Annotated in this window: 59 protein-coding genes (2 of these 59 only partly in view); 36 read left to right on the forward strand and 23 right to left on the reverse strand. The window is 71.0% G+C overall.

Annotated features, from left to right (window positions below; translation table 11 throughout):
- From OG943_RS42480 to OG943_RS42490, 3 genes are all read right to left on the reverse strand, one after another.
- On the reverse strand, positions 1–1,152 hold the 5' portion of the coding sequence (locus OG943_RS42480) for a cytochrome P450 (RefSeq protein WP_328606521.1). It extends 45 nt beyond the left edge of the window; the window shows 1,152 of its 1,197 coding nt (coding positions 1–1,152); it begins with the start codon at positions 1,150–1,152; its stop codon lies off the left edge, out of view.
- Positions 1,146–3,605, reverse strand: coding sequence for an amino acid adenylation domain-containing protein (locus OG943_RS42485; RefSeq protein WP_328606522.1), 2,460 nt, complete (start codon positions 3,603–3,605; stop codon positions 1,146–1,148). Before OG943_RS42485 ends, OG943_RS42480 begins: the two co-directional genes overlap by 7 nt.
- 447 nt (positions 3,606–4,052) lie before the next feature.
- On the reverse strand, positions 4,053–4,727 hold the full coding sequence (locus OG943_RS42490) for a lysophospholipid acyltransferase family protein (RefSeq protein WP_328606523.1): 675 nt from the start codon (positions 4,725–4,727) through the stop codon (positions 4,053–4,055).
- Between the two features lie 54 nt (positions 4,728–4,781).
- Here OG943_RS42490 and OG943_RS42495 point away from each other — a divergent pair, with 54 nt between their 5' ends.
- A complete protein-coding gene (locus OG943_RS42495; protein ID WP_328606524.1) occupies positions 4,782–5,690 on the forward strand; it encodes a glucosyl-3-phosphoglycerate synthase in 909 nt (302 codons plus the stop codon).
- Here OG943_RS42495 and cydC read toward each other — a convergent pair.
- The 4 genes from cydC to OG943_RS42515 are packed head-to-tail and all read right to left on the reverse strand — an operon-like array spanning position 5,623 to position 11,015.
- The gene (gene cydC, locus OG943_RS42500) at positions 5,623–7,257 is read right to left on the reverse strand and encodes a thiol reductant ABC exporter subunit CydC (RefSeq protein WP_328606525.1); all 1,635 of its coding nucleotides are present in this window, start codon (positions 7,255–7,257) and stop codon (positions 5,623–5,625) included. The two genes, OG943_RS42495 and cydC, sit on opposite strands and share 68 nt — an antisense overlap.
- A gap of 19 nt (positions 7,258–7,276) precedes the next feature.
- Complete coding sequence (gene cydD / locus OG943_RS42505) at positions 7,277–8,821, reverse strand: thiol reductant ABC exporter subunit CydD (RefSeq protein ID WP_328606526.1); 1,545 nt, start codon at positions 8,819–8,821, stop codon at positions 7,277–7,279.
- Positions 8,822–8,847: 26 nt separating this feature from the next.
- Positions 8,848–9,846: a cytochrome d ubiquinol oxidase subunit II gene (locus OG943_RS42510; RefSeq protein ID WP_328606527.1), complete on the reverse strand. Its 999-nt coding sequence runs from the start codon at positions 9,844–9,846 to the stop codon at positions 8,848–8,850.
- A gap of 2 nt (positions 9,847–9,848) precedes the next feature.
- Positions 9,849–11,015: a cytochrome ubiquinol oxidase subunit I gene (locus tag OG943_RS42515; protein ID WP_328606528.1), complete on the reverse strand. Its 1,167-nt coding sequence runs from the start codon at positions 11,013–11,015 to the stop codon at positions 9,849–9,851.
- Between the two features lie 139 nt (positions 11,016–11,154).
- Between OG943_RS42515 and OG943_RS42520 the strand changes: the two genes are divergently transcribed.
- The 5 genes from OG943_RS42520 to OG943_RS42540 are packed head-to-tail and all read left to right on the forward strand — an operon-like array spanning position 11,155 to position 13,516.
- A complete protein-coding gene (locus tag OG943_RS42520; RefSeq protein ID WP_328606529.1) occupies positions 11,155–11,478 on the forward strand; it encodes a helix-turn-helix transcriptional regulator in 324 nt (107 codons plus the stop codon).
- 2 nt (positions 11,479–11,480) lie between these two features.
- Positions 11,481–12,149 (forward strand): permease prefix domain 1-containing protein, encoded by a 669-nt coding sequence (locus OG943_RS42525; protein ID WP_328612317.1) that lies wholly within the window; start codon positions 11,481–11,483, stop codon positions 12,147–12,149.
- A complete protein-coding gene (locus OG943_RS42530; RefSeq protein WP_328606530.1) occupies positions 12,146–12,493 on the forward strand; it encodes a DivIVA domain-containing protein in 348 nt (115 codons plus the stop codon). The genes OG943_RS42525 and OG943_RS42530 overlap by 4 nt, the downstream gene beginning before the upstream one ends.
- Positions 12,486–12,941, forward strand: coding sequence for an SRPBCC family protein (locus tag OG943_RS42535; protein ID WP_328606531.1), 456 nt, complete (start codon positions 12,486–12,488; stop codon positions 12,939–12,941). The genes OG943_RS42530 and OG943_RS42535 overlap by 8 nt, the downstream gene beginning before the upstream one ends.
- A gap of 5 nt (positions 12,942–12,946) precedes the next feature.
- Complete coding sequence (locus OG943_RS42540; RefSeq protein ID WP_328606532.1) at positions 12,947–13,516, forward strand: DNA-3-methyladenine glycosylase I; 570 nt, start codon at positions 12,947–12,949, stop codon at positions 13,514–13,516.
- A gap of 75 nt (positions 13,517–13,591) precedes the next feature.
- On the opposite strand, the gene OG943_RS42545 is transcribed toward OG943_RS42540, so the two are convergent.
- A complete protein-coding gene (locus OG943_RS42545; protein WP_328606533.1) occupies positions 13,592–14,386 on the reverse strand; it encodes an enoyl-CoA hydratase-related protein in 795 nt (264 codons plus the stop codon).
- 198 nt (positions 14,387–14,584) lie between these two features.
- Here OG943_RS42545 and OG943_RS42550 point away from each other — a divergent pair, with 198 nt between their 5' ends.
- The gene (locus tag OG943_RS42550; RefSeq protein ID WP_315653513.1) at positions 14,585–14,752 is read left to right on the forward strand and encodes a DUF3117 domain-containing protein; all 168 of its coding nucleotides are present in this window, start codon (positions 14,585–14,587) and stop codon (positions 14,750–14,752) included.
- 90 nt (positions 14,753–14,842) lie between these two features.
- Positions 14,843–16,291 carry a leucyl aminopeptidase family protein gene (locus OG943_RS42555; RefSeq protein WP_328606534.1) on the forward strand — a complete coding sequence of 483 codons (1,449 nt, stop codon included), beginning with the start codon at positions 14,843–14,845 and terminating at the stop codon, positions 16,289–16,291.
- Between the two features lie 32 nt (positions 16,292–16,323).
- Here OG943_RS42555 and OG943_RS42560 read toward each other — a convergent pair whose 3' ends face one another.
- Positions 16,324–17,229: a LysR family transcriptional regulator gene (locus OG943_RS42560; protein ID WP_328606535.1), complete on the reverse strand. Its 906-nt coding sequence runs from the start codon at positions 17,227–17,229 to the stop codon at positions 16,324–16,326.
- A gap of 69 nt (positions 17,230–17,298) precedes the next feature.
- Between OG943_RS42560 and OG943_RS42565 the strand changes: the two genes are divergently transcribed.
- On the forward strand, positions 17,299–18,501 hold the full coding sequence (locus OG943_RS42565; RefSeq protein WP_328612318.1) for an MFS transporter: 1,203 nt from the start codon (positions 17,299–17,301) through the stop codon (positions 18,499–18,501).
- 109 nt (positions 18,502–18,610) lie between these two features.
- Here the strand turns inward: OG943_RS42565 and OG943_RS42570 are convergent, their stop codons facing one another.
- Positions 18,611–19,264, reverse strand: a complete 654-nt coding sequence (locus OG943_RS42570) for an O-methyltransferase (protein ID WP_328606536.1) — start codon at positions 19,262–19,264, stop codon at positions 18,611–18,613.
- A gap of 190 nt (positions 19,265–19,454) precedes the next feature.
- Here OG943_RS42570 and sigE point away from each other — a divergent pair, with 190 nt between their 5' ends.
- The 5 genes from sigE to OG943_RS42595 all read left to right on the forward strand — a co-directional run bounded on the left by sigE (position 19,455) and on the right by OG943_RS42595 (position 23,556).
- Complete coding sequence (gene sigE, locus OG943_RS42575; RefSeq protein WP_328606537.1) at positions 19,455–20,072, forward strand: RNA polymerase sigma factor SigE; 618 nt, start codon at positions 19,455–19,457, stop codon at positions 20,070–20,072.
- A complete protein-coding gene (locus OG943_RS42580; RefSeq protein ID WP_328606538.1) occupies positions 20,069–20,734 on the forward strand; it encodes a zf-HC2 domain-containing protein in 666 nt (221 codons plus the stop codon). Before sigE ends, OG943_RS42580 begins: the two co-directional genes overlap by 4 nt.
- A 213-nt stretch (positions 20,735–20,947) precedes the next feature.
- Positions 20,948–22,471, forward strand: coding sequence for a trypsin-like peptidase domain-containing protein (locus OG943_RS42585; RefSeq protein WP_328606539.1), 1,524 nt, complete (start codon positions 20,948–20,950; stop codon positions 22,469–22,471).
- 88 nt (positions 22,472–22,559) lie between these two features.
- A complete protein-coding gene (gene tatB, locus OG943_RS42590) occupies positions 22,560–22,991 on the forward strand; it encodes a Sec-independent protein translocase protein TatB (protein WP_328606540.1) in 432 nt (143 codons plus the stop codon).
- Between the two features lie 73 nt (positions 22,992–23,064).
- Complete coding sequence (locus OG943_RS42595) at positions 23,065–23,556, forward strand: hypothetical protein (RefSeq protein ID WP_328606541.1); 492 nt, start codon at positions 23,065–23,067, stop codon at positions 23,554–23,556.
- 104 nt (positions 23,557–23,660) lie between these two features.
- Here OG943_RS42595 and OG943_RS42600 read toward each other — a convergent pair whose 3' ends face one another.
- The 4 genes from OG943_RS42600 to OG943_RS42615 form a co-directional block, all read right to left on the reverse strand.
- Positions 23,661–24,806, reverse strand: a complete 1,146-nt coding sequence (locus tag OG943_RS42600) for an Mrp/NBP35 family ATP-binding protein (RefSeq protein WP_328606542.1) — start codon at positions 24,804–24,806, stop codon at positions 23,661–23,663.
- A 36-nt stretch (positions 24,807–24,842) separates the two neighbouring features.
- Entirely contained in the window at positions 24,843–25,340 is a 498-nt protein-coding gene (locus tag OG943_RS42605) for a DUF1003 domain-containing protein (RefSeq protein ID WP_328606543.1), read from the reverse strand.
- On the reverse strand, positions 25,333–26,688 hold the full coding sequence (locus OG943_RS42610; RefSeq protein WP_328606544.1) for a magnesium transporter MgtE N-terminal domain-containing protein: 1,356 nt from the start codon (positions 26,686–26,688) through the stop codon (positions 25,333–25,335). The genes OG943_RS42605 and OG943_RS42610 overlap by 8 nt, the downstream gene beginning before the upstream one ends.
- Positions 26,689–26,759: 71 nt before the next feature.
- Positions 26,760–27,656, reverse strand: coding sequence for an aminoglycoside phosphotransferase family protein (locus OG943_RS42615; protein WP_328606545.1), 897 nt, complete (start codon positions 27,654–27,656; stop codon positions 26,760–26,762).
- Positions 27,657–27,749: 93 nt separating this feature from the next.
- Here OG943_RS42615 and OG943_RS42620 point away from each other — a divergent pair, with 93 nt between their 5' ends.
- Positions 27,750–28,655: a slipin family protein gene (locus tag OG943_RS42620; RefSeq protein ID WP_328606546.1), complete on the forward strand. Its 906-nt coding sequence runs from the start codon at positions 27,750–27,752 to the stop codon at positions 28,653–28,655.
- A 34-nt stretch (positions 28,656–28,689) separates the two neighbouring features.
- Here the strand turns inward: OG943_RS42620 and OG943_RS42625 are convergent, their stop codons facing one another.
- Positions 28,690–29,511 (reverse strand): DUF4190 domain-containing protein, encoded by an 822-nt coding sequence (locus OG943_RS42625; protein ID WP_328606547.1) that lies wholly within the window; start codon positions 29,509–29,511, stop codon positions 28,690–28,692.
- 46 nt (positions 29,512–29,557) lie between these two features.
- Positions 29,558–29,866: a DUF4190 domain-containing protein gene (locus tag OG943_RS42630; RefSeq protein ID WP_328606548.1), complete on the reverse strand. Its 309-nt coding sequence runs from the start codon at positions 29,864–29,866 to the stop codon at positions 29,558–29,560.
- 240 nt (positions 29,867–30,106) lie between these two features.
- On the opposite strand from OG943_RS42630, the gene OG943_RS42635 reads away from it, so the two are divergent.
- The 9 genes from OG943_RS42635 to OG943_RS42675 all read left to right on the forward strand — a co-directional run bounded on the left by OG943_RS42635 (position 30,107) and on the right by OG943_RS42675 (position 39,673).
- Complete coding sequence (locus OG943_RS42635; RefSeq protein ID WP_328606549.1) at positions 30,107–31,303, forward strand: acyl-CoA dehydrogenase family protein; 1,197 nt, start codon at positions 30,107–30,109, stop codon at positions 31,301–31,303.
- A 19-nt stretch (positions 31,304–31,322) separates the two neighbouring features.
- Positions 31,323–32,267 (forward strand): RNA polymerase sigma factor, encoded by a 945-nt coding sequence (locus OG943_RS42640; protein ID WP_328606550.1) that lies wholly within the window; start codon positions 31,323–31,325, stop codon positions 32,265–32,267.
- 59 nt (positions 32,268–32,326) lie between these two features.
- Positions 32,327–33,202: an alpha/beta fold hydrolase gene (locus OG943_RS42645; RefSeq protein ID WP_328606551.1), complete on the forward strand. Its 876-nt coding sequence runs from the start codon at positions 32,327–32,329 to the stop codon at positions 33,200–33,202.
- Positions 33,203–33,320: 118 nt separating this feature from the next.
- Complete coding sequence (locus OG943_RS42650; protein WP_328612319.1) at positions 33,321–33,842, forward strand: general stress protein; 522 nt, start codon at positions 33,321–33,323, stop codon at positions 33,840–33,842.
- Positions 33,843–33,944: 102 nt separating this feature from the next.
- Positions 33,945–35,129, forward strand: coding sequence for a glycosyltransferase (locus OG943_RS42655; protein ID WP_328606552.1), 1,185 nt, complete (start codon positions 33,945–33,947; stop codon positions 35,127–35,129).
- Positions 35,130–35,388: 259 nt separating this feature from the next.
- Positions 35,389–36,702: an ABC transporter substrate-binding protein gene (locus tag OG943_RS42660; protein ID WP_328606553.1), complete on the forward strand. Its 1,314-nt coding sequence runs from the start codon at positions 35,389–35,391 to the stop codon at positions 36,700–36,702.
- Positions 36,699–37,655 carry a carbohydrate ABC transporter permease gene (locus OG943_RS42665; RefSeq protein WP_328606554.1) on the forward strand — a complete coding sequence of 319 codons (957 nt, stop codon included), beginning with the start codon at positions 36,699–36,701 and terminating at the stop codon, positions 37,653–37,655. Before OG943_RS42660 ends, OG943_RS42665 begins: the two co-directional genes overlap by 4 nt.
- Positions 37,655–38,497, forward strand: a complete 843-nt coding sequence (locus OG943_RS42670) for a carbohydrate ABC transporter permease (RefSeq protein ID WP_328606555.1) — start codon at positions 37,655–37,657, stop codon at positions 38,495–38,497. The genes OG943_RS42665 and OG943_RS42670 overlap by 1 nt, the downstream gene beginning before the upstream one ends.
- 3 nt (positions 38,498–38,500) lie before the next feature.
- Entirely contained in the window at positions 38,501–39,673 is a 1,173-nt protein-coding gene (locus OG943_RS42675; RefSeq protein WP_328606556.1) for an ABC transporter ATP-binding protein, read from the forward strand.
- Between the two features lie 82 nt (positions 39,674–39,755).
- On the opposite strand, the gene OG943_RS42680 is transcribed toward OG943_RS42675, so the two are convergent.
- Positions 39,756–40,670: a hypothetical protein gene (locus tag OG943_RS42680; RefSeq protein WP_328606557.1), complete on the reverse strand. Its 915-nt coding sequence runs from the start codon at positions 40,668–40,670 to the stop codon at positions 39,756–39,758.
- A gap of 226 nt (positions 40,671–40,896) precedes the next feature.
- Here OG943_RS42680 and OG943_RS42685 point away from each other — a divergent pair, with 226 nt between their 5' ends.
- Positions 40,897–41,091: a PspC domain-containing protein gene (locus tag OG943_RS42685; RefSeq protein ID WP_328606558.1), complete on the forward strand. Its 195-nt coding sequence runs from the start codon at positions 40,897–40,899 to the stop codon at positions 41,089–41,091.
- A 59-nt stretch (positions 41,092–41,150) separates the two neighbouring features.
- Here the strand turns inward: OG943_RS42685 and OG943_RS42690 are convergent, their stop codons facing one another.
- Positions 41,151–41,846 (reverse strand): TetR/AcrR family transcriptional regulator, encoded by a 696-nt coding sequence (locus OG943_RS42690; RefSeq protein ID WP_328606559.1) that lies wholly within the window; start codon positions 41,844–41,846, stop codon positions 41,151–41,153.
- Between the two features lie 122 nt (positions 41,847–41,968).
- Here OG943_RS42690 and OG943_RS42695 point away from each other — a divergent pair, with 122 nt between their 5' ends.
- From OG943_RS42695 to OG943_RS42705, 3 genes are all read left to right on the forward strand, one after another.
- Positions 41,969–43,474 (forward strand): MFS transporter, encoded by a 1,506-nt coding sequence (locus tag OG943_RS42695; protein WP_328606560.1) that lies wholly within the window; start codon positions 41,969–41,971, stop codon positions 43,472–43,474.
- A 129-nt stretch (positions 43,475–43,603) separates the two neighbouring features.
- Positions 43,604–44,122 (forward strand): SigE family RNA polymerase sigma factor, encoded by a 519-nt coding sequence (locus OG943_RS42700; protein WP_328606561.1) that lies wholly within the window; start codon positions 43,604–43,606, stop codon positions 44,120–44,122.
- On the forward strand, positions 44,122–44,880 hold the full coding sequence (locus OG943_RS42705; RefSeq protein ID WP_328606562.1) for a hypothetical protein: 759 nt from the start codon (positions 44,122–44,124) through the stop codon (positions 44,878–44,880). Before OG943_RS42700 ends, OG943_RS42705 begins: the two co-directional genes overlap by 1 nt.
- Positions 44,881–45,147: 267 nt before the next feature.
- On the opposite strand, the gene OG943_RS42710 is transcribed toward OG943_RS42705, so the two are convergent.
- The 3 genes from OG943_RS42710 to corA form a co-directional block, all read right to left on the reverse strand.
- Positions 45,148–45,990: a chromosome partitioning protein ParB gene (locus OG943_RS42710; protein ID WP_328606563.1), complete on the reverse strand. Its 843-nt coding sequence runs from the start codon at positions 45,988–45,990 to the stop codon at positions 45,148–45,150.
- Positions 45,987–46,640: a metallophosphoesterase family protein gene (locus OG943_RS42715; RefSeq protein WP_328606564.1), complete on the reverse strand. Its 654-nt coding sequence runs from the start codon at positions 46,638–46,640 to the stop codon at positions 45,987–45,989. The genes OG943_RS42710 and OG943_RS42715 overlap by 4 nt, the downstream gene beginning before the upstream one ends.
- A 193-nt stretch (positions 46,641–46,833) precedes the next feature.
- The gene (gene corA, locus OG943_RS42720) at positions 46,834–47,922 is read right to left on the reverse strand and encodes a magnesium/cobalt transporter CorA (protein WP_328606565.1); all 1,089 of its coding nucleotides are present in this window, start codon (positions 47,920–47,922) and stop codon (positions 46,834–46,836) included.
- 336 nt (positions 47,923–48,258) lie between these two features.
- Between corA and OG943_RS42725 the strand changes: the two genes are divergently transcribed.
- Positions 48,259–48,762 carry a MaoC family dehydratase gene (locus OG943_RS42725; RefSeq protein WP_091626159.1) on the forward strand — a complete coding sequence of 168 codons (504 nt, stop codon included), beginning with the start codon at positions 48,259–48,261 and terminating at the stop codon, positions 48,760–48,762.
- A 28-nt stretch (positions 48,763–48,790) separates the two neighbouring features.
- On the forward strand, positions 48,791–49,900 hold the full coding sequence (locus tag OG943_RS42730; RefSeq protein ID WP_442874841.1) for a DUF2332 domain-containing protein: 1,110 nt from the start codon (positions 48,791–48,793) through the stop codon (positions 49,898–49,900).
- A gap of 311 nt (positions 49,901–50,211) precedes the next feature.
- Here OG943_RS42730 and OG943_RS42735 read toward each other — a convergent pair whose 3' ends face one another.
- Complete coding sequence (locus tag OG943_RS42735; RefSeq protein ID WP_328612320.1) at positions 50,212–50,613, reverse strand: NUDIX hydrolase; 402 nt, start codon at positions 50,611–50,613, stop codon at positions 50,212–50,214.
- 192 nt (positions 50,614–50,805) lie between these two features.
- Between OG943_RS42735 and OG943_RS42740 the strand changes: the two genes are divergently transcribed.
- From OG943_RS42740 to OG943_RS42755, 4 genes are all read left to right on the forward strand, one after another.
- The gene (locus OG943_RS42740; RefSeq protein ID WP_328606567.1) at positions 50,806–50,970 is read left to right on the forward strand and encodes a hypothetical protein; all 165 of its coding nucleotides are present in this window, start codon (positions 50,806–50,808) and stop codon (positions 50,968–50,970) included.
- Positions 50,971–50,989: 19 nt separating this feature from the next.
- Entirely contained in the window at positions 50,990–51,550 is a 561-nt protein-coding gene (locus OG943_RS42745) for a PH domain-containing protein (protein ID WP_091626150.1), read from the forward strand.
- A 64-nt stretch (positions 51,551–51,614) separates the two neighbouring features.
- Positions 51,615–52,478: a PHP domain-containing protein gene (locus OG943_RS42750; protein WP_442874648.1), complete on the forward strand. Its 864-nt coding sequence runs from the start codon at positions 51,615–51,617 to the stop codon at positions 52,476–52,478.
- Position 52,479: 1 nt separating this feature from the next.
- A complete protein-coding gene (locus tag OG943_RS42755; protein WP_328606568.1) occupies positions 52,480–53,109 on the forward strand; it encodes a MarC family protein in 630 nt (209 codons plus the stop codon).
- Here the strand turns inward: OG943_RS42755 and OG943_RS42760 are convergent.
- Positions 53,106–53,549, reverse strand: a complete 444-nt coding sequence (locus tag OG943_RS42760) for a MarR family winged helix-turn-helix transcriptional regulator (protein WP_328606569.1) — start codon at positions 53,547–53,549, stop codon at positions 53,106–53,108. The two genes, OG943_RS42755 and OG943_RS42760, sit on opposite strands and share 4 nt — an antisense overlap.
- An 87-nt stretch (positions 53,550–53,636) precedes the next feature.
- Between OG943_RS42760 and OG943_RS42765 the strand changes: the two genes are divergently transcribed.
- Complete coding sequence (locus tag OG943_RS42765; RefSeq protein ID WP_328606570.1) at positions 53,637–54,479, forward strand: NAD(P)H-binding protein; 843 nt, start codon at positions 53,637–53,639, stop codon at positions 54,477–54,479.
- 85 nt (positions 54,480–54,564) lie between these two features.
- Positions 54,565–55,202, forward strand: partial view of a RecB family exonuclease gene (locus OG943_RS42770; RefSeq protein ID WP_328612322.1) — the 5' portion only. 211 nt of this gene lie beyond the right edge of the window; 638 of the gene's 849 nt are visible here — the first part of the coding sequence; it begins with the start codon at positions 54,565–54,567; the stop codon falls past the right edge of the window.

Below are 55,202 nucleotides of genomic sequence, written 5' to 3' on the forward strand. Positions count from 1 at the left end.
GGTGAAGTTCGACGCGGTGTAGCCGGGTTCCCCGGTCTGCTCGATCGAGTCGACCCCGGCGACGAGTTCTTCGAGGAAGACCGACAGCTCCAGCCTCGCGAGCCGGGCACCGAGGCACTGGTGCCGTCCGCCGCCGAACGAGAGGTGCTTGTTCGGGGTGCGGGCCAGGTCGAACCGCTCCGGGGCGTCGAAGGCGGCTTCGTCGCGGTTGGCCGAGACGTTCCAGACGGTGACCCGGTCACCGGCCGCGATGTCGGTGCCGGCGATCCGGGCGGGACGGGTGGCGGTGCGCAGGACGTGCACCCCCGGCGTGGTCCACCGGAGCACCTCTTCGATCGCCGTCGGGAGGATCGAGCTGCCCGCGGTGCGGAGTTTTTCCCACTGGGACGGGTTTTCCAGCAGTGCGAGCACCGCGCCGCCGGCTGAGTAACGGGTGGTTTCGTTGCCACCGGCGAGGACGCCGTTGCAGTTGACCGCGATCTCCTCGTCCGACAGCAGCCGCGTCTCGCCCGGCACCGAAGTGGACCGCCGGTCGTGCGCGATGCGGCTGACGAAGTCGTCCCCGGGGGATTCGCGCCGCTCGGTCACCAGCTCCGAGAAGTACAGGAAGATCTCGGCGTGCGCGGCCAGCCGGCTCTGCTCGTCCTCGCCCTCGAAGGCGGCGTTCATCGTGCCGCCCAGCCAGTCCCATTCCTCGCGCGGGACACCCATCAGCGCGCAGACGACGCGGGTCGGGACCCGTCGCGCCAGGTCGACGATGTCGATCTCCCGGTCCTGTAGGGCCTCGCCGAGCAGCTCCCGCACCACCCGCCGGATCAGGTCCTCGGCGTGCGGGATCTCGGCCGGCGAGAAACCCTTGGCCAGCACGCGTTTGAGCTGCGAGTGGTCGGGCGGGTCCGAGACGATCAGCATCCGCTGGGTCACCGCGGCCACCGCGGCCGGGTTGGTGTCCAGCCGCATCCCGTTGCGGGAGCTGAAGGTCTCCCAATCGTGGTAGACGCCGAGCGCGTCCTCGTACCGGGTCACCGCCCAGAAGCCCGGACCGTCGGGCTCGGGGTGCCAGTGCACCGGGTCGTTCTCCCGCAGCCAGGCCAGGTCCTTCCAGAAACCGTTGCCGGAGAACGTCTTCTCGTCGGTGAGGTCGATCAGCACGGAGTGCCCCCGAGCAGTCGCGCCAGCAGGGGCAGGGTCGTCTCGGCCAGGTCGGTGCCGAACATGTGCCCGCCGTCGAACTGCTTCCTGACGAACTCCCTTGTGGTGTAGGAACTCCACTCGTCCAGGGAAGCCGGGGTGACCAGTTTGTCGGTGTCGCCGCCCCACGCGTGGACGGCCGAGTCCAGCCGGGCTTCGGCGGGCAGGACGAAGGTCGAGGCCAGCGCGCCGTCCTTGCGCATGATGCCGAGGGTGTACTCGCGGGCGTCATCGTCGAGCTCTTGGACCTCCGCGGAGCTGGATTCCAGCAGCTGCCGGAGAACGGTGTCGCTGCCGTACTGGTGGTCGTCGCCGGCCCAGGTGTGCGGGGGGTCGCTGGCCGCGATCACGAGTGCGGCCGGTGGCCGTCCGCGTTCGCCCAGCCGCCGGGCGACCTCGTAGCCCAGCAGGCCGCCGAAGCTCTCCCCGAACACGACCAGCGGGGTCGTCGGCGCGACCAGCCCGGCGACCTCGGCCACCACGGCCTCGGCTGCTTCGGCCATTGTGGACGGATGTTCCTCGCGCCAGCGGTTCTCCCGCCCGGGAAGCTGGACACCGACCACGGAAACGTCGTCGCCGAGCTTGTCCTGCCACGAGCGGTAACGCCCGCAGCCGGCGCCGCCGTGGGCCAGGCACAGCAGCGTCGGGCGCTGGGCGGGCTCCGGGTGCCAGGTGACGAGCCAGGACGCCGGGCGCACGGTCTCGGTCTTGGGCTCCGTGCGCCGGTCGAGCTCCCGCGCCAGCATGGCGGGGGTCGGGTTGGCCAGCAGGACGGTGATGGAGAACCGGATGCCGGTCGACCGGCGCAGCGCCGCCACCGCCCGCGCGGCGAGCAGCGAATGCCCGCCCAGCTCGAAGAAATCGGCATCGACGTCGGTGACCGGGCGTTCCAGCAGCTCGCTCCAGGCGGTGCACACCTCTGCTTCCCTGGGGGTGCTCGGTGCTCGTCCGGTCGACGCGCGCTCGTCGGCGCACGCCCGGGCCAGCGCTTCCCGGTCCACCTTGCCGTTGGCGGTGGCGGGCAGCGCGGGCACGAAGTCGACCATGGAGGGGACCAGGTGGCCGGGCAGCTTGGCGCGGCAGTGTTCGCGGACCATCGCGGCCCCGGCGGTGAGGTCGTGCCCGGCCGCCACGACGGCGGCGAGCCCGAGCGCTTCGCCGGACTCCAGGACAAACGCGGCCGCCGTGGTGATCGCGGGCAGCTCCTCGGCGACCTTCTCCAGCTCCGCCAGTTCGATCCGGAAACCCCGCACTTTCACCTGGTCGTCGGTGCGGCCGAGGTAGTCGAGCTGACCGTCCGGCCGGGCCGAAACCTGGTCGCCGGTCCGGTAGAGCCGTTCGGCGATCCCCGGCACGGGCACGAACCGTTCGGCGGTCAGCTCCGGCTGGTTGCGGTAGCCCCGGGCGAGTGCGTCGCCGCCGATGTACAGCTCGCCTGGCGATCCCGGCGGGACGGGCCGGCGGTTCTCGTCGAGGACGAAGGCCTGGTAGCCGGTCAGCGCGCGGCCGATGGTCGACACGTCGTCGCCGCGGGCGGTGTCGGCGCAGGTCGCGGCCATGGTGGTTTCGGTCGGGCCGTACACATTGAGCACGCGGTGGTTCGCCGCCAGTTGCTCGGCGAGCCCGCGGGGGCAGCGTTCACCGGCGACGACCACGACCTCCGCGGTCGACAACGCGTCGGTGCAGGTGGCCATCAGGGACGGGGTCAGCACGACCGTGCGCGGGCCGATCGCGGTGATGCGCTGGGCCAGGTCGACGTCGTCGGTGCGGTCGTCGGCGAGGTCGATGACCGCCGTGCCCTGTCCGTGCAGCAGGTGCAGCAGGGTGCACCACAGCCAGCCGTCGAAGGCGGGGGACAGCGCGTTGACGCCCAGCCCGCCGGGGGTGAGGCCGATCTCCGCCAGCGCCGTGAGGAAAACGCCGAGGCCGCGATAGGTGACCTCCACGCCCTTGGGCCGTCCGGTGGTACCGGAGGTGTAGACCACATAGGCGATCTCGCCGGGCGAGGTGGGCGCGGGCGCCGGTGCGGCGTCGGTTTCCACGTCGGTTTCCACGGTGGTTTCCACGGTGGTTTCGGGATCAACCCTGGGCAGGTCGCCGGTGAACGGCGGGACCCCGTGGCCCAGCAGCACTTCGACGCCGGCGTCGGCGAGGACGTAGGCGAGCCGTTCGGCCGGATGGCGGTCGTCGAGCAGTACGGCGGTCGCTCCGAGCCGCCAGACGGCCAGCAGGCCGGCCGCGGCGAACCGGGAGCGGCCGGTGGCCACCCCGACCACGGTGCCCGCCCCGGTCCCGGCTTCGGCCAGCGCCGAGGCGATCGACGCCGTGTGCCGGGCCAGCCCGCGGAAGTCGAGGGTGCCGTCGGGTGCGGAGAAGGCGGTCTCGGTGGGTGTGCTCTCGGCCCATCGGTCCACCGCGTCGAACAAACGCTCCAGGTCTTCGTGAACTGTTGAGGCGGTAACAGGCATCCGGGTTCCCATCCGTGGAGGGGGTGGAGACGGCCACAACCGGCACCGCCGAATTCCCCGGAACCGCAAGCGGTGTCGTGAGCCGGAACGAATGCCGGTGACGGCGGGTGACAGGTTACGGACGATTAGCTCCGGGGGCAATACCGATTAGCGGCATTCGCCTTTTAGTACCTGTGACTTTACGTCCGAGTAGGTTGGTCCATACCGGACTGGACCATTTGGCGGAACCGGAGAAAGTAGTGTTCTCAAGCGATGGCGGTGGCTTGACGGCTGTGGCACTTGCCGTCCCGCTGTCACGTCCTGGGTCCCGACGTTATTGATCGTAAACCTATTGTCCTGTTGTCAGGGTCGCGGTATTCGCCGTTTGACCATTTATTTTTTGGCCGGAACAGGTCAGGCCGCGCCCTCGTCGGGGCGTTTGTGGTAACGGTCGACATACTCCTGGCCGGACAGCTCCAGAATCATGTACATGATCTCGTCGGTGACCGAGCGCCGGATGGCGGAAGAGGAGTCCTGGCCTTCGTACCGGGAGAAGTCCAGCGGCTCGCCGAAGACGACCTTGATCTTGGCCGGCCGGGGGATCTTCGCGCCGCCGGGCTGGATGCCCTCGGTGCCGAACAGGGCGACCGGGATGACCTTGGCGCCCGTCGACAGGGCCAGCGCGGCCACGCCGGTGTGGCCGCGGTGCAGGCGGCCGTCGAGGGAGCGCGTGCCCTCGGGGTAGATGGCGAAGACGCCGCCCGCCTCCAGCACCTTGCGGCCCGCTTCCAGCGCGGCGAGGCCGGCCTGCGCGTTGCCGCGCTCGACCGGGATGTAGCCGAGCGCGTCGAGGGACTTGGCGATGAACCGTCCTTTGAGGCCCTTGCCGGTGAAGTACTCCGCCTTGCCGAGGAACCGGACCTGACGCGGGGTGGTGAAGGTGATCACGCCGGTGTCGAGCGCCGCCCGGTGGTTCGAGGCCAGTAGCACGGGGCCCTCGGCCGGGATGTTCTCCACGCCCTCGACCTGCGGGCGGTAGAGCACGCGGACCAGTGGGCCGAGCACGAAGCGGACGAGCAGGGACAGCAAGGGGTCTCCCTCCAGGGGGCCAGTCGGTATCCCCAGCATGGCACGATCGCCCCCATGACCTGGTTCGAGCGTCGCACCTGGCAGGAGCCGCGGTGGGCGCCCGCCGACATCCTCGCGGCGAAGCGTGGCCGGACGGTGTCCGTCGTGCTGCCGGCGCTCGACGAGGAGCGGACGGTCGGTGGTGTCGTCGCGTCCGTGCGGCCGCTGCTCGGCACCGTCGTCGACGAGCTGGTGGTGATGGACTCCGGCTCGACCGACGCGACGGTGTCGCTGGCCGAGGCGGCCGGCGCGCGGGTGGTACGGCGTGAGGACGTGCTGCCCGGCCTCGCGCCCCGGCCCGGCAAGGGCGAGGTGCTGTGGCGGTCGCTGGCGGCGACCAGCGGCGACCTCGTGGTGTTCCTCGACTCCGACCTGGTGGACCCGGACCCGGCGTTTGTGCCGGCGCTGCTCGGCCCGCTGCTCACCGAGCCCGGGGTGCACCTGGTCAAGGGCTTCTACCGCCGCCCGCTGCGGCTCGAGAGCACCGGCGGCGGCCGTGTGACGGAACTGCTGGCCCGGCCCGTGCTCTCGGCGCTGCGGCCGGCGCTCGCAGACCTCGTGCAGCCGCTCGGCGGGGAGTACGCGGGCACGCGCGAGTTCTTCGAGTCGGTGCCGTTCGCCGGCGGCTACGGCGTGGAGATCGGGCTGCTGCTCGACGCCGAGGCGCGCCACGGCCTCGACGCCCTCGCGCAGGTCAACCTGGGCGTTCGCAAGCACCGCAACCGCTCGCTGCTGCAGCTGGGCGTGATGGCGCGGCAGATCCTCGGCACGGCGCTCGGCCGCTGCGGCGTGCCCACGGACGCCGCCGCGCGGCTGACGCAGTTCGTGCAGGTCTCCGGGGAGTGGCTGCCCGACGTCACCGAGGTCCCGGTCCTGGACCGGCCGCCGATGCGTGAGGTACGGGCCGGCCGGCTTCGAGGGTGAGCACCTCGTCGAACCCGGTCAGGTGCTCGGGCCGGTGCGTGACGAGCACGACGGTCCCCTTCGCGGCGGCCAGCACCCGGGCCAGCACCTCGTCGCCGTGCTCGGGGTCGAGGCCCTCCACCGGCTCGTCCAGCACGAGCACCGGCGGCGCGGCGAGCACGGCGCGGGCCAGCACCAGGCGCTGACGCTGGCCGCCGGACAGCGCGGCGCCGTCGGGTCCGGTGTCGCGGTCCAGCGGCAGGTCGAAGCCCGCGGTCTCGCAGGCTTCGAGCAGTTCGTCGTCGGTCGCGCGCCGTTTGGCCAGGCGGAGGTTCTCGCGGACGGTGGTGTGGAAGACGTGCGCGTCGGCGAGCGCCCCGGAGGCGACCCGGGCGTCGTGGTCCCGCAGCGGGCGGCCGTCGCGGGTGACGTGGCCGGACGTCGGCTCGACGAAGGCGAGCAGGACGTGCAGCAGCGTTGTTTTGCCCGAGCCTGACGGGCCGAGGATGCCGAGGCGCCGGCCCGGCGGCAGGTCGAGGCTGACGCCCGCGAGCGCCGGCGGGCGGCCGGGGTGGGTGACGCCGACGTTGTGGAGTCGGAGGTGGCCGGGGCTTGGTTCGCCGTGCGGTTGGGGGTGGCCGAGGCCCGGTTCGCTGGTCGGTGGGAGGTGCGCCAGGCCCGGCCGGCCGTCCTCGCGTGGTGTCGGCCGTTCGTCCAGCACCGCGCGTACGCGGCGGAGCGAGGCGCGCACCTCCGGCAGCCGCCGGGCGGCACCGGTGAGGGGCAGGACAACCTCGAACAGCGCCATCACGGACAGCGTCAGCGCGGCTGTGACCGGGACACTCGCGTCGCTGAGCAGCGCGACGGCCGCGGTGGTGGCGAGCTGGACCAGCACCCCGGCCGCGGTGAGCACGGCCAGCCAGGTGGCGGTCCAGCGCGACCGGGCGGCGAGGCCGTCGACCACGGCGTCGGCGGCCGCACGAGCCGCCGGTTCGGCGCCGTACGCGACCAGCTCACGACGGCCGGTGCCCAGCTCGACCGCGCGTTCGGCCAGTTCCTGCCGGGCCGGTGCGGCGGCCGCGGACGCCGCGGCGGTGACGCGGGCGGCCGGCCAGGGCAGCAGGGCGGCGACGACCAGCCCCGCGGCCACCGCGGCGGCCGCGGGGAGGCTCACCAGCGCGACCACGGTCGTCACGACGAGCCCGGCGATCCCCGCGACCCCGGCGGGCAGCAGCAGCCGGAGCACAGCGTCCTGTACCGCGTCCACATCGGACACCAGCCGGGTCACGAGGTCGGCGCCCGAATGCCGCGCGACGCGATGGGGCAGCAGCGCTTCGTAGACGCGGGTGCGCAGTTCGGCGAGATGGCGCAGTACCACTTCGTGTCCCGCGAGCCGTTCCGCGTACCGCAAACCGCCGCGCAGCAACGCGAACACCCGCACCGCGATCACGGCCACGGTGAGCGCCGCGAGCGGCGGCCGTTCCGCCGCGCGCAGCAGGAGCCAGGCCGCGGTGCCGGTCAGCGCGAGGCCGGACAGCTCGGCCCCCGCGGCGAGCAGCGCCGCCCGGAGCAGTCGGGGAATGTCCATTGTGTCCTTCTCCAGTGGCTCAGACGGGCTGGGGCACACGGCCGCCCCGCAGCTCGACGACCCGCGTCGCCAGCGCCGCCATGGCCGGACGGTGGGCGACGAGCAGCGCGGTGCGGGCGGGCAGCAGGTGGCGGGCGCCGTCGAGCACGGTGCGCTCGGTGCCGGCGTCGAGCCGGGCGGTGGGCTCGTCGAGCAGGACCAGCGACGTGTCGGTGCGGGCCAGCGCGCGGGCCAGCCCGACCCGCTGCCGCTGCCCCGCAGACAGGCCCGCACCCAGTTCGCCGATCCGGGTCGCGTAGCCCTGGGGCAGGGCGGTGACGACGTCGTCCAGCGCGGCGGCGCGGGCCGCGGCCACGACGTCACGCGGGCCGCCCATGGCGATGTTCTCGGCGACTGTCCCGCTGAACAGCGTCGGACGTTGCGGCAGCCATGCGACGTCGCTCAGCCACGCCTCGTGGTCCAGCTCGCGGAGGTCGACGCCGTCGATCAGCACCCGGCCTGCGGTCGGCGGGACAAAACCCAGCAGGACGGCCAGCATTGTGGACTTGCCCGCGCCGCTCGGCCCCACCAGCGCGACGTGGTCGCCCGGCCGCAGCGTCATGTCCACTTCGGACAGTGCTGGCGTGTCGCCGTAACACACCGAGACCCGCTCGAACACGATCTCCGGCGCGCCTCGCCGCCGGGCCACCGCACCGCCGAACCGCGCGGCGACGGGCTCGGCCAATATCTCGCGCATCGCCGTGAGCCCCTCGGCCGACGCGTGGAACTTCGCGCCCGCGGCACGCAGCGGCAGGTACGCCTCGGGCGCGAGCACCAGCACCAGCATCGCGGTGTGGGCGGACATCGAGCCGTCCAGCAGCCGGAAGCCGATCGGCACGGCGATCAGCGCGATGGACAGCGTCGCGACCAGTTCCAGCACCAGCGCGGAGAGGAACGCGACGCGCAGGGTCTTCATCGTCGCGCCGGTGTGGGCTTCGGCCATCGCGCGCACGGTCTTGGTCTGCGCGGCGGCGCGGCCGAACAGCTTCAGGGTCGGCAGGCCGCGGACCACGTCCAGGAAGTGCCCGCCCAGCTTGGTCAGCAGCGCCCACTGCCGCTCGGTCCGGGCCCGCGTGTGCGCGCCGACAAGCGCGGCGAACACCGGGATCAACGGCAGCGTCGCGGTCACGATCAGCGCTGAGGTCAGGTCGGCCGAAAACAGCCGCACCAGCACGGCCACCGGCACCACGGCGGACACCACGAGCGCCGGCAGGTACCCGGTCAGATGAGCTTCCGCCGCGTCGACCCCCTTGGTCACCCGGGTCGCCACCGAGGGCGAGTCCGAGCCCAGCAGCCGACGGCGCAGCCCGGCCTGCGCGTCCGCCGCGAACCGCCCGGTGACCACGCCCTGGGCCAGCGCCAGCAGCACCCGCGCGAGCACCGCGATGAGCAGCGCGGCGCCGATCCCGCCACCGGTGAGCAGGGTGGCGAGCCCCTCGGCCTGGACGAGCACCGCGCCCGCGGTCAGCGCGCCCAGCACCCCGAGCACGGCCAGATACCGGCGTAAACCGGGCAGTGACGGCATTTTCTCCCCCTGAAATCCTGGAAGTCCTAGAAGTGCAGAACCGAGTCGCGGTCGACCGGCGTGCGGTTCATCCGCCAGGTCAGCCACTGCACCACGATCAGCAGCACCAGCGACGGCACCGCGAACCAGGCCAGCAGCGCGGCCGTCCCGGGCGCCGTGGCCGCGGCGTCCACCGTCAGCGCGTACGCCGGGTCCACACTGGACGTCAGGACGGTCGGGAACCGCAGGATGCCCACGAGTAGTGCCGGCGTGGCGGACAGCAGCATCACCGCGGGCAGCGCGAGCCGGCTCCGGCCGGTTCGCAGTCCGAAAAGGACGGTGGCGAACGCGGCGAACGCCAGCAGCACCACCACCAGTGCGAGCCACGACGCGCCGGACACCACCACCGCGCCCCAGACCGTCGCGATCACCAGGAACGCGCCCACCGGCAGGGTCGACGAGCGGGCCAGCCGCTCCGCCCGCCTGGTCAGCTCGGCCGGCCCCCGCACCGCGAGGAAAACCGCGCCCTGCAAGCAGAACAGGGCCACGAAGCCGAGGCCCCACAGCACGGCGTACGGGGTGAAGAGCGCGAGGACGTCGTCCACCGGGCCGCCGTGGGCGTCCACCGGCAGGCCCAGCACCAGGTTGCCGAGGAACAGGCCCCACGAGACCGCCGTGACCAGCGCGCCCGCCGTGATGCCGAACGACCACGGGCCCCGGCGCGCGTCCGGCCGCCGGCTGCGCAGCTGCACCGATGCGGTGAACGTGACCAGCCCCAGCAGCAGGACCACCACCAGCACGTACGCGCCGGCGAAGACCTTGCCCTCCAAGTGCGGGAACGCGCCGAACAGCACCCCGACCGCGGCGACCAGCCACACCTCGTTGGCCAGGAAGAACGGCCCCAGCGCGCCGAGCGCCCGCCGCTGCCGGGGCTCGTCCGCGCGGCCGAGGCCGGGCAGCAGCATCCCGGCGCCGTAGTCGTAGCCGGCCAGGCCGAAGTACCCGCCGAGCAGCAGGCCCAGCGCGCACCACCAGAGGGTCACCATGGTCAGACTCCACTCAGGACGGTCAGCTCGGGCTCGGCCGGGGAGGACTCGGACTCCGGGCCGCGGCGTGCGATCCGGGCGAGCAGCACCCAGTCGGCCACGGCGAGCGTGAGGAACAGGAGCGAGAAAGCGATGAAGGAGAACAGAATCTGGCCCGCGCCGACGCCGGCGAGCGCGTCCGCGGTGCGCAGCTTCCCCCAGATCAGCCACGGCTGACGGCCGATCTCCCGCACGAACCAGCCGCAGATCGCGGCGGCGAACGGCAGCGCGATCGCGGGCACCATCAGGTACAGCAGCGGCCGGGCGCGGGTGAGCCAGTCGCGGAACAGCAGCAGCGTGCCGGCCAGCGAGCAGAGCAGTGCGAGGAAGCCGATCGTGATCATCAGGCCCAGTGGCAGCCCGGTGCTCGCCTGCTCCAGCTTGCCGGGCTGGTACATCCTCAGCTCGCCGAACTGCGCGAAGCCCTGGTTGACCGTGAGGATGCTGCCCGCCAACGCCGTCAGCACGCCGATCCGCATCGAGCGGCGGAAGAACTCGACCTCCGTGGTGCGCTTGAGGAAGTGGTACGCGCTCACTCCCGTCACGAAGAAGCCGCCGGTCATCAGCGCCGCCGAGAGCAGGTGGGGCAGCGACGACACGAGCGCCGGGTTGGTGAACAGCGCACCGAAGTCGTCCAGCCGCAGCACCCCGCCTTCCAGGTGGCTGCCGACCGGGTCCTGGAGGAACGAGTTCGCCACCATGACGAACAGCGCGGAGGCGTACGCGGTGAGCGTGACCAGCCAGACCAGGGCCAGGTGCACCCACTTGTTCAGCCGCCCCCAGCCGAAGATCCACAATCCCAGGAACGTGGACTCGAGGAAAAACGCCACCAGCGTCTCGATCGCCAGCGGTGCGCCGAAGACGTCGCCGGCGAATGCGGACAGTCCGGTCCAGGTGAGCCCGAACTGGAATTCCATCACGATTCCGGTGACGATGCCCAGCGCATAGTTGATCACATACAGCCGGCCCCAGAACCGGGTCATCCGGGTTAATTCGGGCTTCCCGCCGAGGGTGGCGCGGGTCTGCATGATCGCCACCATCGTGACCAGGCCCAGCGTGAGCAGCACGAACAGGAAGTGGAACGAGGTCGTCGCCGCGAACTGGATTCTCGCGATCGGGAGTGCGTCCATGCGGCGGAGTCTATATGTAGCGTGCCTACATGTAGCAAGGAAATCTATGAAGTCAGGGACATCTCAGGGTTTCCCCGGAGCGCTTCCGTGGCCCGTGCGGATTACTCTTTCCGTACTGGTATGAGTAGAGTGACAACCTATGAAGGCGGACACGTTGCGCGGACACCTGGACGCGCTGCTGCTGGCAGTGCTCGACGGCCGGAAGCTGCACGGCTACGCGATCATCGAGGCGCTGGCGCTGCGCAGTGACGGCGCGCTCGACCTGCCCACCGGAACCGTTTACCCGGCCCTGCGCCGGCTGGAGCGGGCCGGCTACCTGGCCAGCGAGTGGGACGTGGTGTCCGGCCGCAAACGCCGCACCTACCGCCTCACGCGGTCGGGCCAGCAGGCGCTCGCCGCCGAGCGGGCCGAGTGGCAGGAGTTCACCACGGTGATCGGCGGCGTCCTGCGGGTGGAAGCGTGACCGTGATCGACGCGTACCTCGCGGACCTCGACCGGCGGCTGATCGGCTGCCGGTCGACGAAGGCCGACCTGCTCGGCGAGGCGCGCGACGGGCTGCACGACGCCGCGGACGCCTACCGGGCCGGCGGCTGGACCGACGACGAGGCCGAGCGCCGCGCCGTCGCCGACTTCGGCGGGGCGGCGGCGGTCGCCGGGGACTACCAGGCCGAGCTGAGCATGCACAGCGGCGTGCGGACGCTGTGGAAGCTCGTGCTCGGCGTGCCCGCGATGTCGCTGGGCTGGGACCTCGCCCGGATCCTCACCTTCGGCGCCTGGACCAGGTTGTCGACGCCGAGCCCGAGCTGGTACGTCGGGGCCACGCAGGTGGCGCACGGCGGGATCTTCGCCGTCCCGCTCGTCGGGCTGGTGGCCCTGCTCTGCACGCGCTGGCTCAGCCGCCGCGTCGACGGCGTCCGGCTGGCCCGGATCTGCGGCGCGCTGATCGCCGCGGCGGTCGGGCTGAACCTGCTCTCGTTCGCCGGGCTGCTCGTCGTGACGGGCGCCGTGGACGCGTCGAGGCTGTTCCTCAGCGTGCCGTGCGGGCTGCTGATGGTGGCGTGGGCCCTGCTTTCCGTGCGGCTGGTCGTGCTCGCGCGACGTTCCTGGGGCCGGTGTGCCACGATCGTGACGTGACGACCGCGCTGATCTACCTCGTAGTCATGCTGCTGGTGGCCGCCGTGGTGTTCCTGCTCGCCGCCGTGGTGTTCGGCCGGGGCGAGGAGCTGGCCCCGCTGCCGCCGGGCAGCTCGCCCACGCGCCTGCCCGCCGAGGACATCACCGGCGACGACGTGCAGCAGGTGCACTACCAGCTCGTGCTGCGCGGCTACAAGATGTCCGAAGTGGACTGGGTGATGCGCAGGCTGGGCGTGGAGCTGGACGGGCTGCGCGCCCGGGTCGCCGAGCTGGAGGCCCGCGATGCCCGCGATGCCCACGAGGTCGACGAGGCGGGCGCGGAGGCGCGGGCCACGGGTGAGTGACCTGGTGCTGTCCGTCGACGTCGCGGCGCCGGCGGGGACGACCTGGCTGGCCCTGACCGACTGGACGCGCCAGGGCGAGTGGATGCTCGGCACCTCGGTGCGGGTGGTCGAGGGCAACGGCCGCAGCGTGGGCTCCAGGATCGCCGCGTTCACCGGCGTCGCCGGGATCGGTTTCACGGACACGATGGAGATCACCGCCTGGGAGCCGCCGCTGCGGTGCACGGTGCGCCACCTCGGCAGCGTGGTGCAGGGCACGGGCGTGTTCCAGGTGGTGGCCAAGGGCGGGGCGCGCTGCACGTTCGTCTGGGCGGAGCACCTGAAGCTGCCGTTCGGCCTCGCCGGGCAGCTGGCCTGGCCGGTGCTGCGGCCGGCGTTCGCGCTGGGGGTGCGGCACTCGTTACGGCAGTTCGCGCGCTTCGCCGAGGACTATTCGATAGGGGGACGATGACGGGGATGACGGGACTGCTGGGCGAAGACGGCGTCGCCCGGTGCTCGTGGGGCAACTCGGCGCCGGACTACGCGGCCTACCACGACGAGGAGTGGGGCAGCCCGCTGCACGGCGAGGCCGAGCTGTACGAGCGGCTCTGCCTCGAGTCGTTCCAGTCCGGGCTGTCGTGGATCACGATCCTGCGCAAGCGTGAGAACTTCCGGAAGGCGTTCAAGAAGTTCCAGCCGGCGAAGGTCGCGCGCTTCGGCGACGGAGACGTCGAGCGGCTCATGCAGGACGCCTCGATCGTGCGGAACCGGGCGAAGATCCTGGCCGCGATCACCAACGCGCGCGCCATCGCCGCACTGGACACCCCGCTGGACGAGCTGCTGTGGTCCTTCGCCCCGGCGTCGCGGCGGCGACCGAAGACGATGGCCGACGTGCCGGCGATCACCGACGAGTCCAAGGCCATGGCCAAGGACCTGAAGAAGCGCGGCTTCGCCTTCCTCGGCCCGACGACGTGTTACGCGCTGATGCAGGCGACCGGCATGGTCGACGACCACGTGGCCGGCTGCTTCCGGGCGAAGCGCTCGTGAGTGTTCCGTCCGGGCAAATGCCGTTAAGGCCTCCTTACCCGCGTGGGACGCGGGTAAGGAGGCCTTAACGGAGTCCTATTTGCCCTGGAAGTTCGGCCGGCGCTTGCCGACGAAGGCCTCGACGGCCTCGAGGTGGTCGGCGGTGGCGCCCAGCGCGGTCTGCGCGACGTCCTCCGCGGCGAGCGCGTCGTCCAGAGAGGACTCGGCCGCGACGGACAGCACGTGCTTGATCTTCGCGTACGCGACTGTCGGCCCGGCGGCCAGCTTCGCGGCCACGGACTGGGCGCGCGCGGCCAGTTCCTCGTCGGGCACGACCTCGCCGACCAGCCCGATCCGCAGCGCCTCGGCCGAGTCCACGGTGCGCGCCATCAGCATCAGCTCCGCGGTGCGGCCGAGGCCGATGAGCCGCTGCAGCGTCCAGGACGCGCCGGAGTCCGGGCCGAGGCCGACGTTCGCGAAGGCCATCAGGAAGGTCGACGAGCTCGCGGCGATCCGCAGGTCGCTGGCATAGGCGAAGGCCGCGCCCGCGCCCGCCGCGGTGCCGTTCACGGCCGCGATCACGGGCTTCGGCAGGTCCATGATCGCGTGGACGATCGGGTTGTAGTGATCGACCACCGTGTGTAACGGGGCGGGGTCGTTGGCCTGGAGCAGTCCTACGTGCTCCTTCAGGTCCTGCCCGGCGCAGAACGCCCGGCCCGAGCCGGTGAGCACGACCGCGCGCACGTCCGCGTCGTCGGCGGCCGCGCGCAGTTCGGCGAGCAGCCGCTCCTTGAGTTCGACGGTCAGCGAGTTGTACGCCTGCGGCCGGTTCAGGGTCAGGGTGCGCACGCCGTCCGCGTTCGCGGTCAGCAGGACGTCGGATGTGGTCACTGATGCTCCTCTTGGCGAAAACACGGATCTACGAACCGAGTGTTTCAGCCCGGCGGGCGGCATACCAGCACCGATGCAAGGGCAAATGATCGGTCCGCGTTCGCGCCCGGCCGCTGATGAGGGACAATGGGGGCCGAGACCCGGCTGGTTTGGGAGTGCGCGACCCGGGCGCGCCGGTTGAGACGGAGGGAGCACGCTATGGCGGCCATGAAGCCCCGGACCGGAGATGGTCCCCTCGAAGTGACTAAGGAGGGGCGGGGCCTTGTGATGCGGGTGCCACTGGAAGGTGGTGGCCGGCTCGTCGTCGAGCTCTCCGCAGATGAAGCGAAGGATCTCGGCGCAGCACTCCAGGAGGTCACCGGCTGATCCCGGCTGCACTCCCCGTCCTTTTTCCGCACCCCGGTCTCCTTCTGGAGGCCGGGGTCGCGGCTCGTCTGCGCCCAAAGGTTGCCCACTGTGCGTAACTCACTACCGCCCGTCCCGACGAAGCTGCCCGAGATCGAGGTCTCCGTCACCTACCGGCGCGGGGCCCCGCTCGCGCATCTCGCCCTGGCGCCGGATCCGGACGGGGAGTCGCATGTGGAGCACGGCGCGAGCGGCAAGAGCGGCGACGTCCACGAGGTGCCGGGTGACGACTCACCCCGCTGGGTGGCGGGGATCGGCGACGGCGAGCCGCGGGACTACCGCAAGGCGGGCGCGGCGCTCGCCCGCGCGGCGCGCGCCGCCGTGGAGGCCGGGCCGTCCAGGGCCGTCCAGGTGCTGCTGCCCGAGGACGTCACGGGGGAGCAGGTCGGGGAGCTGGCGATGGGCCTGCTGCTCGGCGGCTACCGGTTCAAAGTGACCACTGAGGAGCCGAAGCCCGCGCTGCAGGCCGTCCGGCTGGTGGCGGCGCGTGAAGACGCAGTCGCGGAGTACGCCGGGCAGGTGGCGCGGGTGCGGGAGCTGGCCGCGGCCGCCGCGCTGACCCGGGACCTCGCGAACACGCCGTCGAACGTCAAGAACCCCGCCTGGCTGGCCAACACCGCGGCGAAGGTGGTCGGCGCGGTCGAGGGTGTGACCGTGACCGTGCGGGACGAGAAGTGGCTCGCGGACAACGGCTTCGGCGGGGTGCTCGCTGTCGGCGGCGGCTCGGCTTCGCCGCCGCGGCTGATCGAGCTGGAGTACAAGCCGCGGGGCGCGTCCTCGCACGTTCTGATGGTGGGCAAGGGCATCACGTTCGACACCGGCGGCCTGTCGATCAAGCCGGCCGAGGGCATGCACCTGATGCGCACCGACATGGCGGGCGGCGCGGCCGTGATCGCCGCGGTGCGCGCTATCGCCGCGCTGAAGCTGCCGGTGCGGGTGACCGCGCTGGTGCCGTCGGCGGAGAACCACGTGTCCGGCTCGGCTTACCGCCCCGGCGACATCGTGCGCCATTACGGCGGCCGCACCACCGAGGTCGGCAACACCGACGCCGAGGGGCGCATGGTGATGGCCGACGCGCTGGCGTACGGCATCGACAAGTACAAGCCGGACGTCGTGGTCGACACCGCCACGCTGACCGGCGCGATGAAGGTTTCGCTCGGCCTGCGCACCGGCGGTCTCTTCGCGACTGACGACGAGCTGGCCGCGCGGGTGGTCGCCGCCGGCGCCCGCGTCGGCGAGGCTTGGTGGCGGATGCCGTTGGTCGAGGACTACGCCGCTTCGGTCCAAGGTGAACTCGGCGACGTCCGCCAGGCCCCGGGTGGGCCCGGCGGCATCATGGCGGCGCTGTTCCTGCGCGAGTTCACGGCGGGCCTGCCGTGGGCGCACCTGGACATCGCCGGCCCGGGCCGCGCGGACAAGAACTACGACGACGTGGTGCCCGGCGCGTCCGGCTTCGCCAGCCGGACGCTGGTGGAGTTCGCGGCTTCCTACAGCTCCTGACTCGTGAGTGTTGATGACGGTTCTAACCGTCATCAACACTCACGAGCCTTTTCCTGCAGCACATGGTCCCGGAACGCCCGCACGGCCGGGGACGCCGGTTCGCCCGCGCGCCAGGCCAGCCCGATCGTCCGGCCGACCGCGGGGAGAAGCGGGACTTCCGAGACCCCGGCCGGCGCGCCCGGCTCGAAGTGCGGGAGCAGGGCGACGCCCAGCCCGGCCGCGACGAGGCCGCGCACGGTGTCCGATTCCTGGCCCTCGAAGGCGATCCGCGGGCTGAAACCGGCCGCCGCGCAGAGGTCGTCGGTGATGCGGCGGAGGCCGTAACCCGGCTCCAGCATGACGAACTCCTCGTCGGCCAGCTCCGCCATGTGGACGCCCGGGTGGCCGGCCAGCCGGTGGCCCGCCGGCACGGACAGCAGGATCGGCTGCTCGTCCAGCACGGCCGTGTCCAGCGCCGGGTCGTCCGGCACCGGGGCGAGCAGGGCCAGGTCCAGCTCGCCGCTGGAGAGCCGGTCGAGCATCTCCTGGCGTGAGCCCTGCACGAGGGTGAACCGCGCGGCCGGGGCCTGGGCGCGGTAGTCGCGCAGCAGCGTCGGCACCAGCGAGCGGCCGAGCAGGTGCAGGAAGCCCAGCACGACGCGGCCGCTGCCCGGCTCGATCTCCTCACGCGCCAGCCGCGCGCCGGCGTCGACCGGGCCCAGCGCGCGTTCCGCCGCTTCGGCCAGCAGCTCGGCGGCGCGGGTGAGCCGGATGCCGCGGCCGTCGGGGACCGTCAGCGGGGCGCCCAGCGCTTCGCCGAGCGCGGCGAGCCGGCGGCTGACGGTCGGCTGCGGGACGGCGAGCAGCTCGGCCGCGCGTGTGACGTTCCTCGTCTTGCGCAGGGTCGCGAGCAGCAGCAGATGGGGCGCGAGCTGCGCAGTCAGGCTTTCATGCGACATGGTATCGATTATCGCTGATCACCGTATTGGACGTATTGGTTAGCGCTGCTTACTTTCAGAGTCGTGACCATTACCGCTCCCACCCGACGAGTCAAGGTCGCCGTCGCCGCCGCCGGATTCACCTCCTTCGCCCTGCTCTACGCCCCTCAACCGGTGCTGCCGCAGCTCGCCGAGCAGTACCACCTCGACCCCGCCGGCGCCTCGCTCGCGGTCAGCGTCGCCACCGGCGCGCTCGCCATCTCCGTGCTGCCGATCGCGGCACTGTCCGAAGTGGTCGGTCGGCGGCCGGTGATCCTGACGTCGGTGCTGCTGTCCGCGCTGCTGGGCCTGCTGCTGCCGCTGATGCCGTCGTACTCGCTGATGCTGGTGCTACGCGCGGTTCAGGGCGTCGCGATCGCGGGCTTCCCCGGCGTCGCCACGGCGTACCTCGTGGAGCGGCTCGGCAAGACGGGCGTGGCCGCGGCCGTCGGCGCGATGATCGCGGGCAACTCCATCGGCGGCATGACCGGCCGGCTCGCGACGGGCTTCACCGCGGGCCCGCTCGGCTGGCGCGGGGCACTGTACGTCGTGGCCGGGATTTCCTTGGTGTGCGCGGTGATCACCGCGGTCGCGCTGCCGCCGTCGATCCGGCAGCCGGGCGCCGAGCGGCAGACCCTTCGTGACGTCGGCGCCGGGCTCGTCGCCGCCGTGCGAAAGCCGGTGCTGCTCGCGCAGTACGCCGTGGCGCTGCTCGCGATGGGCTCGTTCGTCGCGCTCTACAACGCGGCGGGCTTCCGGCTCACCGGTTCCCCGCTGAACCTGTCACCGGCCATCGCCTCGCTGGTGTTCCTGGCGTACGCGCTGGGCTCGGTCTCGTCGGCGACGGCGGGCCGGTTCGCCGCCCGGATCGGCCGCCGCCGCGCCGTGAGCGCCGCGCTGGTCCTGATGGCGGTGGGCGCCGCGCTGACCATCTCGGACTCGCTGCCCATGGTCGTGCTCGGCTTCGTGGTGCTGACCTGCGCGTTCTTCGCCGCCCACGCGATCGCGAACGGCTGGGCCGCGGCCGAGTCGCCGTCGAACGCCCGCGGTCAGGTCGGCGGCACCTACACCCTCATGTACTACCTGGGCAGCAGCGTCGGCGGCTCGATCGGCAGCGCGGTCTACGGCCAGGCGGGCTGGGCCTGGCTGATCGGCGCGGTCGTGGTGTGGCTGCTGCTGGCCGTCGCCGCGGTCTGGGTGGGCACGACCGTCCGCTCGCCCGCCCCGGCCCGCCGTGAGCTGGCGCCGCGCTGAAGGCCACCTTGAGGGTCATTTTTGCCCTGAAGGCCACCTTGAGGGCATCTGCGACCCTGAAGGTGGCCTTCAGGGCATGTACGACCCTGAAGGTGGCCTTCAGGGCAGGTCAGCAGGCGGCCGCGACCAGCAGTCCGCCGCCCACCGGGAGCAGCGCCGGGACCAGCCGCTCGTCCTCGCGCATCGCGCGGGCGACCTCGCGCAGGGCGAGCGTCTCCGGGTCGCGGCGGGACGGGTCGGCGACGCGGCCACCGGCCAGCACGTTGTGGAACGCGATGATCCCGCCGCGGCGCAGCAGGGCCACGCCCTTCTCGTAGTAGCTGGGGAACTCGATCCGCGCCGCGTCGATGAACACCAGGTCGTAGCCGCCGGGGGTGAGCCGCGGCAGCACGTCCAGCGCGCGCCCGACGATCAGCCGCGTCCGGCCCGGCGGGTAGCCCGCCTCCAGGAACGCCTTGCGCGCGGCGCGCTGGTACTCCGGCTCGAGGTCGATGGAGGTCAGGATGCCGTCCGCGGCCATGCCGCGCAGCAGGTGCAGCCCGCTCACGCCGGTGCCCGTGCCGACCTCCACGACCGCCCGCGCGCCCACCGTCGCGGCGAGGAAACGCAAGGTCGCGCCCGCCCCCGAGGCCAGCGGGACACAGCCGAGATCGGCCGCGCGCGCTCGCGCCGCGGCCAGTACGTCGTCGTCGGGGAGGTACCCGTCGACGTACTCGGCGCCGACCGGATCGGCTGCCGAGGCCGCATGCGTCCCGGAACTCACGCGCGAAGGTTAGCGTTGGTTGTCGATAAATCCGCGAAGGCTCCCTGGTAAGCCCGCCGAAATAACTTCTCAGGCTGTTCTCAGTCCTGTCTCACTAGAACCATAGGGAGACCCGCGAGACTCAGGTCCAAGCGCACGGGAACTCCGTGCACCCCGACCGCGTTGACTGAGCAGAAGAGGAGACACGCAGATGGAGGTGCCTGCTCCCCTGATGCAGAACGCCGAAATGCCCGAAGCCGAGCCGGTCGCCGTGGACGGTGGCGGCGAGGCGGCCTGGACGCCGCCCTCGTGGGACGAGATCGTGCGCGAGCACGCCGACCGGGTCTACCGGCTGGCGTACCGCCTGACCGGTAACGCCCACGACGCCGAAGACCTGACCCAGGAGACGTTCATCCGCGTCTTCCGCTCGCTGGCGTCCTACAAGCCGGGCACCTTCGAGGGCTGGCTGCACCGGATCACCACGAACCTGTTCCTCGACATGGCGCGCCGCCGTTCCCGGGTGCGCATGGAGGGGCTGCCGGACGACACCGACCGGATCGTCGGCGACGACCCGAGCCCGGAGCAGGTCTACACCGACACGCACCTGGACCCGGACCTGCAGGCGGCGCTCGACGAGCTGCCCCCGGAGTTCCGCGCGGCCGTGGTGCTGTGTGACGTCGAAGGCCTTTCCTACGAAGAGATCGGCGCGACGCTCGGTGTCAAGCTGGGCACCGTCCGCAGCCGGATCCACCGTGGCCGCCAGGCGCTGCGCGCCTCGCTCGAGCGCCGCCGCGCGCAGCGGAACGAGTCTGCGAAGGTGTCGGTATGACCGCACCGCGAGGTTGGGGCCTCCCCGAGTCGCATCTGCTACCGGACGTAGTCGTCGCGTTCGTCGACGGCGAGCTTTCGCTGGGCCCGCAGGACCGGGCCGCTTCGCACATCGCGCGCTGTCCCGGCTGCGCGGCCGAGGTGGCCGCCCAGCGGCAGGCCGTCGCGGCGGTCAAGCGCGCCGGCGCCCCGTCCATGTCGGCCGGGTTCCTGGCCAGCCTCCGCTCCATCCCGGAGCACACCGACCTGCCCAGCTCACCCGACAACCTGGCGATGACGGCCGACGGCCAGCTCGTCGCCATCCAGCGTCCCGACCGCGTCGCCGGCCTGCGTGAAGGCGGAGTCTTCGGGGGCACCCCGTTGGGTTCGACCGCGCCGCTCGGGCACTCGTCCAACGTGCTCGGCGGCGGCCGGTTCACCTTCAGCCGCAAGAAGGCGGCCCAAGGCGCGGGCGTGGTCGTCTCGGGCCTGGTGCTGAGCGCGCTGGCCCTGGTGGGGACGTCGGCGGACAGCGGTGAGGGCTCGCCCGACCCGGGCACCCAGCCGCCGCCGAACGCGAACCTGCTGCCGGCCCAGATGCAGGTGCCGCAGCCGCTCCAGTCGGCCGCGTCGACCTCGATCAAACCGGTGAGCGACACCACCTCGGTGGTCCCGGCTCGCTGAAAACCCTGCTTGTTCGAAGATCCGCTTGGTGAGGGCTCGCCTGGTTATCAGGTGGGCCCTCAGTGCTTTCGCGGCGCTTCTACCGAACCGTGAGTCCTATTTGTCCTTTTGCGTTCCCAGACAACAGCCATTTCACCGTCGTCTGGGCAGACTCGGACGTCGAGCCTTGGGTATCGTCGACGCCCAGCCACCTGATCTCAGCCCCGGGGAAAAATGACCGAGCAGCCTGACGCGAACCCTGCCCAGCCGGGCTCCGCCGGTGACGACCGGCTGGGCCCGCGCCCGCTGGACCGCCCCACCGTGGATCCGGCCCAGACGGCGGTGTTCGGCCGGCCGCGTGGGGTCGATGGCGCGTTCGACAAGCTCTACACCCCGGCGTCCAACGGCAGCCAGAACCTGAGCCTCGCGCCGCCCGCGCCCGAATCGCTGGCGGAGGCGTTCCGGCGCCCGCCGGGGGCCGAAGGCGTGCTGCTGGAACGGCCGCGTGAGGCCACCGGCGAGGCGGCCGCCGCGGAGCCTCCCCTGTGGACGGACGACAACGACCCGTGGCGCGACCCCGCCGCGGGCGCCGTGCTCGCCGGTCCCGCCGTGTCGGCCGAGGACGAGCCGAAGCCCGGCCAGCGCCCGCCCGGCGCGTTGCTGAGCCTGCCCGAGGTGCTGTTCGGCCGCCGGGTGCAGACGAAGGCGCTGGTGCTGCTCGGTGTGGTCGCGCTGCTCGTCGGCGCGGTCGGCGGGCTGGTCGGCTGGTGGGTGGCCGACACCGGGTCCGAACTCACCGGCAGCGCCACGATCTCCGAGGCCGGCGCGGCCAAGGAGCGCCCGCCGGGCTCGGTCGCCGACATCGCCAAGCGGGTGTCGCCCGCCGTCGTCTCGCTCGAGGTCTTCAAGCCCGGCGCGGACTCCGGCGAGCAGGGCTCCGGGGTGATGATCGACCCGCAGGGCTACATCCTGACCAACGAGCACGTGGTCAGCACCGCGGTGGCCGACTCGACCGTGAAGGTCACCGCCATCTTCAACGACGGCACGCGCACCGAGGCGAAGGTCGTCGGCTCGGACCCGAAGAGCGACCTCGCCGTGGTGAAGGTGAACGTCACCAATCCCGTGGTGCTGCAGATCGGCAAGTCGTCCGGGCTGCAGGTGGGCGACTCCGTGATCGCCGTCGGCTCCCCGCTGGCGCTGCAGAACACCGTGACCTCCGGCATCGTCAGCGCGCTGAACCGGCCCATCACCGCGGGCGGCGACAACGGCTCGCCCCCGGTGACCTACGAGGCGATCCAGACCGACGCGGCGATCAACCACGGCAACTCCGGCGGCGCGCTCGTCGACTCCACCGGCGCGCTGGTCGGCATCAACTCGTCGATCCGCTCCTCCAGCTCCGACGGCGGCAGTATCGGCATCGGCTTCGCCATCCCGAGCGACTACGCGATCAAGATCGCCAAGGCGCTGATCAAGGACGGCAAGGTGACCCACGCGGACATCGGGATCAACGCCTCGTCCACGGTCGCCGGCTCCTCCACCATGGGCGCCCAGGTGAAGAACGTGGCGCCGAACGGCCCGGCCGCGGCCGCGGGGATCAAGGAGGGCGACGTGATCACGAAGATCGGCGACCGCCTGGTCCGCGACTCCGCCGAGCTGACCGTGGCCGTGCGCAACCACGACGTCGGCGAGGTGGTCCCGGTGCAGCTGGCGCGCGACGGCGCGTTGCTGGTGGTCGACGTCACCCTCGGGTCGGACTGACCTGGTCGACAGGTTCGCGTTCGGGCCTGCCGGAGCGCGGGGTGGCCCGGGTAGGCTGAGCCGGTAAGGCGCGAGCGGAGGTTCACGGGTGTTCGACAGTGTCGGCTGGGGCGAAATCCTCGTGCTTATCGTCGCCGGTCTTTTCATCCTCGGGCCGGAGCGGCTGCCCGAAGCGGCGTCGTGGATGGCCAAGAGCGTGCGTAAGGTCCGCGAGTTCGCCACTGGTGCCAAGGAACAGCTGCGCGAGGAGATGGGCCCGGAGTTCGACCATCTCCGCAAGCCGCTCGAAGACCTGCGCGGCCTGCGCAACTTCGACCCCAAGCGCGTGGTCACCCAGCACCTGTTCGACGGCGACTCGGACCCGCTCGGGCTCGGCTCGCTGAGCGGCTCCAACGGGTCCAACGGCTCGAACGGGTCCAATGGCTCCAACGGGTCCAGCGTCAAACCGCAGAGCATCGCCCCGCAGGCCGAGCCGCTGAAGCCGGGCGAGCGCCCGCCGGTGGACCCGGACGCCACCTGACCCCTGCGGGCTGTTTTCGATCTTCCTGGGTAGCCTCTGGGCAAACCGTCCATAACCGCCAGGAGGTCTTGAGATGTCACGTCGCACGGGAGTACTGGCCGGGACGGTCGCTGTCGCCGCGATGGCGCTCGCCGGCTGCACCGCCGACGACGAGCCCAGCACCGCGCCGCCGGCCACCACCACTCCGGTCGTGACGCCCGCCGGCCCGAGCTCCTCGGCCGCGCCCAGCTCGCCGAGCGCGCCCGCCGCGGGAGCCCAGTCGAATGTGAAACGCGGCGGCGAGACCGGTGAGGCCGGCGTCGACGTGCTGATCACCGTCGCCTACGCGAACGGCCAGGTCACCCCGCCCGCCGGCGTCGTCGACGTGCAGGTCGGCGAGAAGGTGAAGATCTCCGTGACCTCGGACAAGCAGCAGAACATCGACGTGCAGGGCCAGCCCGACCGCAGTGCCGACGTGGGCCCCGGCGAGCCCGAGGACGTGGACTGGACCGTGACGAAGGCCGGTGACACCCGGGTTTCCCTGCGCGAGGCGAACACCGTGCTGGTCACCGTGCACGCCGCCTGACCCTGGTTGAATGCCCTGAAGGCCACCATGAGGGCATCTGGCGTCCCTGAAGGTGGCCTTGAGGGCAGCTAGGTCCCTGAAGGTGGCCTTCAGGGACGTAGGGTTCAGCGCCCGGCGGGGCTGACGTTCAGCATCATCCCGGCCAGGCCGCGGGCCCGGACGGTGAGCTTCTGCGCCGCTTCCTTCAACACCAGCGACGCGGGCGCGTCCGGCTCCGCGAGCACGATCGGCGTGCCCTCGTCGCCCTGCTCACGCAGGCGCGGGTCGAGCGGGACCTGGCCGAGCAGCGGTACCGGCGAGCCGATGGACTTCGACAGCGAGTCGGCGACCGACTGGCCGCCGCCCGAGCCGAAGATCTCCATCCGCTCGCCCGAAGGCGTTTCGAGCCAGGACATGTTCTCGATCACCCCGGCCACGCGCTGGCGGGTCTGCATCGCGATCGCGCCCGCGCGCTCGGCCACCTCGGCGGCGGCCTGCTGCGGCGTGGTGACCACCAGGATCTCGGCGTTCGGGATCAGCTGCGCCACCGAGATCGCGATGTCGCCGGTGCCCGGCGGCAGGTCCAGCAGCAGGATGTCCAGGTCGCCCCAGAACACGTCGGCCAGGAACTGCTGCAACGCGCGGTGCAGCATCGGGCCGCGCCACACCACGGGCGCGTTGCCCGGGGTGAACATGCCGATCGAGATCACCTTCACGCCGTGGGACTGCGGCGGCATGATCATCGTGTCGACCTTGGTCGGCTTCTCGCGCGCGCCCAGCATGCGCGGGATCGAGTGGCCGTAGATGTCCGCGTCCACGACGCCGACGGACAGGCCGCGCTGCGCCATCGCGACGGCCAGGTTCACCGTCACCGAAGACTTGCCGACGCCGCCCTTGCCGGACGCCACGCAGTACACCCGCGTCATGGAACCCGGCTGCGCGAACGGGATCACCGGCTCGGCGGCGTCGCCGCGCAGGGACTTGCGGAGATCGCTGCGCTGCTCGTCGTTCATCACGTCGAGCTCGACCCGCACGTCGGCGACGCCGGGGAGCTTCTTGACGGCATTTGTGGTGTCCGCGGTCAGCGTCGCCTTGAGCGGGCAGCCGGCCACGGTGAGGTAGATGCCGACGGTGACCACACCGTCTTCGCCGACTACTACGTCCTTCACCATGCCGAGGTCGGTGATCGGCTTTTTGATTTCGGGGTCGTACACGTCCTTCAGCGCTGTGCGGACGTCGTCGACGCTGGGGAGCTGCTGTGTACTCGTCACCCAGCCCATGTTACGTACTGGTAGCGCGGCAGTGTTTTACGCCTGCTTCGTCCGCCTTGGCTTGGCCCCGACATCGAGGTCCTCGCGCAGCCGTTCGAGCTCGCTGCGCAGGTAGTCGCGGGTGGCCACCTCGCCGACCGCGAGCCGCAGCGACGCCAGCTCGCGCGCCAGGTACTCGGTGTCGGCCTTGGTCTGGGCGGAGCGCTTGCGGTCCTCGTCCAGTGCGACGCGGTCACGGTCGTCCTGCCGGTTCTGCGCCAGCAGGATCAGCGGCGCGGCGTACGCGGCCTGTGTCGAGAAGGCCAGGTTGAGCAGGATGAACGGGTACGGGTCCCACCGGAACGAGACCGCCACCAGGTTCAGCACGATCCAGATGACCACGATCAGCGTCTGCCAGAACAGGTACTTGCCGGTGCCCAGGAATCGCGCGAGGCGCTCGGTCAGCCTGCCGAAGGTGTCCGGGTCGATGTTCAGCCGCAGCCGGGCCTGCCCGCGCGGCTGGTCGAGCCGGCGGCCCGAAGTGAGTTCAGGCACGTTCGGCCCCTTGGGTCTCGGCGGTCTTGGTGGTTTCAGCAGGCCCGGAAGTACTTGTGGCATCAGCGGTTTCGACGCCGTCGGCGACGTCGCGCAGGCCGGTTTCGCGCCAGCCGTCGGGCAGCAGGTGGTCGAGGACGTCGTCGACGGTGACGGCGCCGAGCAGGTGGTCCTCGGCGTCGACCACCGGGCCGCACGCCAGGTTGTACGCCGCGAAGTACCGCGTCACCTCGGGCAGCGACGCCGTCGGGCGCAACGCGGTGAGGTCGGTGTCGACCGCGCTCGCGATCAGCTCGGCCGGCGGCTCGCGCAGCAGCCGCTGGAAGTGCGCCACGCCGACGAACCGCCCGGTCGGTGTCGCCGACGGCGGACGGCAGACGAACACCATGGTGGCCAGCGCGGCGGGCAGGTCGGCGTTGCGGATGTGCGCGAGCGCCTCGGCGATCGTCGCGTCGGGCGTGAGGACCACCGGCTCCGGCGTCATCAGGCCGCCCGCGGTGTCGGGGGAGTACGCCAGCAGCCGCTTGACCGGCGCGGACTCCTCCGGCTCCATCAGCTCCAGCAGGCGCAGCTGCTCGTCGGGGGTCAGCTCGGACAGCAGGTCCGCCGCGTCGTCGGGGTTCATCGCCTCGAGGATGTCGGCGGCGCGATCCTCGGTCAGGTAGCCGAGCAGCTCCTTCTGGTCGTCGTCGGGCAGCTCCTCGATGACGTCGGCGAGGCGCTCGTCGTCCATCGCGTCGGCCACCTCGTGGCGGCGCTTGAGCGGCAGGTCCCGCACGGTCGCGGCGACGTCGACCGCGCGCATCGTGTCGAACAGCATCAGCAGCTGCCCCGCGCCCTGGGGCGACCCGGACAGGTCGGTGAGGCCGAGCCCCGCGACCTCGCTCCACGGCACCACCTGCATCGCCGCGCGTCGGCGGCCCAGCGCGAGGCGCGTGGAGCGTTCGCGGATCGCCAGCTTGGCCAGCACCCAGTCACGCGTGCGGGTGGGCTCCAGCGCGGCGTCGACGACGGTGACGCGGGTTTCGGTGCCGACCAGCGTCGAATGGGCGTCGAGCAGCTGCCCGCACACCAGGACTTCGTTGGGGCGCTGGGTGAAGTGGCGCATGTTCACCGAGCCGGTGGCGAGCGTCACGGCGTTCGGCTCGATCGACGTCACGCGCAGCATGGGCACGAAGACGCGCCGCCGCGTCGCCAGCTCGACCACCAGGCCGAGGACACGCGGCGGCTGCTGGTCGAGCCGCAGGCCCGCGACGACGTCACGGACCTTCCCGATCGATTCCCCGTCGGGTCCGAACACCGGCAGACCTGCCAGCTGAGCTGCGAAAACCCTGTTCACGGCGGACATGCACCAGACACTATCGGCTGCCGCGCCGTCGCGCCCGCACCGCCCGAGTGGGGTTCTTCGTGTCCTCTTAGTCAGGACATGGCCCACAAAACGAGGCGCGGGAGCGACTCGTACGCGGGCTGCTCGTCGCCGAGGTCCCCGGTGTCTCGCAGGTCTTCGGCGAACCACAGCTGGTTCTCGACGGAGCGGACCAGCGTCCAGGCCTTCACCAGCTCCACGTCCAGCCCGGTGACCTCGGTCTTCGAATCCAATGTGGACTCGTCGAACCGGTTCCACAGCAGGGAGAACACGCCGTACTCGAGGTCGCCGGAGAGCGGCTTGGGGTCGATCACGAGCCACGGCTCACGCTGTCCGGCGAGCACGTTCTGGTAGTGCAGGTCCTCGTTCACCAGCGCGTGGCCGGCGGACGGGCCGAGGTCGCGGCACACCTCGAGCGCGGCGTCGAGGTGCCGGCGGGGGAGCGGTTCGCCCAGCTCGTGCCAGGCCTTCGGCAGCTCGTCGAGCAGCCGCTCGGCCTCGCCGCGCAGGGTCCGCGACAGCTCGGGCGGCGCGGGTATGGCCAGGCGCCGCGCCAGCCCGCTCATCACGTCGACGGCTTCGAGCAGCGGCTCGTGGTCCAGCGTCCGGGTGTGGTCGAGGCGTTCGAGCAGCATCACGCCGTCGGCGGGCGCGGACTCCAGCAGCAGCACCGATCCGCGACCGGCCCATGTGGACAGTGCGAGCGGCTCGTACCGCGATTCCTCTTCCACCCAGCCGAGTTTGAGCGCGGCCGGGGTGCCGTCCGCTCGGCGCGCCGGCTGGACGACGCCGACGAAGCCGTGCATCGCCTCGCCCTCCAGCGTCAGGCCCCACTCGCGGGAGTACTTCTCGGCCAAGCCGGGCAAAGCGGCGAGCCATGGCCGGCTTTCGGGGCCGAGCACCCGGGGCGCGCGGGCGGCGAAGGCGGGCGGAATCCGCAGCGGGGTCACCGGTTCAGCCTGTCACCGGTGTCCAGTCCATTTCCCCTGGTGCGCGGCGCGCGTAGAGTGGGCAGACCAGGGGCGACGGACCCGGGAGCTGCCATGATCGTCGAAATTCTGAGTGCGGTCGTAGTCGTGGGCGGGGTGTGGCTGGGGTCCACCTTGCGGGTCGTGAAGCAGTACGAACGCGGCCTGGTGTACCGCTTCGGCCGGGTCCGCCCGAAGCTGCGCGAGCCGGGGCTGACGTGGCTGTGGCCGGTGGCCGACCGGCTGCAGAAGGTGAACATGCAGATCGTCACCATGCCGGTGCCCGCGCAGGACGGCATCACGCGCGACAACGTCACGGTGCGCGTGGACGCGGTGGTGTACTTCAAGGTGGTCGACCCGATCGTGGCCTCGGTGAACGTGCAGGACTACCGCGCGGCCGTCGGGCAGGTCGCGCAGACCTCGCTGCGGTCGATCATCGGCAAGAGCGACCTCGACGACCTGCTGTCGAACCGTGAGCGGCTCAACCAGGGCCTGGAGCTGATGATCGACAGCCCGGCGCTCGACTGGGGCATCCACATCGACCGCGTCGAGATCAAGGACGTCGCCCTGCCGGAGACGATGAAGCGCTCGATGTCCCGCCAGGCCGAGGCCGAGCGGGAGCGCCGCGCCCGGGTGATCTCCGCGGACGGCGAGCTGCAGGCGTCGTACAAGCTGTCCCAGGCGGCGGCCACGATGGCCGACACCCCGGCCGCCCTGCAGCTGCGCCTGCTGGAGACCGTGGTGCAGGTGTCGGCGGAGAAGAACTCGACCCTGGTGCTGCCGTTCCCGGTGGAGCTGCTGCGGTTCCTCGACGCGGCCACCCCGCGGCCGGCCGCAGCGGCCGCGCCCGCGGCACCGGCTGCTGTGCCGGAGCCCGCCCCACCGGAGCCCGCCCCACCGGAGCCTGCGCAGCCGGAGGCGAACGGCCGGATCACCCCCTCGCCCCGCCAGCCGGGCGACGCGCTGACCGAGTCCGAGTGAGCCGCCTCAGTGCCGGCGGACGCACCTCTGGATGTCAGTTGTCGAGGTAGCCGTTGACGCCCAGGATGATGATCGTCACGAAGAAGCCGATGTACAGCGCCACGATCACGTAGCCGATCACCACGGCGGACAGCGCGATGCCGCGGCCGCCGGCCTCGCCGCGATTGGCCTTGCTCAGCGCGATGTGGCCCATGATGATGCCCGGGACCGCGACGAGGCAGGTCAGCAGGCCGAGCAGCGAGCACACCAGCGCGCCGATCGCGAGCCCGCTGTCCTGCGACTGCGGTGAGCCCATCGGCCCGTACGGCGAGTACGGCTGGGCGAAGGGCGGCTGCGGGTACGGCTGGCCGTAGGGCTGCTGGCCGTAGGGCTGCAGCTGACCTTGTGGTGCCGCGGCCGGGTAGCCCGCCGTCGCCCCGGGGTAGGGCTGCCCGGGATAGGCGGGCGGTGAGTACGCGCCGGCCTGCGGCGGGGTGAACGGGTCCGAGCTGGGCGCCGCGGCCGGCCCACCGGCATACGGCGCGGCGGTGGTCTGGCCCCCAGGTGCCGCGAACCCACCCGACACCGGGCTCGCCGTCGCGGCGGGATCCGAAGTGGACGGCGCGTCGAAGGGGCCCGGCTCGGCCGTCGCGGGTGGGGCGTACGGGGTCGTCGCGGACGGCGAGTCGTACGGAGCCGTGAACGAGTCCGACGGCGTCGAGTAGGCCGTGGCGTCGCCCGCGGTGGGGTCGCTCGGCTGGTCCGGCGGTGAGAACGGCGCGGGCGGCTGCTGCTGGGCCGACGGCTGCGACGGCTCGGACGGCAGCGCCTGGCCGGTCGGCTCGGACGGGTTGGCCGGGTCGGACGGGTTGGTCATCGGATGCCCCCTCGGGTCGTGCGGGTCTCCACCGTAGCGGGGCGCCTCAGCCGAAGGCGCCGTACTTGACCAGCTCGTGCAGGACGAACGGGATCATGATCCCCCACACCAGCAGTCCGAGGTACCCGATCACGAAGCCCGCCACGGCCACCGCGCCGCCGGTCGCCGTGCCGCGGCGTGAACGCGCGTACGCGATGTGCCCCATCACGATCCCCGCGATCGCCGCCGGAGCGCAGACGATCAGCCCCGCGATCGAGCACACCAGCGAACCGATCGCGAGCCCCGCGCCGGGCGGCGGCCCCTGCGGAGGGTAGGGCTGGTGCTCGAACGACGGCTGCTCGTAACGCTCACTCATCGGGTGTCCCTCCCTCGGCGGAATCTCCGTCCGGCCCGGGCGCGCCGGAAGCCCTGAACCCCGAAGCCCCGGGACGGTCACGAGGCGGCCCGGGATGTCGCTTTCGGCGGTGGATCCGCACCTTAACGCGTGGAACCGGCCGGAGGCGTGAGCACCCTCATAGCAGGGTGGCCGGATTACCGTCATACTCGCCGGTAACCCAGCGCCGGGAGCCGGCGTCGCCCGCCGAAGGGAGCTGTGATGGCCCGCCTTGCCCAGACCGACGGCCTGACCGACGTGCAGTCCGAGATCCTCGCGACCGTCCGTTCGTTCGTGGACAAGGAGGTCATCCCGCACGCGCAGGAGCTGGAGCACTCCGACACCTACCCGACGGCGATCGTCGAAGGCATGAAGGAGATGGGCCTGTTCGGGCTCACCATCCCGGAGGAGTACGGCGGGCTCGGCGAGTCGCTGCTGACCTACGCGCTGGTGGTCGAGGAGATCGCGCGTGGCTGGATGAGCGTGTCCGGCGTGATCAACACGCACTTCATCGTCGCGCACATGATCTCCCGCCACGGCACCGAGGAGCAGAAGCAGCACTTCCTGCCGCGCATGGCGACCGGCGAGGTCCGCGGCAGCTTCTCGATGTCGGAGCCGGACCTCGGCTCGGACGTCGCGGCGATCAAGACCCGTGCCCGGCGCGACGGCGACGACTACGTCATCAACGGCGCCAAGATGTGGCTCACCAACGGCGGCAGCTCGAATCTGATCGCCCTGCTGGTGAAGACCGACGAGGGCGCGGAGAAGGCCCACCAGAACCTCACCACGTTCCTCGTGGAGAAGCCCGAGGGCTTCGGCGAAGTGGCGCCGGGCCTGACGATCCCGGGCAAGATCGAGAAGATGGGCTACAAGGGCGTCGACACCACCGAGGCCGTGTTCGACGGCTTCCGCATCGGCGCCGACAAGGTCCTCGGCGGCGCGCCCGGCAAGGGCTTCTCGTACATGATGGACGGTGTCGAGGTCGGCCGCGTGAACGTCGCGGCGCGCGCGTGCGGGATCGCGATCCGCGCGTTCGAGCTGGCCATCGACTACGCCCAGCAGCGCAAGACCTTCGGCAAGCCGATCGCCGAGCACCAGGCGATCGCGTTCAAGCTCGCGGAGATGGCCACGAAGGTCGAGGCGGCGCACCTGATGATGGTGAACGCCGCGCGGCTCAAGGACTCCGGCGCCCGCAACGACGTCGGGGCCGGCATGGCGAAGCTGATCGCGAGCGAGTACTGCGCCGAGGTCACGCAGGAGTCGTTCCGCATCCACGGCGGTTACGGCTACTCCAAGGAGTACGAGATCGAGCGGCTGATGCGCGAGGCCCCGTTCCTGCTCATCGGCGAGGGCACCAGCGAGATCCAGAAGACCATCATCAGCCGCGGCCTCCTGCGCGAGTACAAGGCGAAGTCCTAGGACACCGTAATCTGGAGGCGTGCCCGCTCCTTCCGATGTTGAGCTCACGCGTGCCGCGCAGTCCGGTGACGTGACGGCGCTGGGCGCGCTGCTCGCGCGGCACGAGGCGGGCATGCGCGCGGTGGCGCTGGCCGTGCTCGGGCGGACCGCCGACGCTGAGGACGCCGTGCAGGACGCGGCCGTGGTCGCGCTGCGCCGGATCGGCGACGTGCGTGACCCGGCCGCGGTGGGCCCGTGGCTGAAGATGGTGGTGCGCAACGCGGGCCGCGCGCGGCTGAGGTCCACTAAGGACATTCCGGTGGACGGCGGGTGGGACCTCGCGCCGTCCACCCAGGCGACGCCTGAGCAGCTGCTGGAGAGCCACGCGATGCGCGACTGGCTCTGGCGCGCCATCGAGGACCTGTCGCCGCCCGTGCGGCTGGTGATGATGCTGCGGCACTTCAGCGAGCGCGTCACGTCCTATGAGGAGATCGCCCGCGCCTGCGGGATCCCGGTCGGCACGGTCCGCAGCCGGCTCAGCCAGGGCCGGGCCAAGCTCGCCGAGGCGCTGCGGGCGACGTCGGCCGTGGCGCACGACGACGCCGGGCTGTTCGCCGCGCGCAGCAGGCAGAACGCGCTCGACACCCTCGCCGCCGCCGAGCGGGGCGAGTTCCACCGCGTGCTGGCCGACCGGTGGTCGCCGCGGGTCGCCTTCCTCGGCGGCCCGGAGCCGGTGATCGGGCCCGGGTTCCTGCTGCGCGGCATGGAAGGCGACCTGACCGCGGGCGTGCGCCAGCGGCTCGTGCACACGGTGGCGAGCCGTGACCTCGTCGTCTGGGAGATGGACCTGCTGAACCCGCCGGACGACCCGGAGCACTGCCCGCCCGGGGTCACCTGGCTGATGTCGCTGGACCAGGGGCGCGTGACCCGGCTCCGGCTGCACCACTCGCCTATGACCGCCGTCACAGCGAGTGGGGCGAACTAACCGCGTCCGGGCCGCATCGTGCGGGTGTCCTGTCCACACCCGCACCACCGGAGCACCGCATGACCGACCGCCTCACCCCCGGCACCCACACCGTCGAGCTGGACGGCGTCGTCCAGCGTTACCACGTGCACGGCCAGGGCCCGGTGTGCCTCGCGCACTCCGGCGGCCCCGGCATCACCTGGGAGTACCTGCGAATGCCCGCCGTCGAGGAGCACCTGACCGTGGTCTACGTCGAGCCGATCGGCACCGGCGGCTCGGGCCGGCTCGCCACGCACCCGCACGGCTACACGCGCGACCGTTACGTCCAGGCGGTCCTCGGCCTGCTGGACCACCTCGGCCTCGAACGGGCGCACTTCCTCGGCCACTCCCACGGCGGTTTCGTCGCCCAGCGCCTCGCCCTCACCCACCCGGAACGCGTCGCCGGCGTCGTGCTCTACGACAGCGCGCCGGTCACCGGGCCCGAACACGGCAAGGAGGCGATGGCCAAGGTGGCGGAGTTCGCCGCGCGGAACGAGGGAAACCCCGAGCTGCCGGCCGTCCTCGCCGCCTTCGCCTCGCTCGGCGCGCTGAGCTCCGACGAGGACGTGACCGTGGCCGTGCGCGGCATCATGCCGGCGTACTTCGCCGACTTCTGGGGCCGGCTCGCGGAGTTCGGCCCGCTGCCGGAGCAGACGTCCGGGGTGTTCATCTCCGGCCTCGACGCCGGTCTGGAGCCGGACGTGATCGACGACCGGGCACTGCTCGGCTCGCTGGAGGTGCCCACGCTGGTGCTCGTCGGCCGCTACGACGTGATCTGCGGCGTGCGCTGGGCGGAGGAACTGCACGACGGCGTCCCGGGTTCGCGGCTGGTGGTGTTCGAGCGCAGCGGCCACTTCGCGCACCTGGAGGAGCCGGAGGCGTTCGCCCGGGCGGTGGTGGGCTTCGTCGCCCGCTGAGCCCCAGCGAGGAGCCGGTGAACGCCATTCACCGGCTCCTGGCGGTGTACGCGGTTCGCACGGTTCGCCGGTTCTTGACAAGATGGAGTCCCCGGTCCGGACGAGTGCGCAGGAGACGATGGTGAGCAGTCCCTTTGGCGGCGGGCGGCCGGCGGCCGGGCTGCCGCGTCTCCCGACCCCGCCCACCGGCTGGCCGATCGGCTCGTACGGCACTTACGGCGAGGCCCAGCAGGCCGTGGACTTCCTGGCCGACAGCGAGTTCCCGGTCACCGACGTGACCATCGTCGGCGTCGACCTGATGCTCGTGGAGCGCGTGATCGGCCGGATGTCGTGGGGCCGGGCGCTCGGCGCCGGTGCGGTCTCCGGCGCGTGGTTCGGCCTCTTCGCCGGGCTGCTGCTCGGAATGTTCGTGAACCAGGGCTTCCCGTTGCAGCTGCTGACCGGGCTGGTGCTCGGCATACTGGCGGGCCTGCTGTTCTCCGCCCTCGGGTACGGCATGTCGCGCGGCCGCCGCGATTTCTCCTCGGCGAGCCAGCTCGTCGCGGGCCGTTACGACGTGCTGTGCCAGCCGCGCACGGCCGAGCAGGGGCGCGGGCTGCTGGCGAAGCTCGCGCTGAAGCCGCCGGCCGCGCCGGCCTGACGCCATTCGTGGCGGTGGCCCGGATTCTCGAGAGAATTCGAGCGACGCGGCGGCTATTCTGCATTCCGATCGGCTTCGGAAAACCGGGGGAAGGGTTCCGTGGTGCGAATTTTGCTGACCGGCTTGCCCATTCGTTCGCATCTCGTGCCGGTGGTGGTGCCGGTGGCCCTGGCGTTGCGGCGGTCCGGGCACGAAATCGCGATCGCCACCGGCGGGGCGGTCGCGGCGGAGATCGAACGGCTCGGGGTGCCGGTGCTGGTGCTGCCCCGCGTGCTGGCGCCCGAGGAGGTCGGGCGGCGGCCCGAACTGCTGGCCGGGCTGGACCTGGGGAAGCTGCGGCAGTGGCGGCCCGAGCGGACGGGCCCGCTGTCCGTCCCGCTGTTCAACGACTTGATGACCGCGGAGTTCGCTGCCGATCTCCTCGACGCCGCGAAAACCTGGCGGCCGGACGTGATCGTGCGCGAGACCAACGAGTACGGCGGCTACCTGGCCGCGGAGGTGCTCGGCCTGCCGTCGGCCGTGATCGACATCGCGCCGCTGATCGGGCGGCTGGTACCGGACCTGACCGAGCGGCTGAACCGGCTGCGTGAGGACCTCGGCCTGCCGGCGATCGGCTCGGCCGCGCACGCGTCGGGCCGGCTCACCGCGGGCCTGCTGCCGGAGCCGTGGTACCCCGAGGAGCAGCGGACCCCTGGCCATCGGTACTACCGCGTGCCCGGCGTGGCCGACGAACCGCCGCTGGACCCGGCCATCGTGGACCTTCCGCCGGACAGGCCGTTCGTGCTGGCCGGCTTCGGCTCGAACGCGCACTCGTTGCTGGCCACCGGGTCCGAGCTGATGGGCATCACCGTGGCCGCGCTGGGCTCGCTGCCCGTGCAGGCGGTGGCCGTGCTCGGCAGCGACCAGGCCGTGGCCGGGTGGACCGGTCCGCGCCCGGCCAACGTGCACCTGGCGGCGTTCGTGCCGCAGCGCTCGCTGCTCGGGGCGTGCGACCTGTTCCTCACGCACGCGGGGTTCAGCGGGGTCCGCGAGGCGCTGTCGGCCGGCGTGCCGATGGTCGCCCTCCCGCTGTTCGCCGAGCAGCCCGGGAACGCGGTCCGCGTCCACGAGCTGGGACTGGGTGTCCGGACCGAGGCCGCCGGGCTCACCCCGGACGCGTTGGCCGCCGGCCTTCAGCAGGTGCTCGACGAGCCGTCCTACGGCCTGGCCACGCGGGCCTTCCAGCGCCGCGTCCTCGGCCTGCCCGCCCTCACCGCTTTCACCGGCGATCTTGAATCACTCGTTTGAGGCAGCCCGACCGTCGGAATTCCCGGTTATCGCGGAGTTCCCGGCGTTTCACCCGGCACAGGGCTGAATCGTTACCGATACTGCTTGCGGGGTGTGATCGCCCGGCATAGGTTGTCCGACACCAAGTCGGGCGGTCGCGTTCTGCACTGCGACCGGCCGATCACTAGCACGTCGGGGTGCTGGCGCGGTTTGCCTCATCGCGTCGTGGTGCCTGGGGGCGTCACGGTAACTGGCGTGCGTGCGGGTGAGGAGGCATTCAATGGGGAAAAAAAGGCTGCGCGGGCGCTCGCCCGCGCGTGCCGCCGCGTTACTGGCCGCCGGGCTGGTGACGACGGGCCTGGTGGCCGGCTGCGGGGCCGGCTCGGGCATCAAGATCAACGTCTACTACTCGCCCGAGGACAACTTCCAGACCGTTGTCGACAACTGCAACAAGGCGGCGGGCGGGCGCTACGAGATCGTCTACAACAAGCTCCAGCGCGGCTCCGACGACCAGCGCATCCAGATGGCGCGCCGGCTCGCGGCCGGCGACACGTCGATGGACGTGCTCGGCCTCGACGTCACCTGGGTCTCGGAGTTCGCCGAGGCGGGCTGGGCCGAGGAGTGGACCGGGGCGAACAAGGCCGCGGCGTCGCAGGGCGTGCTCCAGGGCCCGATGGAGACCGCCACCTACAAGGGAAAGGTCTACGCCGCACCGAAGAACACCAACGTCCAGCTGCTCTGGTACGACGACCGCGTCACGCCGGCCCCGCCTAAGACGTGGGACGAGATGATGCAGATGTCGCAGCGGCTCAAGGGTGAGCACAAGCCGTACAGCATCGTGTTCACCGGCGCCCAGTACGAGGGCCTGGTGGTCATCTACAACACGCTGGTCGCTTCGCTGGGCGGCCACATCCTGTCCGACGACGGCAAGTCCGTGGTGATGGACGCCGGCGCGGTGCAGGCGCTGCAGCTGCTCAAGCAGGTCACGTCCTCGGGCATCACCGACCCGTCGCTGACCAACCAGAAGGAGGACGACGTCCGCCAGGCGTTCCAGCGCGGTGACGCCGCGTTCGAGCTGAACTGGCCGTTCGTCTACGCCTCCTACGCCGAAGAGAAGCCGCAGGACCTTTCGCACTTCAAGTGGGCGGTGTACCCCGAGGCCAAGGCGGGCATGCCGGCGAAGAGCACGATCGGCGGCTTCGACCTCGCGGTGAGCACGTACTCGCAGCACAAGCCGGAGTCCTTCGAAGCGGCGCTGTGCCTGCGCAGCGCGGAAAGCCAGAAGTTCTCGGCGATCAACGACGGCGTGCCGCCGACCATCGAGTCGGTGTACCACGACGACGTGCCGGTGGACGCGTCGAAGCCGGCGTCGGCCGACAACCCGAACATGGCGATGAAGTACCCGATGCGCGACACCATCCTGAACGCGCTGAAGACCGCAGCCGTGCGCCCGCTCACGCCCGCGTACCAGAACGCTTCGACGGTGATGGCGAAGATCCTGTCCCCGCCTTCGGACATCGACCCGCAGGCGACGGCGGACAAGCTGCGGGAACAACTCAGTGACGCGCTCCAGTCGAAGGGAGTGATCCCGTGACCGTCCAGGACCCCACCGCCGACGTCGCCGCGCATCAGGCGGCGACGCACCGCAAGGGGAAACCCGCGCTCAGTGAAGGGAAAAAGGCCGAGCGGAGGCTCGGGCTGTGGCTGTGCGCGCCGGCGTTCATCGTGATGGTGGCGGTGACCGGCTACCCGATCATCTACTCGGTGTGGCTTTCACTGCAGCGTTACGACCTCCGGTTCCCCGCGCAGCAGGAGTTCATCGGCCTGTCCAACTACGCGGCCGTGCTGTCCAATTCGTACTGGTGGACGGCGTTCGGCACCACGATGTTCCTGACCGTGGTGTCGGTGACCATCGAGTTCGTGCTCGGCATGCTGCTCGCGCTGATCATGCACCGCACGCTCGTGGGCCGGGGGCTGGTGCGCACCGTCGCGCTGATCCCGTACGGCATCGTCACGGTGGTCGCGGCGTACTCGTGGTTCTTCGCGTGGACGCCGAAGACCGGCTATCTGGCGAACCTGCTCGCCTCGAGCGGCGCGCCGCTCACCGAGCAGTGGCCGTCGCTGTTCATCATCATCTCCGCCGAGGTGTGGAAGACCACGCCGTTCATGGCGCTGCTGCTGATGGCCGGCCTCGCACTGGTGCCGGAAGACCTGCTCAAGGCCGCGTCGATGGACGGGGCCACGGCGTGGCAGCGGTTCACCAAGGTGATGCTGCCGGTGATGAAGCCGGCGATCCTGGTGGCGCTGCTGTTCCGCACGCTCGACGCGTTCCGCATCTTCGACAACATCTTCGTGCTGACCAACGGCGCGCAGGACACCGGATCCGTGTCGATGCAGACCTACGACAACCTGGTCAAGGGCCTCAACCTCGGCATCGGCTCCACGATGGCGGTGCTGATCTTCATCACGGTGGCGATCATCGCGTTCATCTTCATCAAGGTGTTCGGCACGGCCGCACCTGGGACGGACGACGGGGGTAAACGCTGATGGTCATGGGTGGAGCGGTCACGACCGGCCGCAAGATCCGCTGGGGCCTGGTGGACATCCTCGTGGTGGTGTTCGCGCTCGTCCCGGTGCTGTGGGTGGTTTCGCTGTCCTTCAAGACGAAGGACACGCTCACCGACGGTTCGTTCATCCCGAAGTCGTGGACCTTGAAGAACTACGCCGACATCTTCCAGACCTCGGAGTTCATCCGGGCACTGCTGAACTCGATCGGCATCGCGGTGATCGCCACGGTGATCGCGGTGGCGCTGGGCACGATGGCGGCGTACGCCATCGCGCGGCTCGACTTCCCCGGCAAACGGGTGCTGGTGGGGCTCTCCCTGCTGATCGCGATGTTCCCGCAGGTTTCGCTCGTCACGCCACTGTTCAACATCGAGCGCAGCCTCGGCCTGTTCGACACCTGGCCGGGGCTGATCCTGCCGTACATCACGTTCGCGCTGCCGCTGTCGATCTACACGCTTTCCGCGTTCTTCCGGGAAATCCCGTGGGAGCTGGAGAAAGCGGCGAAGATGGACGGGGCGACGCCGGCGCAGGCGTTCCGCAAGGTGATCGCGCCGCTGGCCGCGCCGGGCGTGTTCACCACGGCGATCCTGGCGTTCATCTTCTGCTGGAACGACTTCCTGTTCGCCATCTCGCTGACGTCCACCACGGCGTCGCGCACGGTGCCGGCCGCGCTGTCGTTCTTCACCGGGTCCTCGCAGTTCGAGGACCCGACGGGTCAGGTGAGCGCGGCCGCGGTCGTGATCACCATCCCGATCATCCTGTTCGTGTTGTTCTTCCAGCGTCGCATCGTGGCGGGGCTGACGTCTGGTGCGGTGAAGGGCTGATCCATGGCTGAGATCGTTCTCGACAAGGTTTCCAAGAAGTACCCCGACGGCGCGCTCGCGGTGTCCGAAGTGGACATCACGATCGCGGACGGCGAGTTCATCATCCTCGTCGGCCCCTCCGGCTGCGGGAAGTCGACCACGCTCAACATGGTGGCGGGGCTGGAGGACATCTCCTCCGGCGAGCTGCGCATCGACGGCAAGCGGGTCAACGAGAAGGCGCCGAAGGACCGTGACATCGCGATGGTGTTCCAGTCCTACGCGCTGTACCCGCACATGAGCGTGCGCGAGAACATGGCGTTCCCGCTGCGGCTGGCCAAAGTGGACGACGCGACGGTGAAGGCGAAGGTGGAGGAGGCGGCGAACATCCTCGACCTGACCGGCCACCTCGACCGCAAGCCGGCGAACCTCTCCGGCGGGCAGCGGCAGCGGGTGGCGATGGGGCGAGCGATCGTGCGTAACCCCAAGGCGTTCCTGATGGACGAGCCACTGTCCAATCTGGACGCCAAGCTGCGCGGGCAGATGCGCACCTCGGTGTCGAAGATCCAGAAACAGCTCGGCACCACCACGCTGTACGTGACGCACGACCAGACCGAGGCCATGACGCTGGGCGACCGCGTGGTGGTGCTGCGCGGTGGTTACGTGCAGCAGATCGGCGCGCCGCAGTTCCTCTACGACAACCCGGCGAACCTGTTCGTGGCCGGGTTCATCGGCTCGCCGTCGATGAACTTCGTGCCGGCGACGCTGGAGAACGGCGAGCTGCACAGCTCGCTGGGCACCACGCCGCTGACCGACCGGATCCGCCGGATGGCCGAGGCGGCGAACGCGCCCCGCGAGGTGATCGTCGGCATCCGGCCGGAGCACTTCGAGGACGCGTCACTGGTCGATGAGGAGGGCGGCGGCACGTTCACCGCGCACGTCGACGTGCTGGAGTCGATGGGCTCGGAGAAGTTCGCGCACTTCACGCTGGAGGGCGAGGTCGCGACGTCGGCCGAGCTCGCGGAGCTGGCCGCGGACAGCGGCTCCTCCGACGTGCCGGGCGCGGAGTCCCAGATCGTCGCGCGGCTTTCGGCGGCCTCGGCCGCGCAGGAGAACGCCGACGTCCAGATCTGGTTCAACCCGGACAAGATCAAGCTGTTCGACCCGTCGAACGGCCGCAACCTCACTTACAGCGAATAGCGCCAGAGTTCCCTGAAGGCCACCATGAGGGTCGGATATGCCCTCATGGTGGCCTTCAGGGCTTCGGCTCTGGCGAAGGATTTCAGGGGATCTTCGCGAAGACGACCGCCGCAGCGGTGCGGGCGTCCGCGCACGCGGCTTCGCCGGTCGAGCCGCTGGTGTCCACGACGTCGACCTCGGCCTGCTCGCTGTGGCCCGCGGCGCCGGGGGCCGGCTGCACAGTGATGACGCGGCAGAACGCGCCGTCGGCGCCCACCCGCGAGGTCCGGCCGCCGAGCAGCTCGGACGGCCCGGTGGGCGCCGAGTCCTCGACCGAGAACTTCACGCTCAGCTTGCCGCGGATGCACGAGTGCCCGGACAGCCCGCCGGCCGGCTGGGTGCCGGCGCCGCTGGTGGCGTCGAGGTCGTGCACGTTCAGCAGCGCGCACGCGTCGACGCGGCCCCACGAGCGGTCCGCGAACGTCTGGTGCCGCACGGTTTTCCCGCTGACGGCGGCGAGGACCCCGCCGACGGTCGCGTCGGCGTCGGCGCACCGGTCGCTGGACGCCGAGGGGCCCGCGGAGTCGGTGACCGAGACGTTCAGCCGGAGGCCGTCGGCGAAGGTGACCACGCGGGCGCACGAGGCCGCCGCGTTGAAGCTCGACTGCGCCACGGCGAGGCCGTCCGGGATCGCGCCGGAGTAGTCGTAGGGCTTGATGTTCGGGTCGCTGTCGGAGGCGAGCGGGCCGACGACCACCTGGCGGTGCACGCCGTTCTGGAAGAACTCGCCGTGGCAGGCGTCGAACGACGAGTCGGGCTGGTCGGCGGTGGCGCTGCGCAGGCGGTTCACGTCGAGCAGGCTGCAGTAGTCGAGCGTGGTGAACTCACCGAGCGCGGCGCTCGCCGTCAGCGGCGCGGGCGGGGAGTCGTCGGGCACCGCCGCGGGCGCGCTGGAACAGCCGGCCAGGGCGAGGGCGCCACCGAGCGCTAGGACAAGAGGTCCGAGTGGGTTACGCACGGGGTGAAGTATCACCACGAATGGCCGAAACACCAGCCCTGACAGGGAAATCTCACCTTCCCTGATGGCGTCTCCGCAGGTCAGCGAGGGGAAAACGGGTTCGCGACGGAGGTTTCCACCCCTGCGATCGTCAGCCCTTAGGGGCCCGGATCGTTCCGCGGAGCGATGTGCGCGCCCCGGCTGCCGTGGTGACATGGGAACAAGCACCCAACGGGAGGGGAAGACGATGACCGCATCTGTCACGCGCAGGCTCAGCCGTCCGCGAAACGACCGCATGATCGGCGGCGTGTGCGCCGGGCTGGCCCGCCGCTTCGGCACCACGCCGGGCAAGGTGCGGCTGCTCGCCGTGCTGTCCTGCCTGCTGCCGGGCCCGCAGTTCGTGGCCTACCTGATTCTCTGGGCGATCATCCCCAGCGAGTAACCCCGACCCCGCGAGTAAGGCTCGTGAGTGGCGATGACGGTTCTAACCGTCATCGCCACTCACGAGCCTTTTGGCGCGACCGGGTGCTTCGGCTGCCGCCACGCGCACATCGCCTCGTCGATCTCGGCCTGGTCCAGGCCAGGGTGGGGCAGGTCGGACGAGCGGCCCGGCTCGGCGCGCAGGCCGTCGAGGATCAGGGCCAGGCAGCGGCGCCACAGGTGCGGCTCGACCAGGCTCGTGTACTCCACGACGGAGCCGATCATCTGGTGGATCAGCGGCAGGTCGGTCGGCACCACATCGGCGCGGAGCTGGCCCGAGGCCTGCGCCCGCTCGACGAGCTGAGTGATCAACGGCACCATGCGCGCCTTGGACTCGGCGATGTGCTCGTGCCCGAACGCCTTGGACAGCATGATCTCGCGCAGCCCGCGGTCGCACGCGGCCAGCTCGGCGGCCTGCCAGGTGAACTCGACGAAGCCCAACCACGGGTCTTCGTGCTCCAGTGCCTTCGCGGCGAGGTCCGCCAGGCCGTCCATCCGGTCGGCGAACATGGCCTCGACCAGGTGTTCCTTGCTCGGGAAGCGCCGGTAGACGGTGCCGACGCCGAGGCCCGCGTGGTGGGCGACGTCGTCCAGCGTGGCTTCCAGCCCGCGCCGGCCGAAGACGGCGCGCGCGGATTCGAGCATCCGCCGGCGGTTGAGTTCGGCATCACGCCGCAGCGGCCGCGCCGGTGCGGCGGGAGCAGCGTCCCGTGTCATGACGACCAGGTTACCAAAATAAGTCGAGGCATGGTCTCCGCTTTTTGTGTACCTTGGTCGACGTAAGGGGAGGCACCTACTCCACATAGCGCCGCGATCACTATCCGTGAGGTATGCACCGCATGACTGAGTCAACGGCCACGCTCGACCGTCCGGGGGAGGACGCGCCGAGCCACGCCGACAACCCGCACCACGCCAGACGCTGGCTGATCCTCGGGGTGATCGGCCTCGCCCAGCTGATGGTGGTGCTGGACGCCACCGTCGTGAACATCGCCCTGCCCTCCGCGCAGGCTGACCTGGGCTTTTCCGACGACGCCCGGCAGTGGGTCGTCACCGCGTACGCGCTCGCGTTCGGCAGCCTGCTGCTGCTCGGCGGGCGGCTCGCGGACCTGTTCGGCCGCAAGAACGCGCTCCTCGTGGGCCTGGCCGGGTTCGCGGCGGTGTCGGCGATCGGCGGCTTCGCCGGCAATATCGAGATGCTGCTCATCGCCCGGGCGGCACAGGGAGTGTTCGGCGCGCTGCTCGCGCCGGCCGCGCTTTCCTTGCTCACCACCACGTTCACCGACCCGAAGGAGCGCGGCCGCGCGTTCGGCGTGTTCGGCGCGATCGGCGGTGGGGGTGCCGCCATCGGCCTGCTGCTCGGCGGCGTGCTCACCGAGTACCTGGACTGGCGCTGGTGCATGTTCGTGAACATCGTGTTCGCGGTGGTCGCCTTCATCGGCGGCGCGATCCTGCTGCGCCGCCAGGAGTCCGACGGCCCGCGCCCGAAGCTCGACCTGCCGGGCACGATCACCGCGTCGGCCGGCCTGTTCGCACTCGTCTACGGCTTCTCGAACGCCGAGCACGACTCGTGGGGATCGGTTTCGGTGTGGGGCTTCCTGGGCGCCGGGCTGGTGCTGCTCGCGACGTTCGTCGGGCTGCAGCAGCGCGTCCGGCACCCGCTGCTGCCGCTGCGCGTGCTGCTCGACCGTGACCGCGGCGGCTCGTACATCGCGATGTTCCTGCTCGCCATCGGGATGTTCTCGATCTTCCTGTTCCTCACGTTCTACGTGCAGCTGAACCTGAAGTTCACCCCGATCCAGAGCGGGTTCGGCTTCCTGCCGATGGTCGCGACGCTGATGATCGCCGCGACCACCGCCACCAGCGTGCTGCTGCCCCGGTTCGGGCCGAGGCCGCTGGTGCCCACGGGCATGCTGATCGCCGGGGCCGGGCTGTTCTGGCTGAGCGGCATCGACGTCGGCACCACGTACGTCGGCGGCGTGCTGGGGCCGCTGATGGTGATGGGCGTCGGCATCGGCTTGTCGATGGCGCCCGCGATGAGCGTGGCGACGTTCGGCGTCGACATGCACGACGCGGGGGTCGCGTCCGCGACCGTCAACACGATGCAGCAGGTCGGCGGCTCCATCGGCACGGCGCTGCTGAGCACGCTGGCCGGCAACGCCGCGTCGTCGTTCATCGCCGGTCGCACGCCGACGCCGCAGCTCGCGGCCGAGGCCGCGGTGCACAGCTACACCACGGCGTTCACCTGGGCGGCGGCGATCTTCGTGGCCGGCGCGGTGATCACGGGCCTGCTCCTGCGCCCGGGCGCGCCGAAGCAGCAGGCCACGGTGGCCGCGGTGCACATGTAAGGGGTCTGGACCGGGGGCGGACGGGCCCCTCCCGACATCGGTTCGGGAGGGGCCCGTCCTTTTTTTGCGCGCACTTGAACCTTTCCGGGGTCCGGTCGCCTAGTAATGGGTGAGGACGGGAGGGCGCGAGTGACGTCGAGAGACCTCGATTTCAGCGAGTACTTCGCCGCGCGGGTGCAGCGTTTCCGGCGGCTGGCGTTCGCGATGTGCGGCGACTGGCACGCGGCGGAAGACCTGGTACAGGCCATGTTCGTCCAGCTGTACCGGCGCTGGCGGCGGGTCCGGCCGGACACCGTCGACGCCTACGCGCGCCGGATCCTGCTGAACGGCTTCCTCTCCGGCCGGCGCACGGCGGGCCGCGAGCAGGTGACGGCCGAGCCGCCCGAACGTCCCGCGCGGCCCGCGTACGACAGCCACGAGCGGCTGGACCTGGAACGCGTGCTCGGCACCCTGACCCCGCGCCAGCGCGCGATGGTCGTGCTGCGGTTCCTGGAAGACCTGCCGGTCACGGAGGTGGCCGGTCTGCTGGGCGTCGCCGAGGGCACGGTCAAGAGCCAGACCGCGCGCGGCGTGGAGGCCCTGCGCGCCGTCCTGCCCGCGCCGAAGACCCCCAAGACCCCCAAGACTTCGAAGACCAGGGAGTGCTGATGGAAGACCTCGACATCCGGTCCGCGCTCAGCTCCTACGTCACCGAGGACGAGCCGCCCATCGGCCTTTCCGGGGCCGCCGTGCTGGCCGCCGGCCGCCGCTCGCGTCGCCGCCGGCTGGCCGCCGCGGCCGGGGGATCGGTCGTGGTGCTGGTGGCCGCGGTCACGCTCGCCGTCAGCGTGCCGGGACGGCAGGCGCCGCCGCCCGCCGCGGGGACGCCCTGCGCGGTGAAGTCCGCGACCGAGACCCCCGAGCAGGTCCGCACCCGCCTGACCTGCGTGATCGGCGACGCCGTGCGGTCGCGGCTGAGCCCGTCGGCGAAGATCGAGCGCCTCACCATCCCGGGCGAGACTCCGCCCGTGGACCCGTTCCGTCCGGCGGCCACCGGGGACTCGATGTACCAGCTGGGGGTGCGGGTCACCGACCAGCACGGCGCCGGCGCGGTGTACGTCCAGCTGATCGCCGCGGACGACCTTTCGGTGCCCCGCTGCACCGACGTCAGGCCGCCGAATCCGGATGGCTGCTGGGTTTCCCAGCTTTCGCAGGGGGCGCTGCAGTCGGTCACCTACCGCCGCAACGGCCTGGTCACGTACGAGGCCCGCCTCGCCGCCCCGGGCTGGCTGGCCGTGGTCACCACCAACAACAGCGGCGTCCTGCGCCACGACCCGGCCGACGCTTTGGCCGTGCAGAGGCCGCTCCCGCCACTGACCGCGGAGCAGGTCGCCGACGTCGTGCTGACCCGCGGGCTGATCCCGTGAAGATCCGAAGTGGACCGTCACTGGCCCGGGGAGAACCGTCTGGACGATCCCGTGTGGACGGTCACTTTTCCGCGGAGAACCGTTCCCACGCGGATTGCCGGGCCACGCCGAGCGCCGTGCCGATCCGGGCCCAGGCCACGCCGCGCGAGCGCAGGAGGTCCACCGGGGTCTGGATGCGGCTGTCGGCCTGCGCCGCCTTCGGCGAGGATGCCGATACGCCGGGGCCGGCGATCAGTTTGTCGACGTCAGAGCGACCCTGACAAGGGTTCAGTGCCGCCGAGCCCGCAGTGCCTCGATCACCTCGTCGTCCCAGCGATGGGTGCGGATCAGGCGATAACGCTCCGAAGCCACCCACATGTAGGCCTCCGCGTCGGTGCGGTCCCCGATCAGGTCGGCCTGCCGGAGCATGCCGACGACGGGGGTGTACTCCTCGTCGAACCAGCGCTGGGCGATCGTGGCGCGTTCGGTGAAGTGGCCCTCGTCCTGCATCAGCCGGAAGCCCCACGCCTCGACGTGCTCGCCGAGCCGCGCGTAGTCCCACGGGTCCGAGACGATCACCGACGCGCGCGCGTGGCCGGTCAGCGGCACGCGCTCCAGGAACAGCCGCCGGTAGTCCTTCACGATCAGGTCGCCGCGGTAGCGGATGCCGCTCGGGTCCAGCTTCGTGCGCACCACCGTCACGGAAGCCTCTATTGTGGACACTCCCTGCGCCAGCGCCACGGAGACGCGGTGGTGGCCGTCGATGATGAAGTGCAGCTCGCCCACGCGGTACACCTCGATCGGCGGGATCTCCTCGCCCCGGCGGGCGGCCAGCGCGAGCCGCTCCCAGCGTTCGCGCACGCGCCCGGACGTCGGGCGGAAGCGGCGGTCGAAGTCCCGGCTGCGGTCCACCGTGCCGACGATCGAGTCCAGGCTGATCACCCGCAGGCCCAGGCGCGACTCGCCCGCGTAACCGAGCGCCTCCACCACCTCGTGGAACGGCAGCATGATGTTCACGTCGTCCGGCTCGCGGCGCAGCCAGGTGGCCAGCCGCGAGAGGACCTGGCCGCGCCGGGCCCGGAGGAAGTCGTGCTCGGCGTCGGCGCGCGGGAAACCCGTGGGTCTGGTCATCGCGGGAACTCCATGATCCGGTGGCCCACCACATTGCGGACCGTGGTGCCGCCGACCACGCGGTCCGGCACCGGCTCGCCGTGGGGGTGGATGTGGCCGTGCAGCAGCCAGCTCGGCCGCAGCGTCTCGATCGTCCGGTGCAGGCACGCGAAACCGCGGTGCGGCGGGTCTTCGCGGTCGCCAAGGTGCAAGGGCGGGGAGTGGGTGAGCAGCACGTCGACCTCACGGCCGTCGCGCCACCGCCGCCACCGGGCCCGCCGCTCGAGCCCGCGGGCGCGGCGCGAGGCCTGCCGCTGCGTCCACTGGTTCGGGCCGTCGTTGTACCGGATGGACCCGCCGAGGCCGGCGAACCGGATCCCGGCGACGTCCACCACGCGCCCGTCGGCGTTCACCGCGCCCGCCGGGCCGGGCCACGCGGTCGGGAAACCGTCCTTCATGGACAGTCCGCCGTAGCGCGTGTAGCCGGTCAGGTCGGGATCGTGGTTGCCGGGCACGAAAACGCACGGTACGTCGAGGGTGTTCGCGAGGAACTCGAGGTAGTCGTACGGCAGGTCACCGGCGCCGACGACGAGGTCGACCCGGAGCGCGCGGACCGCTTCGGTCCACAACCGCTCGTCGACCTCGTCGGCGACCACCAGCGCTTTCGGCATGCGCCCAGGGTACGGCCATGGACGTTACTTCATGCCGTGCGAGAAACCCGGGTTGAGGCTGATCACGGTGACGATGGCGAGGATCCAGGCGAGGCTGAGGGTGACGGCCCAGAACTTGAGGTTGGTCAGCAAACGAGGCATGGGAGTACTCCTGCAGTGCTACCGGGTGGAAGAAACGGGGCGGCGTCGGCGGCTAGAGCCAGCCGTTCTTCCTGAATATTCGGTACAACAGCAGGCAGATCGCGAAGATCACGCCGACCACGAGCGGGTAGCCGAACTTCCAGTGCAGCTCCGGCATGTAGTCGAAGTTCATCCCGTAGATGCCGGCGCCCATGGTCGGCACGGTGATGATCGCCGCCCACGAGGTGATCTTGCGCATGTCGGTGTTCTGCTGCAGCGAGATCTTCGCGACGGTGGCGTCGACCAGGGTGCTCAGCAGCTCGTCGAACGCCGCCACGCGCTCGGACACAGTGGCGAGGTGGTCCGCGACGTCGCGGAAGTAGGAGCGGACCTCGTCCGGCACCAGCCGGGTGTAGCCCTCGGCCAGGCGGGAGACCGGCGTGCCGAGCGGCATCACCGCGCGCCGCAGCTCCAGCACCTCCCGCTTCATCAGGTAGATCTGCTCCGCGCTCACCAGCGAGCGCGGCGCGAACACCTGGGCCTCGATCTCGTCGATGTCGGACTCGATCCGGCTGGTGACCTCCAGGTAGTGGTCGACCACATGGTCGGCGATCGCGTGCACGACGGCGGCGGGCCCCAGGCCGAGGCGCTCCGGGTCGTCGTCGAGGTCACGGCGCAGCCGGGCCAGCCCGGAGTGGTTGCCGTGCCGGACGGTGATCACGAAGTCCCGGCCGAGGAACACCATCAGCTCGCCGGTCTCGACGATCTCGTTGGCCGTGGTCGGTGACTCGTGCTCCACGTAACGCACGGTCTTCACGACCATGAACAGCGTGTCGTCGTAGCGCTCCAGCTTGGGCCGCTGGTGCGCCTCCAGCGCGTCCTCCACGGCCAGCTCGTGCAGCCCGAACGTGTCCGCGACGCCCTGGATCTGCTCGGCGTCCGGCTCGTGCAGCCCGATCCAGACGAAGCCCGCGTGGCGCTTGCGGACCTCCTTGATGGCCTCGGAGTGCGTCCATCGCCCCGGCAGGCGCTTGCCCTCCACGTACACCGCGCAGTCGACCACATAGGCCGACAGCGGAACGGGGATCGGGCGCGGGGCCGCCGCCTTGGCGCGGTTACCGCCGCGGCCTCGAAGGCCACCGAGCGAGGGAATGGCAGGCATGGGATCTCCTGGGGCTGGCGTCGTGGTGGAGCACGAAGACGACGGCCAGGCGGACTCGACGTCCGTCCGGCATCACCGGCGTTCCCGGATCGCCAGGCCTACCAGGAAGAGGAGAGGAGGCCGGCCGGCGAAGGGGGAACGCTGGGACTACTAGGGAGCGGACTATCGCCACTACTCATGGGGCGTTCCTCACCTCCTTCTGGCCGGCGCGGTCGTTAGACGCGGAGAGTGGTGGGGCTCGCGTTGACGCACGAACACCAATGGTCGAGGGTACTCCTCACCACGAATACGTGTCGCACGCGGCTCAGGCGGCGTTACTCGGACGGAGGCCCACGGGTGCAGTTCGGTCGGTACTACGAGGAGTTCGAGGTCGGCGCGGTGTACAAGCACTGGCCGGGCAAAACGGTCACGGAGTACGACGACCACCTCTTCTGTCTCCTCACGATGAACCACCACCCGCTGCACCTCGACGCCCACTACGCGGGCGAGACCACCGACTTCGGCAAGAACGTCGTGGTCGGCAACTACATCTATTCGCTGCTGCTGGGCATGTCGGTGCCCGACGTGTCCGGCAAGGCGATCGCGAACCTCGAGGTGGAGTCGCTGAAACACGTGAAGCCGACGTTCCACGGCGACACGCTCTACGGTGAGACCGAGGTGCTCGACAAGACGCCGTCGAAGTCCAAGGACGACCGTGGCGTGGTGTACGTGGAAACTCGTGGCTACAAGCAGGACGGCACGATCGTGTGCACCTTCCGCCGCAAGGTGATGGTGCCGAAGCGGTCCTATGGCGACACCCGCGGCGGCGAGCAGCCCGGCCGCCCGACGCCGCACGAGTGACACACCGGAACGAGGAGCACGGGTGGCCATCGCCCTGGAACAGATCAAGCAGACGCTGCGCACGTTCGCGGAGGTCGAGGCACGCGGCGTATCCCCGCTGTACGACCACCTCGCGACCCGGGCGGCCGAGGACGACGACGTGGCCGGCCTGCTGGCGGACGCCCGCGGCGGTGAGGCCCGCGGCACGCTGCTGATGGCCGCCGCGCACCGGCTCGTCCAGGCCGACCCGATCCACCCGCTGTCGCGGTACTACCCGTCGCTGGGCGGGTTCGACGGCGTCGACGGGGAGACCTGGCCGCTGTTCCGCTCGTTCCTGCTGGAGCGGGCGGACAAGGCGCGGGAGATCATCGCGTCGCGCTACACGCAGACCAACGAGGTGCGCCGCGCCGCGCTCGTCTACCCGGCCATCGCCGCGGCGGCGAAGGAGGCGGGCGGCAAGATCGCGCTGCTGGAGGTCGGCTGCAGTGCCGGGCTGCTGCTGGGCCTGGACCGCTTCGCCTACCGCTACCAGTGCGACGGCGGGGAACAGCTCGTCGCCGGCCCCGCGAAGGCCGCGGTCGGGCTGCACTGCAGCCTGGACCTCGCGCCGGGCGCCGTGCTGCCGAAGCTGCCGAAGAAGGTCGCCATCGGCGCCCGCGCCGGCTTGGACCGCGCCCCGGTGGACCTCGCCGACGAGGACGAGCTGGCCTGGCTGGAGGCCTGCGTCTGGGCCGACCAGCCCGACCGGATCCGGCTCCTGCGCACGGCCGCCGCGGAGCAGCGCAAGCACGCCCCGGCCCTGATCACCGGCGACGGCATCGAGGACCTGGCGTCAGCCGCCGCGTCCCTGCCGGCCGAGCTTCCGCTGGTCGTGCTGACCAGCCACGCGCTGGCCTACTTCGGCGACCGCCGCGCCGCCTTCGTCGAGGAGCTGGCGAAACTGTCCGCGGACCGCCCGGTCTGGTGGGTGACGGAGGGCTTCTACGCCGCCGCGCTCGACCTGGTCCTCCCGGACCGCCCCGACCTGTCCGCCGCGGTCCCCGGCACGGGCGAGATGTGCGTCCTCGGCTTGATCCGCTTCACCGACGGCAAGCCCGCGGCCCGCGCGCTGGCCCGCACCGCACCCCACGGCCAGCGGATGACCTGGCTGCCCGCCTGACGGTCGCGTGTCCTTAGTCCGTTAAGGCCTCCTTACCCGCGTCCGACGCGGGTAAGGAGGCCTTAACGGCGTCGAACGCGCCGAGCCCGCACACAGGGTCACATGTGTCACTTTCACCCCATCAGTCACATCCCGGACCACCGGAACCCGCTGACCTGACCCCGAGTCGCATGCGCATGAGTTGATAAGGAATACCGGCATTACCCCATTCACAGTGCTCAGCTCGTGAATAAACGCCATTAACCCGTCGCGCCGATGTCAAGTCGTTTCCGAATGCAATCACGGCGCCCCGGAAATGCGACCACCCCTACTCATGTCCGCGGCAGCGCACCCCAGTCACGCAATGTCACGAAAAGCAATTCCGCGAGTTGTCCCGAAGCGTCCATCGCGACCAGTTCGGCGGAGTCGACCCAGCGGGCGTCGTCCGCGTCGTCGCCCGCTGTGAGCGTGCCGCCGATGACGGTGCAGGAGTAGTCGTGGATGTCGTAAACGCCGCGGACGCCCGTGCCGACGAGTGTGTGCGGTCTCACGTCCAGTCCGGTCTCTTCACGCAGCTCGCGGACGACCGCGGCACTGTCCGTTTCATCCTTTTCGACACGTCCGCCGGGTATCGACCAGAGGCCCTTGTCCGGCTCGTGGCCGCGCTGGATCAGCAGGAGTCTGCCCTGGTCGTCGAACACGATGCCGCCGACGCAGCGCACGCGGGGGTCCATGCCTGCCGACAGTAGCCAGCTCACCCCTACGTCTGAAATGGTGATGCTGTACACGGAGAGTAGTCATACGGTACACTCCGGACGCCCTGCTGACCCATGCGCGGGACTTTCCTCCCGCGTGGGTGGTCGGTGCGGTACAACGTAGAAAGTCAGTTTTTTCCGGGTGCCACGTAAGAGACGGGATTGATCGCTGTGAACGCGAAGAAGCTTGCGGGTCTCGTGGGTATCGCGTTGGTGCTGTTCTTCGTGATTGCCCAGCCGGGTCAGGCCGCGGGTCTCGTCGGCAACATCGTCGACTTCCTCCGCAGCTCGGCCGAATCGGTGATCACGTTCGTCAGCAACGTCTTCCACGGCTGACGGGGGATACCCTCGAACCATGTTCGCGCCACGCGACCCCGACGAGTACCTCCTCGACACCGAGCGGCGGGTCATCCGCATCCGCCGCCATTGGGCTGTGCTCCTCTGGGACACCTTTGAAGCGGCCGCCCTGCTCGCCGTCTGTGTTCTCGTGTCGTACCTCCTGCCGCCCTCGTTGTGGGTGGTCCAGAACATCCTCTGGTACGTGGCGCTGCTGGTCGTGCTGCGGTTCGCCTACGTGGTGGTCGAGTGGTGGGTGGAACGGCTGGTCGTCACCGACAAGCGGTTCGTCATGACCACCGGCGTCTTCACCACCAAGGTGCTGATGATGCCGATCACGAAGGTCACCGACCTCACCTACGAGCGCTCGGCCTGGGGCCGCGTGCTCGGCTACGGGACGATGGTCGTCGAGTCCGCCGGCCAGATCCAGGCGCTCAACCGCATTGACTACCTGCCGCGGCCCGAGGAGTTCTACGACACGATCTCCGAGCTGGTGTTCGGCGACAAGCAGAAGCAGGCCGAGCGCTTCTCGATGATCAAGGCGCAGCGCGCCGCGCGCGGGAAGAAGCCGGTCGGCTGACCTCCTGGCGTTGTCCCAGGTACCGGCGTCGCTGTGACCCAGCGCATCGTTGATGATGGACACGATGCGCATCGACCTGCACGCCCACTCCACGGCCTCTGACGGTACCGACAGCCCAGCTGAGCTGGTCGGCGCCGCGACGCGGGCCGGTCTCGACGTGGTCGCGATCACCGACCACGACACCACCGCGGGCTGGGCGCCGGCGTCCGAAGCCGTGCCGCCCGGCCTGACCCTCGTGCCCGGCGCCGAGCTGTCCACGGTTTCCGACGAGCTGGACGTGCCGTACCCGGTCAGCGTGCACCTGCTCGCGTACCTGTTCGACCCGACGTCGCCCGCGCTCGTCGCCGAGCAGACGCGGCTGCGGGCCGAACGCCGGACGCGGCTGCGCACGATGGCCGACCGGATGGCCGCCGACGGCCTCCCGGTCGACGCCGACGAGATCATGGGCCTGCTGCCCGCCGACTCACCCGCCGGACGTCCGCACCTCGCGCAGGCGCTGGTGCGCGCCGGACTGGTCGGCAGCGTCGACGAGGCCTTCGCCGAGTACCTCGGCGGTCGCCGCGGCTACTACGTGCCGCGCCGGGACACCCCCGTGGAGGAAGCGATCGACATGATCGTGGCCGCGGGCGGCGTCACGGTGATCGCGCACCCCTTCGCGTACAGCCGCGGGGCGACGATCAGCGAGGACACCCTGCGCGGACTCGCCCGGCGCGGCCTCACCGGCGTTGAGGTCGACCACCCCAACCACACCGCGGAGACCCGCGTCCGGACCCGTGAGCTGGCCGACGAGCTCGGGCTCGTCCGCACCGGTTCGAGCGACTACCACGGCACCAACAAGACGATCGGGCTCGGCCAGGACACCACCGACCCCGGCCAGTTCGAGGAGCTGGTCTCGCGCGCCACCGGTTCTCAGATCGTGAAGGGGTGAGATGTCGATCTCGGACTTCTTCGACGCCAAGCTCTTCATCAGCGCCACCATCACGCTGGTGGTGATCATGGACCCGCCGGGCACGGTGCCGGTGTTCCTGAGCCTGGTCGGCCGCAAGCCGATGGCCACGCGGGTGAAGGCCGCGCGGCAGGCGGTGCTGGTGTCGCTGCTGGTCATCTCGCTGTTCGCGGTGGCCGGGCAGGCGATCCTGGCGTACCTCGGCATCGGCATCCCCGCGCTGCAGGGCGCCGGCGGGCTGCTGCTCCTGCTCATCGCGCTCCAGCTGCTCACCGGCAAGGGCGGCAACGAGCCGGAGGCCAGCGACGACGTCAACGTCGCCCTCGTCCCGCTCGGCACCCCGCTGCTCGCCGGCCCGGGCGCGATCGCGGCGACGATCGTGTTCGTGCGCCAGGCCGACGGCCACATCGGCGCGTACATCGCGCTGGCGCTGGCGATCATCGCCGTGCACTTCGTGCTCTACACGTGCATGCGCTTCTCGGGCGTGGTCATCCGGCTGATCAAGGAAAGCGGCATCACGCTGCTGGCGAAGATCGCCGGCCTGCTGCTCGCGGCCATCGCGGTCGAGCTGGTGGCCAACTCCGTCAAGGGCTTCATCGACGGCGCCTTCTAGGCCCGTCCGGATCCGGCTTCGGCCAGCAGCTCGCTCGCCGCGGCGTTGACCTTGGCGAGCGCCGACATGAGGTGCTTGTGCTCGGCTTCGGTCAGGCCCGCCGTCACCTTCTCCTCGATCTCCTGACGCGCCGTTTCGACGGGCTCTTGGAGCGCGCGTCCCGCGTCTGTCAGCCACAGCCGGACGAGCCGGTTGTCCTTGTCGTCGCGGCGGCGGGTGAGCAGGCCGGCGGTGGTCATGCGGGTGGCCATCTTGACGACCGTGGGCGTGGTGACGCGCAGCTTCGCCGCGATCTCGCCCGGGGTGGCGCCGTCGGTGGTCCAGAGCACGGCGAGCAGCACGTTCTGGCCTTCGTGCAGGCCGTGGCGGCGCATCGCGGTATCGGCGAGCGCGCGGATCGCCTTGTTCGTCCGGCCGTGCAGTTCGAGGAACTCAGGCACCGTGCCCTCCAGATCGATTGACGGCTAATCATTTACCGGCTAGCGTTTCTGGTGAAGTCATTAGACGGCAAACGACTTGGGGAACTCATGCTACTGGTCACCGGAGCCACCGGAAACATCGGCAGTCAACTCGTCCGCGCGCTGGTCGGTGCGGGTGCGGACGTCCGCGCGCTGACCCGCGACCCCGCCCGCGCGGCCGGCCTGCCGCCGCAGGCCGAACTCGCCGTCGGGGACCTGGGGGAGCCCTCGACACTGCCCGCCGTGTTCGCGGGGATCGAGCGGTTCTTCCTGCTGACGCCCGGGATGGTGACCGTGAACGTCGCGAACGCGGTCGCGGCGGCGCGCGAGGCCGGCGTGCGGCACGTGGTGCACCTGTCGTCGAGCAACGTGCTCGGCGACCCGATGCCGCTGATGGGCCGCTGGCACCACGAGCGCGAGGAGATGGTGCGCGCGTCCGGCATCCCGTTCACCATCCTGCGGGCGGGCGGGTTCATGTCGAACGCCTTGGAGTGGCGGGATTCCCTGCGCGAGGGGTACGTGCTGGACCCGTCCGGGCCGGGCCGGTACGCGCCGATCGACACGGCGGACATCGCGGCGGTCGCGGCGGTGGTGCTGACCTCGGACGGGCACGAAGGCGCGGAGTACGTGCTGGACGGCGGTGAGCTGACGACGTGCGCGGAGCAGGTGAAGACCCTTGGCGACGTGCTCGGCCGGGAGATCGAGGTCCGGCAGGCGGCCTCGCCCGAGGAGGTCGTGCGGGCACGGTTCGCGGCGGGGGCGCCGAAGGTGCTCGCCGACGCCCTCGTGGAGGCTTACACGCGAGCGCGCGCGGACGTCACCGGTTCGCGATCGGACGACGCCGCTCGTCTGCTGGGCCGCCCGGCGGCGACGTTCCGGGACTGGTGCGAGCGCAACGCCGGCTTGTTCTGAGGGCCGCCCCCGCGCCGGAAAGTGTCGGTGGTGGTGCGTAGCGTGGGCACCGGCTCCAGGAGAGGGGGGTGGCGTGAAGGAACAGATGGGGTTCGACTTCGGGGTCGAGCAGCCGCAGCGGCTCACCAAGGTGTCGCCGGCGCGGCTGAGCACGTTCGAGGACTGCCCGCGCCGATACCGCCTGAACTACCTGCAGCGGCCGACGCCGCAGCGCACCGGGCCGTGGGCCCACAGCACTCTGGGCGCGGTGGTGCACAACGCTTTGCGCGCGCTGTTCGACCTGCCGGTCGCGAAGCGCACGGCGCAGCGGGCCATGGCGCTCGTGGCCGAGTACTGGAAGGACGCGGGTTTCGCCGATGCCGAGCAGGCCGCGCGGTACCGGGCGCGGGCCAAGGGCTGGGTCGCGGAGTACGTGGAGGACCACGACGTCAGCGAGGACCCGATCGGGCTCGAGCGCTGGGTGTCGGCGCCGGTGAGTCCGGCGGGCGGGCCGCCGACCCTGATCATCGAAGGCCGGGCCGACCGTATCGACCAGCGTGGCGGTGAGCTGGTGATCGTCGACTACAAAACGGGGCGGCGGGAGCCGGACGAGTACGAGGCCCGGGCGTCGCAGGCGTTGGCGATGTACGCGGTGGCGTCGTCGCGGACGTTGCGGATGCCGTGCACGAAGGTCGAGCTGCACCACCTGCCGACGGGCACGGTCGCCGCGGCCGAGCACACGCC

It is taken from the genome of Amycolatopsis sp. NBC_00345 (assembly GCF_036116635.1).
In the GTDB taxonomy this organism is placed as follows: domain Bacteria; phylum Actinomycetota; class Actinomycetes; order Mycobacteriales; family Pseudonocardiaceae; genus Amycolatopsis.

Bases quoted from the DNA above. Each gene is read 5' to 3' on its own strand.
- OG943_RS42495 (WP_328606524.1), top strand. From the start codon at position 4,782: ATGACCTGGTTCGAGCGTCGCACCTGGCAGGAGCCGCGGTGGGCGCCC.
- cydC (WP_328606525.1), bottom strand. From the start codon at position 7,257: ATGGACATTCCCCGACTGCTCCGGGCGGCGCTGCTCGCCGCGGGGGCC.
- cydD (WP_328606526.1), bottom strand. From the start codon at position 8,821: ATGCCGTCACTGCCCGGTTTACGCCGGTATCTGGCCGTGCTCGGGGTG.
- OG943_RS42510 (WP_328606527.1), bottom strand. From the start codon at position 9,846: ATGGTGACCCTCTGGTGGTGCGCGCTGGGCCTGCTGCTCGGCGGGTAC.
- OG943_RS42515 (WP_328606528.1), bottom strand. From the start codon at position 11,015: ATGGACGCACTCCCGATCGCGAGAATCCAGTTCGCGGCGACGACCTCG.
- OG943_RS42520 (WP_328606529.1), top strand. From the start codon at position 11,155: ATGAAGGCGGACACGTTGCGCGGACACCTGGACGCGCTGCTGCTGGCA.
- OG943_RS42540 (WP_328606532.1), top strand. From the start codon at position 12,947: ATGACGGGACTGCTGGGCGAAGACGGCGTCGCCCGGTGCTCGTGGGGC.
- OG943_RS42550 (WP_315653513.1), top strand. From the start codon at position 14,585: ATGGCGGCCATGAAGCCCCGGACCGGAGATGGTCCCCTCGAAGTGACT.
- OG943_RS42560 (WP_328606535.1), bottom strand. From the start codon at position 17,229: ATGTCGCATGAAAGCCTGACTGCGCAGCTCGCGCCCCATCTGCTGCTG.
- sigE (WP_328606537.1), top strand. From the start codon at position 19,455: ATGGAGGTGCCTGCTCCCCTGATGCAGAACGCCGAAATGCCCGAAGCC.
- OG943_RS42580 (WP_328606538.1), top strand. From the start codon at position 20,069: ATGACCGCACCGCGAGGTTGGGGCCTCCCCGAGTCGCATCTGCTACCG.
- OG943_RS42585 (WP_328606539.1), top strand. From the start codon at position 20,948: ATGACCGAGCAGCCTGACGCGAACCCTGCCCAGCCGGGCTCCGCCGGT.
- OG943_RS42595 (WP_328606541.1), top strand. From the start codon at position 23,065: ATGTCACGTCGCACGGGAGTACTGGCCGGGACGGTCGCTGTCGCCGCG.
- OG943_RS42610 (WP_328606544.1), bottom strand. From the start codon at position 26,688: ATGTCCGCCGTGAACAGGGTTTTCGCAGCTCAGCTGGCAGGTCTGCCG.
- OG943_RS42620 (WP_328606546.1), top strand. From the start codon at position 27,750: ATGATCGTCGAAATTCTGAGTGCGGTCGTAGTCGTGGGCGGGGTGTGG.
- OG943_RS42625 (WP_328606547.1), bottom strand. From the start codon at position 29,511: ATGACCAACCCGTCCGACCCGGCCAACCCGTCCGAGCCGACCGGCCAG.
- OG943_RS42630 (WP_328606548.1), bottom strand. From the start codon at position 29,866: ATGAGTGAGCGTTACGAGCAGCCGTCGTTCGAGCACCAGCCCTACCCT.
- OG943_RS42635 (WP_328606549.1), top strand. From the start codon at position 30,107: ATGGCCCGCCTTGCCCAGACCGACGGCCTGACCGACGTGCAGTCCGAG.
- OG943_RS42645 (WP_328606551.1), top strand. From the start codon at position 32,327: ATGACCGACCGCCTCACCCCCGGCACCCACACCGTCGAGCTGGACGGC.
- OG943_RS42650 (WP_328612319.1), top strand. From the start codon at position 33,321: ATGGTGAGCAGTCCCTTTGGCGGCGGGCGGCCGGCGGCCGGGCTGCCG.
- OG943_RS42660 (WP_328606553.1), top strand. From the start codon at position 35,389: ATGGGGAAAAAAAGGCTGCGCGGGCGCTCGCCCGCGCGTGCCGCCGCG.
- OG943_RS42670 (WP_328606555.1), top strand. From the start codon at position 37,655: ATGGTCATGGGTGGAGCGGTCACGACCGGCCGCAAGATCCGCTGGGGC.
- OG943_RS42675 (WP_328606556.1), top strand. From the start codon at position 38,501: ATGGCTGAGATCGTTCTCGACAAGGTTTCCAAGAAGTACCCCGACGGC.
- OG943_RS42685 (WP_328606558.1), top strand. From the start codon at position 40,897: ATGACCGCATCTGTCACGCGCAGGCTCAGCCGTCCGCGAAACGACCGC.
- OG943_RS42690 (WP_328606559.1), bottom strand. From the start codon at position 41,846: ATGACACGGGACGCTGCTCCCGCCGCACCGGCGCGGCCGCTGCGGCGT.
- OG943_RS42695 (WP_328606560.1), top strand. From the start codon at position 41,969: ATGACTGAGTCAACGGCCACGCTCGACCGTCCGGGGGAGGACGCGCCG.
- OG943_RS42705 (WP_328606562.1), top strand. From the start codon at position 44,122: ATGGAAGACCTCGACATCCGGTCCGCGCTCAGCTCCTACGTCACCGAG.
- OG943_RS42710 (WP_328606563.1), bottom strand. From the start codon at position 45,990: ATGACCAGACCCACGGGTTTCCCGCGCGCCGACGCCGAGCACGACTTC.
- OG943_RS42715 (WP_328606564.1), bottom strand. From the start codon at position 46,640: ATGCCGAAAGCGCTGGTGGTCGCCGACGAGGTCGACGAGCGGTTGTGG.
- corA (WP_328606565.1), bottom strand. From the start codon at position 47,922: ATGCCTGCCATTCCCTCGCTCGGTGGCCTTCGAGGCCGCGGCGGTAAC.
- OG943_RS42735 (WP_328612320.1), bottom strand. From the start codon at position 50,613: ATGGACCCCCGCGTGCGCTGCGTCGGCGGCATCGTGTTCGACGACCAG.
- OG943_RS42745 (WP_091626150.1), top strand. From the start codon at position 50,990: ATGTTCGCGCCACGCGACCCCGACGAGTACCTCCTCGACACCGAGCGG.
- OG943_RS42750 (WP_442874648.1), top strand. From the start codon at position 51,615: ATGCGCATCGACCTGCACGCCCACTCCACGGCCTCTGACGGTACCGAC.
- OG943_RS42755 (WP_328606568.1), top strand. From the start codon at position 52,480: ATGTCGATCTCGGACTTCTTCGACGCCAAGCTCTTCATCAGCGCCACC.
- OG943_RS42765 (WP_328606570.1), top strand. From the start codon at position 53,637: ATGCTACTGGTCACCGGAGCCACCGGAAACATCGGCAGTCAACTCGTC.